This window comes from Rhodococcus sp. NPDC060086 (assembly GCF_042730275.1).
Lineage (GTDB): Bacteria > Actinomycetota > Actinomycetes > Mycobacteriales > Mycobacteriaceae > Rhodococcus.
Genome location: NZ_JBHWWZ010000034.1, coordinates 1 through 50139, shown reverse-complemented (window position 1 = coordinate 50139; position 50139 = coordinate 1). Strand labels below are relative to the sequence as shown.

Annotated in this window: 48 protein-coding genes, 1 tRNA gene and 2 pseudogenes; 41 read left to right on the top strand and 10 right to left on the bottom strand. The window is 63.7% G+C overall.

What is annotated here, in order from left to right:
• Nucleotides 1-1052: ISL3 family transposase (locus tag ACFWB0_RS18035; RefSeq protein ID WP_378491832.1), on the top strand; the 1052-nt coding region annotated here is incomplete at its 5' end.
• Between the two features lie 332 nt (nucleotides 1053-1384).
• Here ACFWB0_RS18035 and ACFWB0_RS18030 read toward each other — a convergent pair.
• Nucleotides 1385-1582, bottom strand: coding sequence for a ferredoxin (locus ACFWB0_RS18030; protein WP_378491831.1), 198 nt, complete (start codon nucleotides 1580-1582; stop codon nucleotides 1385-1387).
• A 144-nt stretch (nucleotides 1583-1726) separates the two neighbouring features.
• Between ACFWB0_RS18030 and ACFWB0_RS18025 the strand changes: the two genes are divergently transcribed.
• From ACFWB0_RS18025 to ACFWB0_RS17990, 8 genes are all read left to right on the top strand, one after another.
• Nucleotides 1727-2443: a TetR/AcrR family transcriptional regulator gene (locus ACFWB0_RS18025; RefSeq protein ID WP_378491830.1), complete on the top strand. Its 717-nt coding sequence runs from the start codon at nucleotides 1727-1729 to the stop codon at nucleotides 2441-2443.
• A gap of 143 nt (nucleotides 2444-2586) precedes the next feature.
• Nucleotides 2587-3723, top strand: coding sequence for a cytochrome P450 (locus tag ACFWB0_RS18020; RefSeq protein ID WP_378491829.1), 1137 nt, complete (start codon nucleotides 2587-2589; stop codon nucleotides 3721-3723).
• A gap of 560 nt (nucleotides 3724-4283) precedes the next feature.
• A complete protein-coding gene (locus tag ACFWB0_RS18015) occupies nucleotides 4284-6626 on the top strand; it encodes a xanthine dehydrogenase family protein molybdopterin-binding subunit (protein WP_378491828.1) in 2343 nt (780 codons plus the stop codon).
• A complete protein-coding gene (locus ACFWB0_RS18010; protein WP_378491827.1) occupies nucleotides 6623-7498 on the top strand; it encodes an FAD binding domain-containing protein in 876 nt (291 codons plus the stop codon). Before ACFWB0_RS18015 ends, ACFWB0_RS18010 begins: the two co-directional genes overlap by 4 nt.
• Nucleotides 7491-7961 (top strand): (2Fe-2S)-binding protein, encoded by a 471-nt coding sequence (locus tag ACFWB0_RS18005; RefSeq protein ID WP_378491826.1) that lies wholly within the window; start codon nucleotides 7491-7493, stop codon nucleotides 7959-7961. The genes ACFWB0_RS18010 and ACFWB0_RS18005 overlap by 8 nt, the downstream gene beginning before the upstream one ends.
• Before the next feature lie 30 nt (nucleotides 7962-7991).
• Complete coding sequence (locus ACFWB0_RS18000) at nucleotides 7992-8684, top strand: SRPBCC family protein (RefSeq protein ID WP_378491825.1); 693 nt, start codon at nucleotides 7992-7994, stop codon at nucleotides 8682-8684.
• Between the two features lie 93 nt (nucleotides 8685-8777).
• Nucleotides 8778-9614, top strand: a complete 837-nt coding sequence (locus tag ACFWB0_RS17995; protein WP_378491824.1) for a mycofactocin-coupled SDR family oxidoreductase — start codon at nucleotides 8778-8780, stop codon at nucleotides 9612-9614.
• A gap of 348 nt (nucleotides 9615-9962) precedes the next feature.
• Complete coding sequence (locus ACFWB0_RS17990; protein ID WP_378491823.1) at nucleotides 9963-11393, top strand: ABC transporter substrate-binding protein; 1431 nt, start codon at nucleotides 9963-9965, stop codon at nucleotides 11391-11393.
• A gap of 111 nt (nucleotides 11394-11504) precedes the next feature.
• On the opposite strand, the gene ACFWB0_RS17985 is transcribed toward ACFWB0_RS17990, so the two are convergent.
• On the bottom strand, nucleotides 11505-12080 hold the full coding sequence (locus tag ACFWB0_RS17985; protein ID WP_378491822.1) for a TetR/AcrR family transcriptional regulator: 576 nt from the start codon (nucleotides 12078-12080) through the stop codon (nucleotides 11505-11507).
• Between the two features lie 91 nt (nucleotides 12081-12171).
• On the opposite strand from ACFWB0_RS17985, the gene ACFWB0_RS17980 reads away from it, so the two are divergent.
• From ACFWB0_RS17980 to ACFWB0_RS17960, 5 genes are all read left to right on the top strand, one after another.
• A complete protein-coding gene (locus ACFWB0_RS17980) occupies nucleotides 12172-12756 on the top strand; it encodes an NADPH-dependent FMN reductase (RefSeq protein ID WP_378491821.1) in 585 nt (194 codons plus the stop codon).
• Complete coding sequence (locus tag ACFWB0_RS17975) at nucleotides 12753-14177, top strand: DHA2 family efflux MFS transporter permease subunit (RefSeq protein ID WP_378491820.1); 1425 nt, start codon at nucleotides 12753-12755, stop codon at nucleotides 14175-14177. The genes ACFWB0_RS17980 and ACFWB0_RS17975 overlap by 4 nt, the downstream gene beginning before the upstream one ends.
• A 9-nt stretch (nucleotides 14178-14186) precedes the next feature.
• Nucleotides 14187-15170, top strand: coding sequence for a zinc-binding dehydrogenase (locus ACFWB0_RS17970; protein WP_378491836.1), 984 nt, complete (start codon nucleotides 14187-14189; stop codon nucleotides 15168-15170).
• A 151-nt stretch (nucleotides 15171-15321) separates the two neighbouring features.
• Nucleotides 15322-17070, top strand: a complete 1749-nt coding sequence (locus tag ACFWB0_RS17965) for an alpha/beta hydrolase (RefSeq protein ID WP_378491819.1) — start codon at nucleotides 15322-15324, stop codon at nucleotides 17068-17070.
• Nucleotides 17071-17125: 55 nt separating this feature from the next.
• Complete coding sequence (locus ACFWB0_RS17960; protein WP_378491818.1) at nucleotides 17126-17503, top strand: hypothetical protein; 378 nt, start codon at nucleotides 17126-17128, stop codon at nucleotides 17501-17503.
• 114 nt (nucleotides 17504-17617) lie between these two features.
• On the opposite strand, the gene ACFWB0_RS17955 is transcribed toward ACFWB0_RS17960, so the two are convergent.
• Together ACFWB0_RS17955 and ACFWB0_RS17950 are read right to left on the bottom strand one after the other, a co-directional pair.
• Nucleotides 17618-19384 carry an oleate hydratase gene (locus tag ACFWB0_RS17955; protein WP_378491817.1) on the bottom strand — a complete coding sequence of 589 codons (1767 nt, stop codon included), beginning with the start codon at nucleotides 19382-19384 and terminating at the stop codon, nucleotides 17618-17620.
• An 18-nt stretch (nucleotides 19385-19402) separates the two neighbouring features.
• Nucleotides 19403-20257 (bottom strand): 3-hydroxyacyl-CoA dehydrogenase, encoded by an 855-nt coding sequence (locus ACFWB0_RS17950; protein ID WP_378491816.1) that lies wholly within the window; start codon nucleotides 20255-20257, stop codon nucleotides 19403-19405.
• A 370-nt stretch (nucleotides 20258-20627) separates the two neighbouring features.
• Here ACFWB0_RS17950 and ACFWB0_RS17945 point away from each other — a divergent pair, with 370 nt between their 5' ends.
• The 7 genes from ACFWB0_RS17945 (at nucleotide 20628) to ACFWB0_RS17915 (ending at nucleotide 25490) form a co-directional block, all read left to right on the top strand.
• On the top strand, nucleotides 20628-21539 hold the full coding sequence (locus ACFWB0_RS17945) for a mechanosensitive ion channel family protein (RefSeq protein ID WP_378491815.1): 912 nt from the start codon (nucleotides 20628-20630) through the stop codon (nucleotides 21537-21539).
• Entirely contained in the window at nucleotides 21536-21997 is a 462-nt protein-coding gene (locus ACFWB0_RS17940) for a hypothetical protein (RefSeq protein WP_378491814.1), read from the top strand. Before ACFWB0_RS17945 ends, ACFWB0_RS17940 begins: the two co-directional genes overlap by 4 nt.
• A gap of 307 nt (nucleotides 21998-22304) precedes the next feature.
• A complete protein-coding gene (locus ACFWB0_RS17935) occupies nucleotides 22305-23294 on the top strand; it encodes a linear amide C-N hydrolase (RefSeq protein ID WP_378491813.1) in 990 nt (329 codons plus the stop codon).
• A 143-nt stretch (nucleotides 23295-23437) separates the two neighbouring features.
• A complete protein-coding gene (locus tag ACFWB0_RS17930) occupies nucleotides 23438-24034 on the top strand; it encodes a DUF3558 domain-containing protein (protein ID WP_378491812.1) in 597 nt (198 codons plus the stop codon).
• A gap of 29 nt (nucleotides 24035-24063) precedes the next feature.
• Complete coding sequence (locus tag ACFWB0_RS17925) at nucleotides 24064-24393, top strand: hypothetical protein (RefSeq protein ID WP_378491811.1); 330 nt, start codon at nucleotides 24064-24066, stop codon at nucleotides 24391-24393.
• Between the two features lie 98 nt (nucleotides 24394-24491).
• Nucleotides 24492-25130, top strand: a complete 639-nt coding sequence (locus ACFWB0_RS17920) for a DUF3558 domain-containing protein (protein ID WP_378491835.1) — start codon at nucleotides 24492-24494, stop codon at nucleotides 25128-25130.
• A 30-nt stretch (nucleotides 25131-25160) separates the two neighbouring features.
• The gene (locus ACFWB0_RS17915; protein WP_378491810.1) at nucleotides 25161-25490 is read left to right on the top strand and encodes a hypothetical protein; all 330 of its coding nucleotides are present in this window, start codon (nucleotides 25161-25163) and stop codon (nucleotides 25488-25490) included.
• A gap of 93 nt (nucleotides 25491-25583) precedes the next feature.
• Here the strand turns inward: ACFWB0_RS17915 and ACFWB0_RS17910 are convergent.
• Nucleotides 25584-25655, bottom strand: a tRNA-Cys gene (locus tag ACFWB0_RS17910).
• A 133-nt stretch (nucleotides 25656-25788) separates the two neighbouring features.
• On the opposite strand from ACFWB0_RS17910, the gene ACFWB0_RS17905 reads away from it, so the two are divergent.
• From ACFWB0_RS17905 to ACFWB0_RS17885, 5 genes are all read left to right on the top strand, one after another.
• Nucleotides 25789-27504 carry an alpha/beta hydrolase gene (locus ACFWB0_RS17905; protein ID WP_378491809.1) on the top strand — a complete coding sequence of 572 codons (1716 nt, stop codon included), beginning with the start codon at nucleotides 25789-25791 and terminating at the stop codon, nucleotides 27502-27504.
• 63 nt (nucleotides 27505-27567) lie between these two features.
• A complete protein-coding gene (locus tag ACFWB0_RS17900) occupies nucleotides 27568-29163 on the top strand; it encodes an FMN-binding glutamate synthase family protein (RefSeq protein ID WP_378491808.1) in 1596 nt (531 codons plus the stop codon).
• An 87-nt stretch (nucleotides 29164-29250) separates the two neighbouring features.
• A complete protein-coding gene (locus ACFWB0_RS17895) occupies nucleotides 29251-29433 on the top strand; it encodes a hypothetical protein (RefSeq protein WP_378491807.1) in 183 nt (60 codons plus the stop codon).
• A gap of 47 nt (nucleotides 29434-29480) precedes the next feature.
• Nucleotides 29481-30095 carry a hypothetical protein gene (locus ACFWB0_RS17890; RefSeq protein WP_378491806.1) on the top strand — a complete coding sequence of 205 codons (615 nt, stop codon included), beginning with the start codon at nucleotides 29481-29483 and terminating at the stop codon, nucleotides 30093-30095.
• Between the two features lie 19 nt (nucleotides 30096-30114).
• A complete protein-coding gene (locus ACFWB0_RS17885) occupies nucleotides 30115-30729 on the top strand; it encodes an RES family NAD+ phosphorylase (protein ID WP_378491805.1) in 615 nt (204 codons plus the stop codon).
• A gap of 54 nt (nucleotides 30730-30783) precedes the next feature.
• Here the strand turns inward: ACFWB0_RS17885 and ACFWB0_RS17880 are convergent, their stop codons facing one another.
• Nucleotides 30784-31725: a helix-turn-helix transcriptional regulator gene (locus tag ACFWB0_RS17880; RefSeq protein WP_378491804.1), complete on the bottom strand. Its 942-nt coding sequence runs from the start codon at nucleotides 31723-31725 to the stop codon at nucleotides 30784-30786.
• 56 nt (nucleotides 31726-31781) lie between these two features.
• On the opposite strand from ACFWB0_RS17880, the pseudogene ACFWB0_RS17875 reads away from it, so the two are divergent.
• From ACFWB0_RS17875 to ACFWB0_RS17825, 11 genes and pseudogenes are all read left to right on the top strand, one after another.
• A pseudogene (locus tag ACFWB0_RS17875) lies at nucleotides 31782-32333 on the top strand (DinB family protein); the annotation flags it as partial.
• 18 nt (nucleotides 32334-32351) lie between these two features.
• The gene (locus ACFWB0_RS17870) at nucleotides 32352-32735 is read left to right on the top strand and encodes a RidA family protein (protein WP_378491834.1); all 384 of its coding nucleotides are present in this window, start codon (nucleotides 32352-32354) and stop codon (nucleotides 32733-32735) included.
• A gap of 48 nt (nucleotides 32736-32783) precedes the next feature.
• Nucleotides 32784-35006 (top strand): annotated as a pseudogene (locus ACFWB0_RS17865) (glycoside hydrolase family 3 C-terminal domain-containing protein).
• Between the two features lie 2 nt (nucleotides 35007-35008).
• On the top strand, nucleotides 35009-35956 hold the full coding sequence (locus tag ACFWB0_RS17860; RefSeq protein ID WP_378491803.1) for an exodeoxyribonuclease III: 948 nt from the start codon (nucleotides 35009-35011) through the stop codon (nucleotides 35954-35956).
• A gap of 134 nt (nucleotides 35957-36090) precedes the next feature.
• Nucleotides 36091-36681, top strand: coding sequence for a DUF3558 domain-containing protein (locus ACFWB0_RS17855; protein ID WP_378491802.1), 591 nt, complete (start codon nucleotides 36091-36093; stop codon nucleotides 36679-36681).
• A gap of 49 nt (nucleotides 36682-36730) precedes the next feature.
• On the top strand, nucleotides 36731-37066 hold the full coding sequence (locus ACFWB0_RS17850) for a hypothetical protein (RefSeq protein WP_378491801.1): 336 nt from the start codon (nucleotides 36731-36733) through the stop codon (nucleotides 37064-37066).
• A 208-nt stretch (nucleotides 37067-37274) separates the two neighbouring features.
• A complete protein-coding gene (locus tag ACFWB0_RS17845) occupies nucleotides 37275-37862 on the top strand; it encodes a DUF3558 domain-containing protein (RefSeq protein ID WP_378491800.1) in 588 nt (195 codons plus the stop codon).
• A 49-nt stretch (nucleotides 37863-37911) separates the two neighbouring features.
• The gene (locus ACFWB0_RS17840) at nucleotides 37912-38247 is read left to right on the top strand and encodes a hypothetical protein (RefSeq protein WP_378491799.1); all 336 of its coding nucleotides are present in this window, start codon (nucleotides 37912-37914) and stop codon (nucleotides 38245-38247) included.
• Nucleotides 38248-38323: 76 nt separating this feature from the next.
• Nucleotides 38324-39094 (top strand): hypothetical protein, encoded by a 771-nt coding sequence (locus tag ACFWB0_RS17835; RefSeq protein ID WP_378491798.1) that lies wholly within the window; start codon nucleotides 38324-38326, stop codon nucleotides 39092-39094.
• A 91-nt stretch (nucleotides 39095-39185) separates the two neighbouring features.
• The gene (locus ACFWB0_RS17830; protein ID WP_378491797.1) at nucleotides 39186-40088 is read left to right on the top strand and encodes a hypothetical protein; all 903 of its coding nucleotides are present in this window, start codon (nucleotides 39186-39188) and stop codon (nucleotides 40086-40088) included.
• A gap of 92 nt (nucleotides 40089-40180) precedes the next feature.
• Nucleotides 40181-41707, top strand: a complete 1527-nt coding sequence (locus ACFWB0_RS17825; protein ID WP_378491796.1) for an AMP-binding protein — start codon at nucleotides 40181-40183, stop codon at nucleotides 41705-41707.
• 96 nt (nucleotides 41708-41803) lie between these two features.
• Here the strand turns inward: ACFWB0_RS17825 and ACFWB0_RS17820 are convergent, their stop codons facing one another.
• The 3 genes from ACFWB0_RS17820 to ACFWB0_RS17810 form a co-directional block, all read right to left on the bottom strand.
• A complete protein-coding gene (locus ACFWB0_RS17820) occupies nucleotides 41804-43162 on the bottom strand; it encodes a permease prefix domain 1-containing protein (protein WP_378491795.1) in 1359 nt (452 codons plus the stop codon).
• Nucleotides 43162-43521 carry a PadR family transcriptional regulator gene (locus ACFWB0_RS17815; RefSeq protein WP_378491794.1) on the bottom strand — a complete coding sequence of 120 codons (360 nt, stop codon included), beginning with the start codon at nucleotides 43519-43521 and terminating at the stop codon, nucleotides 43162-43164. Before ACFWB0_RS17815 ends, ACFWB0_RS17820 begins: the two co-directional genes overlap by 1 nt.
• 82 nt (nucleotides 43522-43603) lie before the next feature.
• Nucleotides 43604-44359 carry an IclR family transcriptional regulator gene (locus ACFWB0_RS17810; RefSeq protein ID WP_378491793.1) on the bottom strand — a complete coding sequence of 252 codons (756 nt, stop codon included), beginning with the start codon at nucleotides 44357-44359 and terminating at the stop codon, nucleotides 43604-43606.
• 69 nt (nucleotides 44360-44428) lie between these two features.
• On the opposite strand from ACFWB0_RS17810, the gene ACFWB0_RS17805 reads away from it, so the two are divergent.
• From ACFWB0_RS17805 to ACFWB0_RS17790, 4 genes are all read left to right on the top strand, one after another.
• Nucleotides 44429-45253, top strand: a complete 825-nt coding sequence (locus tag ACFWB0_RS17805) for a 2-keto-4-pentenoate hydratase (RefSeq protein ID WP_378491792.1) — start codon at nucleotides 44429-44431, stop codon at nucleotides 45251-45253.
• Nucleotides 45250-46191, top strand: coding sequence for an acetaldehyde dehydrogenase (acetylating) (locus ACFWB0_RS17800; protein ID WP_378491791.1), 942 nt, complete (start codon nucleotides 45250-45252; stop codon nucleotides 46189-46191). Before ACFWB0_RS17805 ends, ACFWB0_RS17800 begins: the two co-directional genes overlap by 4 nt.
• Complete coding sequence (gene dmpG, locus ACFWB0_RS17795) at nucleotides 46191-47219, top strand: 4-hydroxy-2-oxovalerate aldolase (RefSeq protein ID WP_378491790.1); 1029 nt, start codon at nucleotides 46191-46193, stop codon at nucleotides 47217-47219. The genes ACFWB0_RS17800 and dmpG overlap by 1 nt, the downstream gene beginning before the upstream one ends.
• 321 nt (nucleotides 47220-47540) lie before the next feature.
• Nucleotides 47541-49025 (top strand): stealth family protein, encoded by a 1485-nt coding sequence (locus tag ACFWB0_RS17790; RefSeq protein WP_378491833.1) that lies wholly within the window; start codon nucleotides 47541-47543, stop codon nucleotides 49023-49025.
• A gap of 8 nt (nucleotides 49026-49033) precedes the next feature.
• Here the strand turns inward: ACFWB0_RS17790 and ACFWB0_RS17785 are convergent, their stop codons facing one another.
• A complete protein-coding gene (locus ACFWB0_RS17785; protein WP_378491789.1) occupies nucleotides 49034-49954 on the bottom strand; it encodes a phosphodiesterase in 921 nt (306 codons plus the stop codon).
• Between the last annotated feature and the right edge of the window lie 185 nt (nucleotides 49955-50139).

Here is a 50139-nt window from a genome sequence, read left to right as displayed (position 1 = left end):
AGTCGATACCGCAGATCCCGCCCCGAGCCCGGATCACCGGGCGCGCCAAGACAGAGATGGCGTTGGCCGTCCTCGACGACGACCGCTCCGTCAAGGCCGTCGCGGCCGCGTACGGCTGCTCGTGGAACACGTGCCACACGGCGGTGGTGGTGACCGCCGATCCGATCCTCGAGGTCGAACCCGAGAAAGTCGTCGTCCTCGGCATCGACGAGACCCGCCGCGGCAAAGCCAAGTGGGAGACCTGCCCCGACACCGGGGAACGCTCGTGGGTGGACCGGTGGGACACCGGACTGGTCGACATCTCCGGCGGTCAGGGTCTGTTGGCGCAGGTCAACGGGCGCACCTCCGCGGTGGTGATCGACTGGTTCGACGCCCGGGACGAGACGTGGAAGGCTCAGATCACCCACGTCGCGATCGATATGTCGATGGTCTACGCGAAGGCGATGCGCGAGGCGCTGCCGCACGCGCAGCTGATCGTGGACCGGTTCCACCTGGTCAAGAAGGCCAACGAGATGGTCGACACGGTCCGGCGCCGGGTCACCCAGGCCGAGCGTGGCCGGCGTGGCCGCAAGAGCGACGTCGAGTGGATCAATCGTCGCCGGTTGCTGCGGGCTTCTGAGCGCCTCACCGACGAGCAGCGGGCCGCGTTGTTCGAGAAGCTGACCGCAGCCGACCCCGCCGGGGACATCGCCGCGGCATGGATCGCGAAGGAACTGCTTCGGGATGTGTTGGCGTGCACTGATCGTGGCGGTCTTCGTTACGAGATCCGAGACGCATTGCATCGCTTCTACGCGTTCTGCGCAGCGTGCTCGGTCCCGGAAATCGGGAAGCTGGCCGCGACGATCTCCACTTGGCAGGAGCCGATGATCCTCGCGATCACCACCGGCCTGTCGAATGCGCGTAGCGAGGGCTTCAATCGGATCGTCAAGCACGTCGGCCGGATCGCATTCGGATTCAGGACGCCGGAGAATCAACGCCGGCGGGTACGGTGGGCCTGCACCCGCCAAGCGCGGCGGGCGTCATCCAGGGCCAGGCAGCTACGCCCCTGCTAACTCGGAAGAGCCGCTTTTCCTGGACATGATCGGGGAGGTCGCACACGCCATCGCGGTGATCGTGGCACGGTTCAACAGCAAGCTCACCGCGGTGGAGACGAACCCACAGGGGAGCATGCGCATCGGTACGGGACAAAGCGGAGCCCTTCGCTCATGCGCCCCGGCCGCTACCCCGAGTGGGGACGAGCCGGGGCCGCAGTTGCTCCACTGCATCCCGGGCCCGTCTACCGCTCTCACTCATGTGCAGATACTGACATCTGTGTCCGACACATCGCCCTCGTAACGTCCCACAGCGGAGGCCGGTCGCCCCGCACCGACGATCACGACACGTTTCACGATTCGACGAGATGAATTGCGGAAGCGGGACAGGAGGCTGCCGACTCCCTGACCGAGCTGTCCAGTTCCGGTGCGGGACTCTCGGTCGCCAGCATCACCACACCGTCGTCGTCACGCTGGTCGAACACTTCCGGCGTGTGCAGTACGCACATCCCGGAGCCGATGCACTTCTGAGTATCAACGCTCACCTTCATGGGAGATCTCCTTGTCGTCGTTCGCATGCGGCGCACATTCATCGACGAAAACCATTGGCAGACATGCGCCTGTCGAGTACGGTACAACACATCTCAGATACGTATCTGAGATATTTTCGGAGGCGGCGGAATGCGAGGAGCGTCGTGGGAGACAAAATGATGACCATGTCCAAGAACTCGTCCGTCTCCTCCCCTCAACCCGTTTCACGAAAGGAACAGGGCGAGGCCACCCGACAACTACTACTCACCACCGCAGAACAGCTGATTGCCGAACAAGGCATGGCCCAGGTTTCGATGCGGCACATCGTCGAAGCAGCTGGAATAGGCAACAATTCTGCGCTGAAATACCACATCGGCAACCGCGTAGACCTGGTGCGCGCGATCATCCGTCGACATGGTGAGCCGATCGCCGCCCGCACCCGCGAATTGAGCGAACAGGTGCGCGACTCCGACGACCCCCGCGACCACGTAGCGAGCTTCATCCGGCCGCATATCGAACACCTGGCCGAACTCGGAAATCCCAGCTGGCAGGCACGCTTCATCGCTCAGGTGGACGTCGATCCCGTCCTCCGTGACGAGATTCTGACCGGCACGCTGGTGCAAGTCCCCCGGTACGACACATGGTCCGGTGTGCCGGAGCTTCCACCTGCCGAGGAAGCCCTGCGGAGCCGGGCACTACGGATGGTCGTCCTGCACACCTGCGCCGCCGAGGAACGTCTCGCCGCGAGCACAGGCGTGCCTGCCGATTGGCCCATGATCGGGGAGGCGCTCATCGACGCAGTCACAGGAATGCTCACCGCCCCCCGTCACCCCCGAAACGCTCATTCCGAACCCACAGCCAACGAAGGGAACAGCCCGTGAAAGCTACCGAGACGACCGCCCCGATCGGATCGTTGACCGGCCGACGACCTCTACCCCCCGAAATATCCGAAAGGACCGGGTGCCCCTTCGATCCGCCCGCCGCACGGTTCCGATTGCAAGAGGAACAGGGCCCGGTCGCAAAGTTGCCACTGCTCAATGGCTCACACGTCTGGTTCGTCACCGGTTACGAAGAAGTCCGCAAGGCCATCTCGGACACCCGCCTCAGCTCCGATGTGGTTCGCAACACCAGCGCCATGTCCCTGACCTCCGAACAGGTGACGGCCGGCGGCTGCCCCGCCCGGCCGGACATGGAGCGCACCGACGGCATGTTCATCTTCATGGATCCCCCGGAACACTCGCGGCTACGCAAGGTGCTCACCAGTCAGTTCACCGTGCGTCGCATGCGTGCCCTGGATCAGCGAGTGCACGAGATCACCGACGAACTCATCACCGCCATGCAGGACGCCGGCACGACCGCCGACCTCGTGGAAGGTTTCGCGTTGGCTCTACCGTCACTGGTGATCTGCGAGCTCCTCGGCGTGCCGTATGAAGACCGGGCAGAGTTCCAGGAACGGAGCGCGATCACCCTCAACATCAACAACACTCCGGAACAGCAGCGCGACGCCGGGCTCGCACTGTGGGAGTTCATGCGCAATCTGGTCGTCGCCAAACGCGCCGAGCCCGGTGACGACATGCTCTCGGGCCTGATCAGCGGCGAACTGGCCGCCGATCCACCGCTGACCGACGCCGAGTTGATCGATATCGGCGTGACGATTCTCGGTGCAGGCCACGAGACAACCGCCAATATGCTTGCGCTGAGCGTCTTTGCACTGCTGGAGCACCCGAAGCAGCTCGCTGCGCTCCAGGACGATCCGACCCTCATCGACGCAGCCATCGAAGAACTGATGCGGTACCTGTCGGTGTCGCATACCGGCCCGACTCGCATCGCGTTGGAGGACATCACCCTTGGTGGGGTTGAGATTCCGGCCGGCGACACTGTCGTGATCTCGTTGCCCACCGCCAACCGGGATGAAGAGCGCTGGCCGGACTCCGACCAGTTGGATGTCACCCGCCCGCGCGACACCGGGCACATGGCCTTCGGCTACGGCATCCACCAGTGCCTGGGTCAGCAGCTCGCCCGTGTAGAGCTGCGCGTAGGACTCGTCGAACTGTTCAAGCGCCTGCCGGCTCTCCGACTCACCGTTCCAGCCGCAGAAATCCCACTACGGACCGACATGGTGGTCTTCGGAGTTCATTCCCTGCCCGTCGCATGGGACTGACGCGCACCACCTCCTCTGCGAGGTAACTCCGCACGATGGATTCAGCGCCGCGCCAGCTGCGCCCTGCACGCACCCAGTGATCGGATCAGCGCTTCACGCTGCCCGAACCGGCACTGGGTGCGTGCCCTCACTGCGTCCGTGAGCAGCCACGACCTCCCGATGTCCGGCTTTGTCGTCACTCCACTCGCACAGTCCGTCACACACGTTCGCCAGCAATGCTTCTGGGCGTTCGTAGACAGAAGCGATTCCGTCATCAGATCAGTGATTGACACATCGTCATCCAGCCTCTAACTTGACCAGCAAGTATTGTTGACCCAGGCACAACGCGAGTCCCGCACAGCCCCGGTCGACTGCACTGCAGTGCACCTTCGAATGCCTTGTCAACGCTCGGAACGTCTTCACGCCCATGCAGTTCGCCGCCCTCAGATTCGAGTCCGCGCCTACGCAGGACCGCAGCAGGGGTCGAAATCTGCAAGTATCGAAAGGAGTCAGGTGGTCACCAACAGCGTTCGACGTCCGACTATGCCTGAGCCGGGAACCACACAGTTGCGAGCAGCCCGATGACTACTACCGAAAAGGACACGGGCAACTCGGTCGGCACGCGTGTTCCACGGATCGAAGACGCTCGTTTACTCACCGGCTCAGGCACTTTCGTTGAAGACATCGTTCGACCCGGCATGCTACATGCGTGTTTCGTACGCAGCCCCCATGCTCGCGCACGAATTCTCGAAATCGACACCTCGGATGCGCTCGCGGTCGATGGCGTCACCGCGATATACCTCGCTGCAGACCTGAATTCCGGCGTCCACGAGTTCAGGTACACAGCAGAGCGTGTCGCCGATCGTCTGATCCGTGTACCACTCGCGGAGGACGAGGTCCGGTTCGTCGGAGATCCGGTCGCACTCATCATCGCCACCGATCGCTATGTGGCGGAGGATGCGGCCGAGCGGGTCCTCATCGAATACGAGCCGCTGACTCCGGTGGTCGATTACGAAACGGCCTATGAGAACCCCGAACTCGTGCACTCGTATGCGCCGTGCAATCTGGCGGGTGAACTCTCCGGTAGACCCTTGTCGGAGTTCGAGCCCCTCTTCGACAGTGCCGCGCATGTCGTCGAGCAGACAGTGCACCAGCAGGCCCACATGCCCATGCCGATGGAAACCCGAGGAGTGGTCGCGGAATGGTCAGCAGCAGCGGGCGACATGACGATCTGGACGTCCACTCAGGCACCACATGAAGTTCGATTGGTATGCGCACGCGTCCTCGGAATCGATGAGCACCACGTGCGAGTGATCGTCCGGGACACAGGGGGCGGATTCGGGCAGAAGGTGGTACCGCAGCGCGAGGAAATCTGCATCATGCTGGCCGCCATAAAGGCCGGGGCCACACTCAAGTGGATCGAAGATCGGCAAGAGCATCTGATGTCTGCGGGGATGGCCCGCCAAGAGCATGGGACAGGGCGCTTCGCGTTCGACGCCGACGGAACGCTCCTTGCCGCCGACCTCGAGTATGTGCAGAACGTGGGCGCCTACCCGGTCACACCTCCGATGACCGCAGGCGGGGTTGTCGGCATGCTGTTCCCGGGACCGTACCGGGTTCCTGCCGCCACCTTCAGAACGAAACTGTTGTATTCCAACACAGTTGGGCGTACTGCCTATCGCGGGCCCTGGCAGTTCGAATCGATGGCGCGTGAGGTAGCGCTGGACACCGCGGCACGGCGCCTCGACATCGACCCGGTCGAACTCCGCAGACGTAACCTGCTGCGAGTCGACGAACTGCCCGTTTCGAACCCCAACGGTATGCCCTACTCGGACGTCACACCGCGCGAGACATTCGAGCAGGCACTCGAGATCCTCGACTACCCCGCATTTCGCCGCGAACAGCACCTCGCCCGCCTGGAGGGTCGCTACATCGGTGTGGGCACATGCACATACCTCGAACCCACCACGGGCGCGACGGCATTCCACGCCACCGAGGGCGCCACCATTCGCATCGAGCCGTCCGGCAAGGTCAACGTCTACGTTGCCGGCGGATCCTGCGGAAACAGCTTGGAGACCACCGTGGTCCAGCTGACCGCCGACGCGCTCGGGGTCGAGATCGGGCACGTCAACACAGTCCAGGGCGACACCGCGATCACACCCTTCGGCGCCGGAACCGGCGGTAGCCGATCCGCCTCGATGACCGCCGGCGCCGTGGCTCAGGCCGCGGCGGTCCTTCGTCAACGGATCCTCGCACTCGCCGCGCACACGTTCGAAGTCGACACCGACGATGTCGAGTTCTCGCGCGGTCGGGCCACCGTTCGCGGTGTGCCGAACCGGGAGTTGAGTCTGGCCGAGATTGCCGACATCGCATACTTCCAAGCCCAGACACTCCCGCCGGGCCTTACCTTCGGCCTGGAGGTAAGCGAACGATACCGGGCAGAGAGCCCACTGATCTGGGCCAACGCGACCCACGTGTGCACATGCGAGGTCGACATCGAGACCGGTGAGGTAACACTGTTGCGTTACATAGTGAGTGATGATTGCGGTCCCATGATCAACCCGAACGTGGTCGAAGGACAGATCTACGGCGGCACGGTACAGGGCATCGGTGGAGCTCTCTACGAGCATCTGGCCTACGACGACACCGGGAACCCGATCACGACGACGTTCATGGACTATCTCGTCCCGACGGCCAACGAGGCTCCCGTGATCGAGCTGGGACACATCGAAACCCCGGGCCCCGGCCCGGGCGGTTACAAGGGTGTCGGTGAGGGTGGAGCGATCGGATCTGCTCCGGCGGTGGTCAACGCCGTCGTCGATGCTCTTGCGCCGTTCGGGGTCGAAGTAGATCATCTGCCGTTGAGCCCGTCCCGGATCATCGACATGCTCGATGCCGCTCGCACCCAGGCGGTGGACAAGTGAAACCGTCGTCATTCGAATACCACCGGCCCACGACACCTGAGGAAGCAGCCGAACTCCTCACGAGGTTCGGAGACGACGCGAAAGTCATCGCGGGCGGACAGAGTCTGATGCCGATGCTCAACCTTCGACTGGCCGCTTTCGAGCATCTCATCGATATTGCGCGTCTCACCGAGCTGAGCGGTATCACGCAGGATTCGGGTTCGGTCAGCGTGGGCGCCACCACGAATCAGGCGACGATCGGCAGGTCGGCTACCATCCGCAGGGCCGTGCCGTTGCTCTCCAAGGCCACACCACTCATCGGACATTTTCCGATCCGCACTCGCGGCACCATCGGTGGTTCTGTTGCCCACGCGGACGCCGCTGCGGAGTACCCGGCGGTGGCGTTGACTCTCGACGCCGAGCTCGAGGCGCTCTCCGCCTCCGGCCGCCGCACCATACAGGCTGCAGAGTTCTTCACCGGCATATGGAGTACAGCGCTGCGTGACGACGAGATTCTCACAAGGATCACCTTTCCCGTATGGGAAGGCCGAATCGGGCATGCGATCGCCGAATTCTCCCGTCGCAAGGGCGACTTCGCTATGGCAGGTGCGTGCGTGGCCGTGAAGGTCGATGAGAATGCGCGAGTAGAGAAGTGCAATATAGGACTCTTCGGACTGGGGCCTGTGCCGATGCGAGCGACCGCAACAGAACGCTCCTTGGTGGGATGTTCGATCGACGCACTGGAGGTGCGCGAGATCGGGCACGCCGCGGTATCCGATTTGAGGTCTGTTCCTGCCGATCTGCACGGATCCGCCGCATATCGCACACGAGTCGGAGCAACGATGGTGGCGCGCGCCCTGACGAGCGCCCTCGAGGAGGCAATCGATGACTGACATCGAGATCACGGTCGAGGTCAACGGCACAGTGAGACGCTCGTCCATCGCGCCGAGACTCACGCTGGCAGACTTCTTACGCGTCGACTGCGGGCTGACCGGCACCCACGTGGGGTGTGAACACGGAGTTTGCGGCGCGTGCACGGTCATGATGGACGGTGAGGCCGTACGCGCATGTCTCGTGTTCGCAGTGCAAGCCGACGGTACCCGGATCACCACCATCGAGGGCATCGCCTCGCCCGACGGCACGCTGGCACCGATCCAGGAAGCCTTCCGCGAGCACCACGGCCTGCAATGTGGCTTCTGTACACCGGGTTTCATTCTCACGGCGACGGCACTGCTGCAGGAGAACCCCACACCGACAGACGAAGAGATCCGAGACGGCATCTCCGGAAGCATCTGCCGCTGCACCGGCTATCAAGGGATAGTGGCCGCCATCCGTGCCGCATCGACAACCACCTGAACCATTGGTTCGACCAATACAAGGATCTGCATGAAACTGGAGAACACCTTCTGCATCGCCGTCCCCGTCGACGAGTCCTGGCGGGTACTACTCGATATCGAACGTGTCGCGCCCTGCGTTCCGGGAGCTACCATCACGTCCCACGACGGCGACAAGTATTCCGGCAACATCAAGGTCAAAGTGGGCCCGATCGCCTTGAAGTACGCCGGCATCATCGAACTACGGTCGACGGATGAGGCCGCAAAGGTGGTGGTCTTCGAAGGTAGCGGTCGAGAGGCCCGAGGCAATGGCACGGCGAGCGCGGTCATCACGTGTCGTCTGTCCGAGTCGGGCGAACGTACCGATGTTGTCGTCGAGACCGAACTCGATATCACCGGCAAGCCAGCACAATTCGGACGTGGAGCTCTCGCAGAAGTCTCCAACAAGCTCATCGAGCAGTTCGCCGCCAACCTCGCAGAACAGATCCTTGTGTCTGCAGGAACTTCGAACGTGGATGCCTCGGAGAGCGCAGGTCCGCGGCCATCGGACAGCACGGAGCCGGCGGACGTGGAAGCAGGCAACGACAGCTCTACGCGCATCGCCGGCCGCACTGCTCCTGCACCGCCGATAGACCTCCTGAGTATCGGAGGACGGAGCCGTGCCATTCCAGTGATCATCTCGGCGGCGGCGGTCGCACTGATGGTCCCGCTCTTGATTCGGTGGCGACACCGTACTTCTGCCTGAATCTCGGATTCTCGCGTTGATCGGCCGGATGCGCCCATCCGACCGGAACGAGCGACTCAGCGGAGCCGCTCATGAACAGAAATGAGGCACAACATGTCAGGAAAACTCGAAGGAAAAGTAGCCTTCATCACCGGTGCGGGCCGCGGCCAAGGACGAAGCCACGCCGTCCGTATGGCCGAAGAAGGCGCGGACATCATCGCAGTAGATGTCTGTAAACAACTCGACGGCGTCAAGATCGCGATGTCGACACCCGACGACCTCGCCGAAACCGCAGCCCAGGTCGAGGCGCTGGGCCGCCGCATTCATGCCGTCGAAGCGGACGTGCGCGATGAAGATGTCATAACCGAGACCGTTCGGGAGGGCGTCGCCAAGTTCGGTCGCCTCGATATCGTCGTGGCCAATGCAGGGTTGGCCAGCGAAGGCGCGACCCTCGACGAAATGACCCAGAAGGCATGGCGCGACATGATCGACGTCAACCTGACCGGCGTATGGACCACCACGAAGGCCGCCACTCCCCATATCGTGGCCGGCGGCCGAGGAGGATCGATCATCCTGACCAGCTCCGTCGGCGGCTTACGCGGCGCGCGGCATATCGGTCACTACATCGCGGCCAAGCACGGCGTCATCGGCCTGATGCGCACACTGGCGTTGGAACTGGGCGACAAGCGCATTCGCGTGAACACGTTGTGCCCCACCAATGTGGGCACACCGATGCTCCTCAATGACGCAACCTACCGACTTTTCCTACCCGACCTGCCGAACCCGACGAAGGAGGACTTCGCCAAGGTCGCTCAGACGGGCCAGATCCTGCCGACACCGTGGGTCGAGCCAGAGGACATCAGCGCGGCGGCACTGTTTCTCGCGTCCGATGATGCTCGCTTCATCACCGGCGTCGCCCTGCCCATCGACGCTGGATCGTTGCTCAGGTAGGGACCGATAGAGCAGGGGTACTCCGAACGCGTCGACCCGTTTACCCCACGTCGCGTCGTGATCGGTCGCTGATGCTCCTGCATCGGCGACTGATCGTTCGGATCTCCGGCAGCACAGAGCACTCGATCAGCGCTCGGTTGAAAGCGACCGAGAACGTTCCGCCGTCCGCTTCACCCACATTTGTGCGTCAAGTCCGAGAGGTCGATCATGCGCCGAATCTCACCGTATCCGAAGCTCGTCTCAGCACTGTGCAGCAGTGCGTTGCTCCTTTTCGTAGCGGCCTGCGGAGGCAGCGCCCCGGACAGCGAATCCGGAGGTGAGGCGGGCAGTCCCGTAGCCGGCGGATCGATGACGATTCTGCAGGCTGCCGAACCCCCGTCCCTGGACCCGGCGTCGATGTCCAATGTCTTCGCGTTTCACCCGGCATTGGGTAATGCGCTGTACGGGACGTTGATGATCAACGACACCGAGACGTTCGAGATCGAGTACAAAATGGCCACCGACTTCTCGACCTCCGACGGAGGAATCACGTACAACCTGGCGCTCCGGCCCGGTCTGATGTTCACCGACGGCACCCCGCTGGACGCCGCAGCCGTCAAGTTCAATTGGGATCGCCTGCGCGACCCCACTCTCGGTTCGACCTCGACCAGGCAAGCAGTCCAGGTTGCCGACACCGAGGTCATCGATGCCACGAATCTGAAGGTCACGATGGTGGCACCGAACCCTCATTTCGCGGAATCACTCGTTGCCGGTGCGCTGAATTGGATCGCGTCACCGACCGCCCTACAGAAGGGGCGGCAAGCTTTCGACGAGAACCCGGTCGGTGCCGGACCATTCACTCTGGTCAGCTGGACCCGCCAAAGCGCCATCGAGCTGGAGAAGAACCCGGACTACTGGGACGCGCCCAGGCCCTATCTCGACCGCCTCACGATCAAGGGCGTTCACGACACCAATCAGCGCATCAACGCGATGACCACCGGCGCCGCAGACCTGTCGCTGGAGTCGACCATGGCCAACATCAACAAGGCTGGTGAGACCGGGCTCCAGACGGAAACCCTGCCCACCGGCGGCGGCCAGATGATAGGCATGAACGAACGTCGTGCCCCGTTCGACGATGTGCGCGCCCGCCGTGCCGTCAGATTGGCTTTGGATCTCGATGCCCTCAACACCATCGTGTACAACGACGAAGGTGAAGTCCCCGAGACCTTCTTTCCCGAAGAATCCCCCTTCTACAGCGACATGGCCTTCCAGGCGTCGGACCCGGACGAAGCACAACGACTGTTCGACGAACTGGCGGCGGAAGGAAAGCCTGTCCGGTTCTCCTTCGCTTCCTTCCCCACCACGGATTCCAGGGTTCTCGCCGAAGGTGTGCAGGCACAGCTGAGTACGTACGACAACGTCGAGGTGGAAGTCGACATGCTCGACGCTGCAACGGCCACCACGCGGCTCACTACCGGCGACTTCGACATGATCATCACCGCCACAATCGTCCAGGACCCTGATTTTGCGCTCTGGACCGCGCTGCATTCCCAATCGACCGGAAACTTCACAGGCACCAGCGATCCCGAGCTCGATGCCGCACTCGATGCCGGACGTGTCAGTGAATCGTTCGAGGACCGAAAGGCCGCCTACGACACCGTGCAGGAACGCCTGATCGAGGTGGTCCCGGGAATCTGGTACATCCGTGCAATTCCCTCGGTGATGTATGGCACGGACGTGCATGGCGTCGAGTTGTACACGCTCGGCTCCCCTTTACCCGAGGAGCTGTGGATCGACTGACAGTCATCAGAGGCGGGCGTATCGATCACGCTCGAGCAACGAAGGGCAGCGCAACCGATCGGCCACGATGACGGGCCGATCGGTTGCCGCGTTCCAGGGCAGGGCTTCCGATCAGCTGTAGTAGCCACGCAGGAAAACCCGCACCCCCGCGCGCACATGCTCTTCGGTCGAACGCCCCCCGCCTGAGGTATCCCGGCCGATCAATGCCATCAGATGGAAGGCGGCGAGCATCGGGTCGTCGAGGTTCAGCCTGTCCAGATTCGCAAGGCGATCGGCGAGGTGCCGGCGCACGCGTAGCGGCCCGGCTTCCCTCCATGCGTCCACAGCCGCGGGCGGAATGTGTTCGATGTCGGCCTGGATCTGCCGGACGAGAGCGAAGTGGGTGACGTACTTCTCGTCCCACACCAGGGCGACGCCCAGGTCGGTGAGGTCGTCCTCGAGGTCGGTGACCTTACGCAGGTAGTTGTCGATCACGGACATGTGCCCGGCCGCGACGCGATCGGAGCTTGCGGTGATGACGGTCTGGAAGAGCGTCGCCTTGTCGCCGAAATGGTTGTAGATCGTCCGCGTCGAGACGCCCGCTTCTTTGGCGATCACGTCGATGCCGGCCCGCGTGTAACCGTCGCGGGCGAACACCTCGAGCGCCCCGGTCAGAATCGCTTCTCGCTTGTCAGCACGTAACGCCATGGTCCACACCTTAGTGAGTAAAACAGCTATTGCACTTTTTACAGTGCTCGTTGTACTTTACGTGTGCACCCATCGACCCAGGAGATACCGCATGACACGGATAGCAATCATCGTCGGCAGCACCCGCCCCGGACGTCGCGCCGCAACCGTGGCGCAGTGGGTCCACGAGGTCGCCCAGCAACACCGGCCGGATGACACCTACGACGTCATAGACCTACGCGACTACGATCTGCCGCACCTCGACGAGCCCGCGCCCGCGATCTTCGGCACGTACGAGAAGGAGCACACACGACGGTGGGCCGCGACGATCGGGCCGTACGACGGATTCGTCTTCGTCGCACCGGAATACAACCACTCCTTCCCCGGTGCACTGAAGGACGCCATCGACTTCCTGTACGACGAATGGGCCGACAAGGCAGCAGGCTTCGTCACGTACGGAGTCCAAGCCGGCGGGGTCCGGGCAGCGGAACACCTTCGGCTCGTGCTGGCCGAGGTAAAAGTCGCGACCGTACGCACCCAGGTCGTGCTGTCGCTGCACCACGACTTCGACATCACCGACCCGCTGGAACCCGGGGCATTCACACCTGGGCAGCACCAGGAACCGGCCCTGACCGGCCTGATCGACGAGGTCTCCACCTGGTCGGGAGCACTGAAGTCGCTGCGAGTGCCCGCATGACCGCCGTCATCGGCCGGGCCGGGCAACGCGCGGCGGTTCGGCCGATGACCGTGACGCTGGTCGTCGTACTCAACATGCTCATGGTGGTACTCGACACCACGATCGTCCACATCGCGATCGGCACCCTCGCCCGCGAGTTCCACGCCACGATGACCGATATCCAGTGGGTGACCACGGGATACGTCCTCGGACTGGTGACCATCATCCCGATCACCGCCTGGGCGGTCGGACGCTTCGGCACCAAGCGGCTCTACCTCACCGCAATCATCCTGTTCGTGCTCGGCTCTGTCCTGTGTGCTTGCGCATGGGATGTGTGGTCGCTGGTTGTCTTTCGTGTATTGCAGGGACTCGGTGGCGGCATGTTGATGCCGGTCGGCATGACGATCGTGCTCCGTGCAGCGGGCGAAGGCGAAAACGGTCGGCTCATGAGCATGCTCGGCATCCCACCTCTCATCGGGCCACTGATCGGTCCGGTATTGGGCGGCATCCTCATCGACGCGGCATCGTGGCGTTGGATCTTCCTGATCAACGTCCCGGTCGGTCTCGTCGGCGCGCTCCTCGCCGCGCGCCTTCTCCCCACCGACCCGAACCGCACTCGACGCAGCCTCGACTGGGTCGGGCTTGTGTTGCTCTCATGCGGACTCACCGTGTTGGTCTTCGGACTCACCGGCGGAGGGATCATGTTCGCCGTACTCGGTGGCGTGCTCGGGGCCGGATTCGTCGTCCGGTCTCTCACGACCGACGAGCCGCTCATCGAACTCCGACTGTTCCGTCGTCGCAAGCTCGCCGCGTCGGCTCTCACCCTCACGTTCGCGGCAGCGGCGTACTTCGGGTCCATGGTCCTGCTGCCGCTCTACTATCAGATGGTTCGAGGAGAGGACGCACACACCACCGGACTGCTGAGCATTCCGCAGGTTGTCGCGACCGGCATCACGATGCAAGTGGCCACGCGCCTGGTCGATCGGATCCCACCCGGCCGGGTCGTCGCGCTGGGCACGATCATTGCCCCCACCGGGGTTCTGCTGTTCGTCGTCCTCGTCTCTGCCGACACCCCGTATTGGCAGCTCATGGCCGCTATGTCGGTGATGGGCGTCGGAATCGGTATGACGCTCATGCCCGCGACTGCCGCGGGAACCCGCGGCCTCACCCACGACGAGATCCCATCCGCCAGCACCGGACTGATGATCATTCAGCAGGTCGCGGTCGCGTTGGGTACCGCGGTGTTCTCGGCTCGGCTCGCGCAGTCCGTCACCGAGCGAATCCCCCAGCTCGGGGATCTCGAGCAGGCATTCCTACTCCCCGCGTCGTCCCTTCCCCTCCTGGCGGATGCCTTCCGTTCCACTTACCTGTGGGTGGCCGTGATCTTCGCCGCTGCGCTTCTCCCCGCACTGTTTCTGCCACGCCGACGCATCGAGGTATGACATGCACCAATACGACTGCACGCCTTCGGCGTTCCCGACAACCTGATCTACGAGCACCTTGCGGACCCTGCTCCGGGGCTCGGCGAAGTTCGTATCGCGGTCGAAGCAGCCGGAGTACACACCATCGAGACGAAGATCCGGCGCGGCGAGACCGTGGGACCACATCTGCCACCGGCACTTCCGCTCGTTCCGGGAGGGGAGGTCGCCGGCATAGTCGATGCGGTCGGCGACGGCGTCGAGCCGGCATGGATCGGTCGGAGGGTCGCTACGCACCTCGACGGCCACGGCGGCTACGCCGAACTCGCCATCGCTCGCATAGAGGACCTCTACCCCATCCCCGACGACATGTCCGCCGACGTCGCCGTCGCGATGGTCGGCACCGGTGCAACCACGCTGGGTCTACTGCACGCCACACAACCGACCGATGACGATGCCGTCCTCGTCCTCTCCGCCGCCGGTGGCATCGGCACGCTGCTCGTCCAGAGCTTGCGTCGTGAGGGCATTTTCGTCATCGGGGCCGCCGGTGGTGCGACGAAGACCGCGCAGGTGCGCGAGAATGGTGCCGATATCGCGGTGGACTACAGCGACCCGGACTGGCCGGAGCGCCTTCCCTCTGCACCCCGGGTCAGTGTCGTGATGGACGGCGTCGGCGGCCGAATCGGGCGACAGGCTCTCGAACTTCTCGCGCCTGGTGGCCGGACCATCCTCTACGGGTGGGCATCCGGTTCGCCCACCGAAATCACTACCACCGACCTGATCTCCCGGCAGCTCACAGCGACCTGGGCACTCGGGCCACGCATGGTTCCGCCGGGCGGGTGGGACGCATTGCGCTCGACCTCCCTGGAGTGCGCTGCGACCGGGAAGTTCCGACCGCTGATCACACGCTTCCCACTGTCGGAGGCCGCAGCAGCCCACGCAGCGGTGGAGGCCCGGACAGCGCGCGGGAAGGTCGTCCTCACCGTCGGCGGTCGAACTGGACCCACAACTCGCTGATCGATATCACCACGACGTCGCACTCCTGTCTGCTAGCTTCTGATCTACGGCACCGCATTCCGTCGGTTCGACGTGGCTTCTGTGGCGGCACGCGGGCAGGCATGCACCACACCGCCCAGCATGCCTTCCCTTCCGATGAGAGCGATCGCAGATGACGTCTACGACCGACACGACCCCCGCCGCGTGCGCGCCGGAGGAGCCCGCGTTACCGCTACCGACACGATTGCGGGCCGGAATGCTGCGGTGGCTCGGACGCTTCCATCCGGTCGGGCTCGCCTGCGCGCTGCTGTTCTACTGCTGGTCGCTGTCGCCGTCGCTGCTTCCCCGCGCGTGGTACCTGCAGGGTGTGGCCACGGGTATCAGCGTGATCACGGGCTACGGACTCGGTGTTCTGATCGCGTGGGCCGTACGCAAATGTGGATTCACCACCCGATGGTCTCGGACTCAGAAGAAGGTCGGTTGGTGTGTGCTCGGGGCGGTCGCGCTGGTGATCGTGCCGACCTTCCTCGTTCTCGGGTCGTGGTGGCAGGACATCAGTCGTGAACTGGTGGGTGTGGAACCGGGAAGCAACTGGGACTACCCCGGTGTCCTCCTCGTCGCCGTCGTCGTCTCCCTCATCCTGTTGGCGGCAGGCCGGGGGCTGCGTCGTCTCGCGCAGGCGCTCACGCGCCTGGTCGTACGACTTCTTCCGGTGCAGGTCGCTCGAGCTGTGAGTGTCGTGGTCGTCGGGCTTGTCGTCGTCCTGGCGGTCGAAGGTCTTCTGTCGGTGGAAATCGCGCGAATCGCCAACGGGTCGGCAATGGTCGTGGACGAGGGCACACCCGACGGGGTTGTCCAGCCGCAGGTCCCCGAACGTTCCGGATCCGACACGTCGTTCGAGCCCTGGGATTCTTTGGGTCGCGAAGGACGCACATTCGTTGCAGGTGGTCCGACCGCGGAGGAGATCACTACTGTCACGGGCGAACCGGCGATGATGCCGATCCGGGTCTACGCCGGCTATCGCTCTCTCGATGGGCTCGAGAATCTCTCCGACATCGAGCAGATGGAGGTGCTCGCCGCCCACGTCGTGGCGGAGCTCGAGCGGACCGGAGCATTCACACGGAACTACCTGGCGGTCGCGACCACCACCGGTCGCGGATGGGTCAACCAGGATGTCGCGGCGGGCCTGGAGTTCCTCTCGGACGGAAACTCGGCCATCGCGGCGATGCAATACTCCTTCCTCGCCAGTCCACTCGCGTTCCTCGCCGACCGTGTCTCACCGCGCAACGCGGGTCGCGCACTGTTCGAGGCGGTGTACGACAGGTGGAATCGCCTGGACCCTGAAACACGTCCGAAACTGCTGGTTTTCGGTGAATCGCTGGGTTCGTACGGCGGGCAGTCGGCGTTCTCCGGCGCGCAAGACATGATCACCCGAACCGACGGTGCCCTCTGGGTCGGCACGCCGAACTTCTCGGAACAGTGGCGCCGCATCACCGATTCACGAGATCCTGGGAGCCGCGAGATTCTTCCCGTCGTGTACGGCGGCCAGAACGTGCGGTTTGCTGCAACGCCCGCAGATTTGACCGATCTCGACGGCGTCGGTGAATGGGACTTCCCCCGCGTCGTGTACTGGCAACACCCCAGCGACCCGATCGTATGGTGGTCCACCGCACTGATCCGGCATCGACCCGATTGGCTTCGTGAGGAACGCGGCGCCGACATCGACCAGGGAATGTCATGGATACCGTTCGTCACCTTCTGGCAGGTGACGCTGGATATGGTGTTCGCGGCCAACGTGCCCGGCGGACACGGCCATGCATATACAACCGAAGCCGTCTATTTCTGGGCGGACATCCTCGGAATCGAGGACGAAGCACGAGTGCAGACCATCTTCGAAGCATTGTCATCGAACGAATGGTGACCAGGAACTGTCATACTCGACCGACAGCAATTAGTCTGCCACTGAGAGGATCTCGATGAAGAGTGCCATTTGTTCCGCTGCTCGCGTCACAGCCATAGTTTCCGGACTGGCCTTCGCTGCAATCATCGGCTCCGGCACCGCCCAGGCGGCCCCTCAGGATTGCGCCATACAGCAGGATCCCTTCAACGCGACGGTGACCTGCCATGACGCCGATGCACCGCCCGGTAGGGAGTACGCGTTGATCGTCGACTGCTGGGGTCTTCACGGCATCCCCAACGCCTTTCCGCTGTACGCGATCGGGCCCTACAGCCAATCCAGTCCCTCATTCGCTCCCACAGGTCAGGCCTCTGGGACGTGCGGCACGAACTGGGGTGTTCCCTCGTACAATCTCGGTGTGATCACCGGTGCACATGTGGATATCTATCGCCAATAGCAGATATCGGGGACACGACCGCACGACTGCAGAACGGCACCATTTTCGCCCGGTAGATCGACAGTCGCCCAATGTGTTTCGTCGGGCACTGTCGATCTACCGGGCGAAACTCTCTCACTCCCGGGTGAGGATGTGGTACTCGTGCAGCAGCTGCCCGATCTCGTTCTCGTCGAGTTTCTTGCTCAACCGTCGTCGCATGAGCTTCGGCAGCGGGACGTTCTCTTCCTTCTTGTCGTTGAGGAAGTACGTCGCCTGCAGCAGCTTCCGGATGTCGTACGTCGATCCGAATACCTCGGGCACACCACGTTCTATGCCCAGCAACTCGTATGCGGCCTCCATCCCCGTGCGGACCGAGTACTCGGTGGTGAAGATGCAGTCGCGGGTGGTTTCCGCGAACTGACCGAGGAAGGCGAAGTTGACGGCACCTTCCGGGACCACGGCCGGCCGGTCCCCTGCCTGACGCGGCATGAAGAACGAGGTGACGTAGGGCATCATCACGGGTACTGTCTTCGCTGCATTCGCAGCGAGCTCAGGGATGTCCCCGATCGGAACACCCATGTGGTACAGCCATTCCTGCGTGATCTCTTCGCCCGTGCACTCCTGCATCGGCTTCTTCACGTAGTCGCCCGGAACGTCGACGAACAGCGAATACACCCACACGACTATCTGATCCTTGGGCTGCTGCTTGAAATGCGGCTGACGGTTCACTGTCCAGCTCATCAGCCACTTCGAATCCCGGGCGGTGACGATGCCTCCGGTGACGACACGCCCACTGAACGGATCCCGCTTACAGATCTTCTGGATGTACTCGGGGATACGTTCGTCGAGTGTCGTGACGGTCGCCGACTCCCATTTGGTTTCGGGGATGTGCGCACCGAACACGTCGGGGCGACCGAAGGCAGGATCCTTCTCGGCGATCCGACGCCACAGATCCCATGCCGGCGCGGGCCCCTCGTCGAGCCGCGCCGGTGTGTGGTGGTCGCCGTTGTTCGAATTCTCTGTCAACGAGCCGATGGTGGTGAGCACGAGATCATCGAGACCCAGATCGACGCCGCCCTCGGCTCCGCCGGAGATCCAGTGGATACGCGTGGCCTGTTTCCGTTCGGACGTGATCTCGAAATCGATGTCCGTGACCTCGGTGTCGAACCGGAAGTTCACACCCTGATCGAGCAGCCACGTGTACAGCGGCAGCACGAGCGACTCGTACTGGTTGTACTTGGTGAATTTCAGGGTGCTCAGATCCGGTAGACCGCGGATGTGGTGGATGAAGCGGTGCAGATACAGCTTGATCTCGAGCGCACTGTGCCACTCCTCGAACGCGAACATCGTGCGCCAGTACAACCAGAAGTTGCTGTCCAGGAACTCGCGGCCGAACACCTCGTCGATGCGCTTGTTCTCGAGTTCCTCACGCGGCGTGAGGAACACCTTCATGATGTCCTTCTGAGCCTTCGAACTCATATCGAACTTGAAGTCGGTGTGTGCGTCCTGCCCGCGCTTCTCCGTGACACGTTGAAGCGAATAGTTCGGATCGTCCTTGTTGAGCCAGTAGAACTCGTCGAGCACGCTGGCATCGTCGACCTCGAGCGACGGAACGGACCGGAACAGATCCCACAGACACTCGAAGTGATCTTCCATCTCGCGCCCACCGCGGATGACGAACCCCTTCTTCGGTTCCTTGATTCCGTCGAGCGCACCACCGGGCAACTTCAGCCGTTCGAGGATCGTGATCCGATCACCGGCCATCCTTCCGTCACGGATCATGAAGGCCGCCCCGGCCAGCGAGGCCAGCCCCGAGCCGACGAACCACGCCGACTTGTCGTCCACTCCCTCAGGCTTGCGTGGACGGGCGAATGCCTCGTAGTTGCCACTGCTGTAATACATTTCGTCTCGTTTCTCGTGTCAGGAGTACTTGTAGAAGCCTTCGCCCGACGCGAGGCCTAGCTTGCCCTTGTCGATGTAGTTCTCTTTCAACCACACTGCGAGTTTCTGCTGATCGCCGTCGCCGCCGGCCATGATGTTGTAGGGGGTGGCGAGCCCGACGATGTCGTAGATCTGGAACGGTCCGATCGGCGCACCCGTCGCGATCTTCCATGTCTTGTCCACGGCTTCGGGGTCGGCGTATCCGCCCTCAGCGAGTTCGGCCGCCGACGCGAGGAACGGCACGAGGAGCGAGTTCAAGACATATCCCGCTTTCTCCTTGTGCAGTTCGATCGGCACCATGCCGATCGCGGTCGCGAATTCGACCACCGTTGCGAACACGGCCGGGTCGGTGTCGGGTGTGCCCATGATCTCGGCCGTGTTGAATCGCCAGACCTGGTTCGCGAAGTGCAGTGCGAGGAACCGGTCGGGGCGCCCGGTGGACTCTTTCAGGTCGCTCGGAAGCAGCGTCGACGAGTTGGTGGCGAAGATGGTGGCTTCCGGCGCTGCCGCGCCGATCTTCTGGTAAATCTCTTCCTTGAGTGACAGAATCTCTGGGACTGCTTCGATCACGAGGTCGGCGGTCGCCACCGATCCGTTCAGATCCGTTGTCAAGGTGATTCTTTCGTGTGCTTCCCGAACGGTCTGCTCGGTGGCGCCCGGCACCTCTCTCTTGTACGTCTCGGCTAGTCCGGCGAATCGTTCTCGCGCACCCGCGAGCGCTTCGTCGCTGATGTCGTAGGAGGTGACTTCGTACCCTTTGTAGGCCGACTGGAACGCTATCTGCGACCCCAGGACGCCGGCACCGAGCACAGTCACTTTTCGAATTTCGCCCATTCGTACCTCCTTGTGGACCTGCCGGGTGTTCGCCGTCTTCCGCAGTCCGAATGATTACCACAAGCGCGTACAGTCGACAGTTATCGAAGGGCGGCGAAGACACCGACAAATCGAGATCCGGAGTTCCAGAAGGAAGCCGGTTTCGCGACGGATATTGGAACGATTCGCAATCTATCACAGCAAAGTAGCGTTTCGCCGGAATTCTGGATTCGACGAAACCTCCGTGTGAACCGGACCTCTGATAGCGTCGAATCCACGGCGCAGGACTTCTTCTCCAACGTCAATGTCGTCGTGCTGAACAAGTCATCGTGCTGAACAAACAGTGCACACTCTCGGGATGTCATCCCGATGCGTATCCACGGAGGTGCCGGTGCAGAACTTCACGGTGCTGCTGGCGCTCGAATGGGAGGCACCGCCCTGGACAGATCGCCTCATCCGGTGGCTCTCGCTGCAGGGAACAAGCCTGATCCTGTGGACCACCGGGGCCATCCTGGCTGCGCGCTTCGTGCAGTGGCTCGTCCACCGGGTCACCGACCACATCGACGGAGCATTCACCGAGTCCGACGCGATCGTGCGTTCGGAGACACTCAAACATCGGCACTCTGTCGCCCAGGTCATCGCATGGATCGCGTGCGTCGCGATCTACACGATCGCGTTCGTCAGCGTGCTGCGCAATCTCGGATTGCCCGTGACAGGTATCGTCGCGCCGGCCACTGTGATCGGCGCGGCCATCGGATTCGGAGCACAACGGATCGTGCAGGACCTGCTCGCCGGATTCTTCATCATCGCGGAGAAACAGTACGCGTTCGGCGACACCGTCAATCTCACCCTCACCGGAGCGATCATCACCGAGGGCACTGTCGAGGATGTCACTCTTCGGGTCACCCAACTGCGGTCGAACGACGGAGAGATGGTGACCGTCCCCAACGGGCAGATCCTGAAGGCAACCAATCTGTCGAAGGACTGGGCACGCGCGGTGGTGGACGTGCCCGTACCCGTCGGTGCCGACCTGAGCCGAATCAACGACATCCTGCAGAAGGTCGGGCACGCGATGTTCCTGGATAGTCGGATGAACAAGCTGCTGTTCGACGAACCCTCCCCCATGGGAGTCACGCGGCTCGAACTCGACACGGTGACGGTACGCATGGTGGCCCGTACCCTTCCCGGCCAACAGTTCGAAGTCGGCCGCGACCTGCGCCAGCGCATCGTCAGTGCCTTCGCGACCGCCGGCGTCGCCCACCTGCCGGACAAGACCGAAACGACCCCCAGCGGTGCATCATGACGCCGGACCCAACCGACGACGGCGCCCCGGAACCCACGGCGTCCGAACCGGTTCGGCAGCGCACACTCTGGAGCCGAATTCCTCGTCATCTCTTCGGTGGTCGCGTACGCACCGTCACAGCAGCACTGATCGTGCTGTTCCTCGCGACCCTGATGCTCTACAGCCAGCAATCGGCGTACTACGAAGCACTCGACGAGGCCTCCCACACCACCGCGCCCCCGGTCCACACCGACGCGCCGTCGGACGATGATGCGGTGACAACTCCAGCAGTGACCCGTTCGGTGACACCGACGTCCACGTCGGAACCCACGATCACCACCACCAGCTCTGTTCCCCCGGAAGCACCGGATTCCGAAGTGGAACCCACGACTCCTACGACGTCCGCCGGGACCGCCGACACGTCGGAAGCTTCGCCCACGACGGTCGTACCCACCACGACGTCGCTCAGCGACCGGTGAGAAGCAGAAATTCACCCCCTGAATTAACCCTCCCGTCGTCACCGAGATGGTCGATCGGGGAAGAAAGAGTGATAGAAAAATCGGGAGACCATTCGAGGAGGAATAAATCTTCCAGGGACGGAAGTCCTGTATCGCTTCATTTCCACGTGAGCCGTGGATACGACATCGACGAGGAATGCGCGCCGGACACATCGTCGATATGACGTAACCATTTCCGAACGCCTGGAACCGTTCGGATGATGCCAGTTGTAGCACCACTTTTGTGCTGACCGAAATCGGCCCCTCCGGGCCCGGAAAGGTGTAACGGATGTGCACTCGAGTCGTCTGGAACGAACCCTCAGGCGGTGTGCTGGTAGGCCGCAACATGGACTACCACCGCGACACCGGAACGAACCTGTGGTCGTTGCCGCGGGGCATCGAACGCAACGACGGTGTCGGTGGAGGTCTGACCTGGACCGCGAAGTACGGCAGCGTCGTGGCGGGGGCGTACGACATGATGACCGTCGACGGAATGAACGAGGCCGGATTGGCGGGACACATCCTGTGGTTGACCGAATCCACTTACGGCACATACGACAAGAGCAAGCCCGCGCTCAGCATGGCCGTGTGGATGCAGTACTTCCTCGACAACTTCGCGACGGTCGACGAGGCGGTGTCGTGGATCGACCGCACGGGCGTACAAGTAGTGCCCTTGGGTGATCCCGCCACCGGTGAAGTACCTGCCGTGCACTTGGCGCTGGACGACGCGACCGGAGATTCTGCGGTCATCGAGTACCTCGACGGCAAGGCCGTCGTCTGGCACAGCCGCGACCACGTCGTCATGACCAACTCCCCCACCTACGACAAACAGATCGAACTGCTGAAGCAGATCGAGGGCTTCGGGGGCGACAAGCCGATCCCCGGCACCGACTCTGCATCAGACAGGTTCGCCCGCGCCGCACATTACGTCGGTCGACTGCCGAATCCGGAGAACTCCGTGGACGCCGTTGCGGGAATGCTCAGCGTCATCCGTAACACCGCCCAACCCTTCCGAACCCCAGAACCTGGCAAACCGTATGCCTCACAGACGATATGGCAGACCGTTGCCGATCTGACCAACAAGCGGTACGTGTTCGAGTCGACCACCAGACCCAACATCGTATGGGTCGATCTCGACGATCTGAACTTCGACGAAGGCGCACCGGCCGGCCGGCTGGATCTACTGGGCGACACAGCGCTCGAGGGTGGTCTCGTCGGCCAGGTGTCGAACCACTTCGCGGAAAGCGGCCCGCTGCAGTTCCTCACGCTTCCGTCGTGAGCGTCCGGCAAGGTCCGACGCTGGCGAATTGCGCCTGACCCACTGACGAATTCCCATCCGCGCGCTTCCCAGCTGTCGCGGGAATCATGGGTGGGACCCGCTGTGCTAGCGTCGACCCGATTATCAGCGGATCGGGGGGTCGCGTGGGCGGGTGGGGGCGTGCAGCATTGGGTGCTGTGGTGATCGCGGTGGTGTCGGCCTGCGGGCCAGTGCCCGCAACAGTGGTCGACGACAGCGCCACTGTGGCAGCGACCTCGACGACCCGCGCACCACGCATCGTCGACGACTCGGGTCGCCCCGACATCGCCTTCGACCCCTGCCTCGACCTCCCCGACGACGTGATGACCGCAGCGGGGTACGACGCCGCGCACAAAAAGTTCGCGGACATGCCGATGGGGTCGTACACGTTCCTGGGGTGCGAATACAACAAGCACGACCTCGTCCCCGGAGTCAGGCGCGGTTACGGGCTCAATGTTCTCTCCGGGAACGTCAGTCTCGATGAAGAACTCGAGAAGAACGCCGACGTAGCGATCCCCACGACCGTCAACGGTCGCTCTGCTCTACGCGAAGTCGATCCGACCACCACCGACACCTGCCGCTACGTCCTTGAGACGGACTTCGGGATCGTCATATTCAGCAGGCTCCATTACAAGGACCACCCCGGGCCGTCTGCTCAAAGCGAGTGGTGTGCAGGAATGGAACACTTCGTCTTTTCGGTCGAGCCGTTCATCAGGAACTGAACACGTTCCCCACCACCACGGAGGCAAGTATGTCGGATTTCGTAAGACTCGACCCACACGTCATCGACGAGATTGTCGCGATCTGCAACACCACGCTGACGGAACTCCATCAAGCCTTGAAGACCACCGACAGACTCCAACTCGCCGAAGGCTTCGGGGACTTCGAATCCGCCCAGCAGCTCGCGGCCGGCTACGCGCGAAAAGGCGCAGGCACCCCCGAATCCGCCCGCGAACGCGTCGAGCAATTCATCGAAGCCCTCACCCAACTCCGCGACGCCTTCGCCTCCGGCGGCGAAGCCTTCCTCGACGCCCAGTTCGACTGGACACGGCAGCTTCAGAACATCGACATCGACGCATAGGCCCTACGCCCTATCCGCGCGCTTTCCAGTCATCCGCACCTGCGATTGCTGCTGTGAGCAACTGGGATCGTCGCGGGAATCATGGGTGGGAACCCGCTGTGCTAGCGTCAACCCGATTTATCAGCGAATCGGGGGGTCGCGTGGGTGGTTGGGGGCGTACAGCATTGGGTGCTGCGGTGATTGCGGTGGTGTCGGCCTGCGGGCCAGCACCCACAACAGTGGTCGACGACAGCGCCACCGTGGCAGCGACCTCGACGACCCGCACACCACGCATCGTCGACGACTCGGGACGCCCCGACATCACCTTCGACCCCTGCCTCGACCTCCCCGACGACGTGATGACCGCGGCCGGGTACGACGCGGAGCACAAAGAGTTCGCGGACATGCCGATGGGGTCGTACACGTTCTTGGGGTGCTCCTACGAGGGGACTGTCAGTGTGCCCGGAGTCTTGGCCCGATACGACCTGAACGTTATGGCCGGCAATGTCTCCCTCGGCGAGGAACTGGAGAAGAATGGTCATGTCGCGACAACGACCACCATCAATGGAAGGCCGGCGTTACTCGAGGTTGACCCGAACACCCGCGACACTTGCAGATTCGCACTTCAGAGCGACTTCGGGGTCGTCATCTTCAGCAGGATCTACCAGAAAGACCACACCGGCCCAGTCCCTCAACACGAGTGGTGTTCAGAGTTCGAGAGTTTTGTGGCTTCTGTCGAGCCATTGCTGAAGCGATAGGCCGAAACACATCTGTCAGAAAGGCATCCTATGTCCGAGTTCGTCAGACTCGATCCACACGTGATCGACGAGATCGTCGCGATCTGCGACACCACGCTCGACGAGTTACGGAGCGCACGGCGGATCACGGACTTCCTCGCCATCGGTCACAACTTCGGCGACTTCGAATCCTCCAAGCAACTCGCGGCCGGCTACGCGCGAAAAGGCGCAGGCACCCCCGAGTCCGCCCGCGAACGCGTCGAGCAATTCATCGAAGCCCTCACCCAACTCCGCGACGCCTTCGCCTCCGGCGGCGAAGCCTTCCTCGACGCCCAGTTCGACTGGACACGACAGCTTCAGAACATCGACATCGACGCATAGGCCCTACGCCCTATCCGCGCGCTTTCCAGTCATCCGCACCTGCGATTGCTGCTGTGAACAACTGGGATCGTCGCGGGAGCGCTGACAATTGAGAGCGGATGGCGGGAGTCGAACCCGCGTTGACGGTTTTGCAGACCGCTGCCTTGCCACCTCGGCCACACCCGCGTGAGTACAGCATGTCATGCGGCTCCCACGGTTTCACGAGTTGGAATCTGCGCGATCCTAATTGATTCGATGTGCCCCAGGTCCTGCCAGACAATGACCCACGCGAAGCATCGTTCCCGGATAGTGTCGCAACGTGAGCACCTCTACTGCGCACGACGACACAAGCGAACCACTGGCCCCCCATCGACCGTATTACTCGGTCTTCGGCCTTGATTTCGTCGGACTTGTCGTCGCCCTCTTCTTCTTCGCATGGAGCCTGAGCCCGTCGCTGATCGCCCGCGAGTGGTACTTCCAAGGATTCGTCAGCGGGATCACGAGCATCATCGGCTACGGTATCGGAGCCCTCCTCGCGTTCCCTGCTCGGCGGTGGATCGCGCCTCACCTCACGTGGTGGCGGCGACGGCACACCGCCCGGCTTATCGCGCAGGTCGTGGTGGCGATTGCGGCGGTGTCGACGCTCGTCGGGAGCCTGCTCGTCGCAGCGGACTGGCAGAACGAGGTCCGCGCCCTCATGGGCATCGAGGCCACAACCGGATTCGCGTATCTGCGCACCGGTCTCGTCACCGTCGCACTCTTCCTCACGATCCTGTACTTCGCGCGGAGTGTGCGGTGGGTGGGGCGCAGATTTGCGGAGTTCCTCGCGACGCGGCTGCGCGTTCCGGTGGCGGCAGCGGGTGTGCTCGCACCGGTGATCCTTGTGGTGGCAACCGTGGTGTTCGTCGACGAGGTTCTGCTCGCAAGCAGCTCCACCGCGGCACGAATCGTGTTCGCCGGCGACAACAACAGCACCGACCCCGGCATGTCGCAGCCGTCGGAGCCGGAACGGTCGGGCAGTTCCGCGTCGGAATCGTCGTGGGACAGCCTCGGCCGCCAGGGACGCACTTTCACCGACGGAGGTATGCGCGCCGACGAATTGACCGAACTCAACGGCGAACCCGCCCTCGAACCCATACGGGTGTATGCGGGTCTCGATGCGGATGGCAGCACCGAGGATCAGGTGCAGCTCATTCTCGACGAGCTCGATCGAACCAAAGCCTGGGACCGCGAGATCCTCGTGCTGTCCGGCACCACGGGTACCGGTTGGGTGAACCCGATCGCCGCCGATTCCCTCGAGATGATCTACAACGGCAACTCGGCGATCGCTGCCATCCAGTACTCGTTCCTGCCGAGCTGGATCTCTTTCCTCGTCGACGGCTCTGCGGCGAAAGCGGCGGGTGATGCGTTGATCAACGGCGTCCACGAACGGTGGTCGCAGCTCCCCGAGAATCAACGACCGAAGCTGGTGGTCTACGGCGAAAGCCTCGGCTCACAATCCGCCGAAGCAGCATTCGACGATCTCACCGACCTGCGCAACGACATCGACGGCGCGCTGTTCGTCGGTCCACCGAATTCGAATCAATTGTGGCGCAGCATTGTCGAACACCGCGATCCCGGCTCCCCTGAAGTCCTACCCGTCTACAGCGACGGGCTCGAGGTGCGATTCGCTTCTGATCTGCAGACCCTCGAATCGCAGCAAGGGCAGTGGAAGGACCCCCGGGTGCTGTATCTGCAGCATGCGTCCGACCCGGTGGTGTGGTGGGGGCCGGGTCTGCTGTTCGAGCGACCGGACTGGCTCGCCGAGCCGGCCGGGCAGGATCGCGCCCCGTCGATGCGGTGGTATCCGATCGTCACGTTCTGGCAGGTCGCCGCCGACATCATGGTCGGAACATCTCCCCCCGTGGGACACGGACACAATTACGAAGACCTCATTCCGTACGGGTGGGCCGCGGTCACTGCACCTGAAGGCTGGTCCTTCGCCGACACTCAGCGAGTTGCGGCGGCCCTCTCCCAGCTGCACGACGAGCCGTGATCACCCGACTTCTTGCCTGAGTGTGCACACTGGATACATCGCACACGAGCAGAGGAGAAGCCGATGCTTCGGTTCTTGTTGGTCGGGGCGCTCACCGCAGCGGTGGTGATCACCGGGTTCGCTGCGGTTGTCGGCGGGTGGGCGTGGTGGCTGATATTGGGCCTGCTTGTCGGTCTCCTCGTGCTCGGCACCTACGATCTGCTTCAACGCCGACATTCCGTGCTCCGCAACTACCCCGTCCTCGGCCACATGCGGTACCTGCTCGAAAGCCTGCGGCCGGAACTGCAGCAGTACTTCATCGAACGAAACTACGACGGCCGGCCGTACGACCGGGACGTGCGCACAATCATCTACGAACGAGCCAAAGGGATCCACGGCGAGCTGTCCTTCGGCACCGAACGCGACATCGAGGAAGTCGGCTACGAATACCTGGTCCATTCCACCGCGCCCGTCCCCGAGCCGGCGGAACCACCACGGGTACTGATCGGTGGCCCCGAATGCTCCCGGCCGTATTCGATGTCGTTGCTCAATATCTCGTCGATGAGTTTCGGGGCGCTCTCCGCGAATGCGTTGCGGGCCCTGAACAAGGGTGCGGCGATGGGCGGATTCGCCCACGACACCGGCGAGGGTGGTCTCACCCCCTACCACCTCGACGGCGGTGGAGATGTGGTGTGGGAGATCGGGTCCGGATATTTCGGTACGCGCACAGAAGACGGCAGATTCGATCCCGAGAAGTTCGTCGACCAGGCCGCACACCCCCAGGTCAAAACCATCTCGCTCAAACTCAGCCAAGGTGCCAAACCTGGAATCGGCGGTGTCCTGCCCGCCGCGAAAGTCAGCGACGAGATCGCTCGATACCGCGGGGTTCCCGCGCACGAGAAATGTGTCAGCCCGTCAGCACATTCCGCCTTTCACACTCCCCGCGAACTGATCCGCTTCATCGCCACGATGCGTGAACTCTCCGGCGGCAAGCCGGTCGGATTCAAACTGTGTGTCGGGTCGAGAGTCGAGGTGCTCGCGATATGCAAAGCGATGCTCGACGAGGGCACCGCACCCGATTTCATCATCGTCGACGGCGCCGAAGGTGGAACAGCAGCAGCCCCATTGGAGTACGAGGATCACGTGGGCCTTCCTTTGACGAGCGGATTGATCACCGTCCACAACGCGCTCGTCGGGAGTGGGTTGAGGGAGAGGATCAAGATCGGGGCGAGCGGTAAGGTCGCGCTGGGCAACGATATCGTCAAGCGACTCATCCAGGGCGCCGACTACACGAACTCCGCGCGCGCAATGATGATGGCCGTGGGCTGCATTCAAGCTCAACGGTGCCACACGAACACGTGCCCGGTCGGGGTCGCGACACAGGATCCTAAACGCGCTCGGGCTCTCGACGTCGAGGACAAGAGCGTGCGCGCATACCGGTACCAGGACGCCACAGTGCGTCAGTCGTCGCGGATCATGGCGTCGCTCGGTGTGTCCGACCCCAGCGGATTGACTCCCCACATGCTGCACAAGAAGGTCGGCGCCACGGAAATTCGTTCCTACGCCGAACTCTACGAGTGGTTGGCTCCGGGCGAGTTGGTGGCAGAATCTCCGCAGAGTTGGGCAGCCGATTGGACGGCAGCGAGTCCGGACACATTCCGTCCGGTCATGCGGCGGTGATCGGGCGGCGACGCCTCAGCTCTCGACCTCGACCCCGTACCGCTCCGCGAGCGCGACAACATCAACGCCCAATTCGTCGCCGACGCGGTGATCGAAGCGATCGGGCTGACGTCGGCCGATCGAGACGACACCGACAACCACCGGCCCGCCGAGCTGATGGTCGAGCGGCGCGGACTCGAACTTGCAGGCTGGATGACCGATGTCGACGCCGCCGGATCACCGGCCTTGCGGTCCGTCACTGCTGATCTGGACCAGCTGGATCTACGGTAGACTTCTAGATAGAAAAATGAGCGTGCCCCACACGAAGAGGAGGGGACATGGCCCACAGGACCACAGACTCGGGCTATGAGTCCGATCCGCAGCGACGCCACACCCACGTGAGCGACCACGAGTTCATTGCGCGTATGCGGGCCGAGCTCAACAGCAGGCCGAGCATGCGACTGGTCGCCAACAGGATCACCCACATGATGCTGGCCGGACGGATCGCCAAGGATGACCCGATCCTCGAGCTCATCGATTCCGACAACATCCTCGACGAGAAGGCCGTGCTGAGCGATGCCGTCGAGTACATCCTGTCGTTCCCGCATCTGTCCGCCAGAGACGTTGCCGATCGCTATGGCAAGACCTGGGCCAACCCCAGCGATGCACTGCGCAAGCTCAGCGCCAAAGGCGAGGTCATCGGACTCAAGCGCGGCGGGAAATTCCGGTATCCGGAGTTCCAGTTCTCCCTATCCGATGAGGCGAACCACATAGTGCGCGAAGGCAATGTGCGCCTCGGTGCCCGGGACGATCCGTGGGGTGTCGCGTCGTGGTGGCTCTCACCCAACCCGTCCGTTGAAGGCCGCAAGTCTCCGGCCCAGTTACTGGGCGACGGCTCTTTCGGCACCGTGCGCGAGTTGCTGCACGCCGAGATCGACGACGACGTTGCCTAACCTTCCGTCGCCGACGGCGGTGACCGCGCATGTCGGGACACTCGCCGCAGGAACCAGGCTGTGGCGCATCCACTCCGGCGCACCGGACCGCGGCGCGCTGACCCTGAATCCGACTCCCGCGGGGGCAGGAGGTGGACGGTTCGACTCCTCCGACGGGTCATACCACTACAGCTATTTCGGGGAGGACATCTCCACCTGCATCGCGGAAACCTACTGCCGGTCACTGCCGCTGGATGATCGCGTTCCGCGAATCCTACGTAAGGCCAAGCTCACCGGTCGGGTCCTGTCGCAGGTCACAGTCACAGACGATGTCCCCGTCGCATTGGTGCACGGCTCACATCTGGCGGCGATCGGACAGGACACCTGGCTGACCAAATGCGATCCGGTCGACTACGGGACCACCCGCGACTGGGCGGCAGCAATCCTCCGCGGGACCGATAGGATTCTCGGGCTCACATACCGGGCACGCAACGACGAGGACAGGTTCTCCGTCGTCATGACGATCAGGCCCGATGGCGACGTGGGGTTGTCTGATCTGATGACCGTGTCCCAAGGGCCGATCGCGCTCGATGACCGAGCGGGCTTGGAGCTGGTCAGATCCCATCTTGCGATATACAACGCCACTGTCATCTGAGCTCCGAGCTGAGCCAGAAATGATGCATTTATGGGCGTGACACTTGGGTGTGCGTCAGCCAGGACGAGCCCGGGCCGCCGCCAGCTTCTCCCCCAGCTCTGCACAGCGGGCTACGAGCTCCGGAGGCGCGAGAATGTCGAACGCGTGTCCCAGCATGAGCACGTGCCACAGAACTATGTCGAGATCGTCTGCGCCACTGATCAGTTCGCAGGTATCACCATTCCGAGGTTTCACCACCGCCGCCGACGCCGAGACCTGTCCGCGCACGACCTCGGCTGGTGCATGGATGAGAAACCGTGCCTGTCTCCGATACGCTCTGCTCGCGACGCCCTCTTGCACATATGCCGCCGCACCGGGCGCCGAGCGCGGACGGAACCGCCACGTCCGCAGCGTCACCGAAGCCATCCGGTCGACGCGGAAACTACGCCAATCGTCGCGGTCGAGGTCGTATGCGAGCAGGTACCAGCGCCGATCGGACGCGACGAGGCGGTAGGGCTCGATCCGTCGCGGTGCCGAGCGATAGTCGAATCCGATCTCGACTTCGTCGCGGCAGGCCCGCGCGAGTGTCATGAGCACCTCGGAGTCGACAGGGTCGCGACCTCCACCGAAGGACTCCACCGAGCTCGCCAGGGCACGCACCTCATGCCGCAAACGGGCGGGAAGCACCTGGTCGAGCTTGGTCAGTGCCCTGAGCGCTGCGTCGCCACTCCTCGCGATCGCGCCGCCCGCACCGGCGAGCAGAGCGACCGCGGTGACGATTGCTTCTTCGTCGTCGAGCAGTAATGGGGGCAGATCCTGACCTGGTCCGAGCTGGTAGCCGCCACCGACGCCCTTGCTGGCGTGCACCCGGTATCCGAGGTTGCGCAGCCGCTCGACGTCGCGCCGGACGGTGCGGGGCGTGACGCCGAGCCGATCGGCAAGCTCGGGTCCGGTCCAGACCTGTCGCTGTTGCAGGAGACCGAGCAAGGTCAGAACCCGCTCGGTGGTGTCGTCCATGAGTTTCAGACTGCCAGATGCAGCGGACCGATTCTGTCCTCTTGGGGTGTCACAGTATGTCCATGGCTACAGAATTCGACTGGAACCATTCCCTGCTCGAGCAGTGGGAATGGCACTGGAACAATCAGATCCGGGCCCGGCTCCAGGGCCTGACCGACGACGAGTACTTCTGGTCTCCCGTGCCGAATCCATGGAGCGTGTGGCCGCGCGGCACCTCGACCGCGCCCATGCAGGTCGGCACAGGCGACTTCACCATAGACTTCGCTTTCCCCCCGCCCGAGCCGCCACCGTTCACGACGATCGCATGGCGACTCGGACACGTCATCGTCGGTGTGCTCGCCGCACGCAACGCAGCGCACTTCGGTGCACCACCTGCATCGTACGAATCCTGGGAATACGCGGGCACCGCGAGTGAGGCACTCGACCAGCTCGAAACCCAACTCGACGTGTGGGTGAAGGGCGTGCGCGGCCTCAGCGACACGGAGTTGATCACCCCGGTCGGCGACAAGGAGCCCTACCCCGAGCTGACGGTGGCCGATCTCATCCTGCACATCCACCGCGAACTGATCCATCACCTGTCCGAGGTCTCGCTGATTCGCGACCTCTACACACACCCGAGGAGAACAATGATCACGCTGGTCGACCCCGACGAACTCGCGTACAGCCCGGCCTTCGCCCAGGGAGTCATCGCACCCGCCGGCAAGACCGTCTACGTAGGCGGCCAGCTCGGCACCGACGGCTCCGGCGCCATGCTCGACGGCATCGAAGCGCAAACCGTGCAGGCGATGAAGAACGTGCTCGCGGTGCTGGCCGCCGCGGGTTCGGGCACGGAGCACGTGGTCAAGCTCAATATCTACCTCGTCGACGGTGTTGACGCGCAGGTCGGATATGCGGCATCACGGTCGGTGTGGGGCGATCGCCGCACCGCCATCACTGTGGTGACCACCGCCGGACATGCGCGGCCTGGTGCACTGGTCGAGATCGACGCGATCGCGGTCGTCCCCGAATAACGGACTCGGGGGTTAGTCTGCAGCCGACGCCGATCGCGGAGGAGCAGGATGACCGACCCAGCCCGAACAGTTTCCACGTTGACGCTCGACGAGAAGGCCGGCCTGACCAGCGGGCTGAACTTCTGGTTCACGAAACCTCATCCGCAGTCGGGGATTCCGTCGATCATGCTGACCGACGGCCCGCACGGCGTCCGTAAGCAGACCGAGGGCGGAGATCACCTCGGACTCACCGACTCGGTGCCCGCCACGTGTTTTCCTCCCGCGGTGGCGATGGGATGCTCGTTCGATCCGGAGCTGCTCGAAGTTGTCGGCTCCGCCCTCGGAGCCGAGGCGCGGGCGGCGCAGGTGAGTGTGCTGCTCGGCCCGGGCATCAATATCAAACGGTCACCGCTGTGTGGACGGAACTTCGAGTATCTGTCCGAGGATCCGCTGCTGTCGGGGGTACTCGGTGCGGCGCTTGTGCGCGGGATCCAATCGCAGGGCGTCGGTGCGTCTCTGAAGCATTTCGCGGCCAATAATCAGGAAACCGACCGGATGCGGGTCTCCGCCGACATCGACCCACGTCCGCTGCGGGAGATCTATCTGCGCGGGTTCCAGCGAGTCGTCCAGGATGCCTCGCCCTGGACGGTGATGTGTTCGTACAACCGCATCAACGGCGTGTACGCGTCTCAGAACCGATGGCTGCTCACGGACCTCCTGCGAGGTGAGTGGGGGTTCGACGGAGTGGTCGTCAGCGATTGGGGCGCGGTGTCGGACCGGGTCGCGGCATTGGCGGCGGGTCTCGACCTGGAAATGCCGTCGACCGGGGGTCGCACGGATCAGGAGATCGTCGACGCGGTGCGCGCGGGGACGTTGGACGAGTCGGTGGTCGACACCGCCGCGACGCGGGTCGTCGACCTGGTCGGCAAGTCCGAGGTCGACCCCGATGCCGTATTCGATGCCGACGAACACCACGCGCTCGCCCGCCGGGTCGCGGCGGAGTGCGTGGTGTTGTTGAAGAACGACGGCGTCCTCCCTCTTGCTGTCGACGCGAAGATTGCCGTGATCGGCGAGTTGGCCCACACTCCGCGCTATCAGGGGGCGGGATCGTCGCGGATCAACCCGACTCGCCTCGACAACGCGCTCGACGAGATCCGGACGCTGGCGTCGGTCGATGTGGCGTTCGCGCCCGGCTACCTCGACGACGGCACGTCCACCGAGGAGTTGCGGGTCGCTGCCGTTGACGCAGCGCGGGCCGCCGAGGTCGCAGTGGTGTTCGTCGGGGTACCCGCAGCGATCGAGTCCGAAGGGTTCGACCGCGCAGATCTCGAACTGCCATCGGGACAGACCGAGTTGCTCGATGCCGTGGTCGCGGCGAACCCGAACACCGTGGTCGTGCTGTCGAACGGTGGTGTCGTGCGCGTGTCCGGCTTCGTCGACCGAGTGCCCGCACTCATCGAAGGTTGGCTGCTCGGGCAGGCAGGCGGTGGCGCACTCGCCGACATTCTGTACGGGGTGGCCGACCCGGCGGGCCGGCTCGCCGAGACCATTCCTGTGCGACTCGAAGACACTCCGTCGTACACGGATTTCCCGGGCGAGCACGGACACGTCCGCTACGGCGAAGGCCTGTTCGTCGGATATCGCGGGTTCGACGCCCGACGGAGCGAGGTGTCGTTTCCGTTCGGGCACGGCCTGTCGTACACGACCTTCTCGTACTCCGACGCGGTGGTCACCGTCGGTGATGATCTCGTCGTGACGGTGACCGTGACCAATACCGGTGGCCGGTCCGGTTCCGAGGTCGTGCAGGTGTACATCGGCGTGCCCGACTCCGCGGTGGTACGCGCACCGCGCGAGTTGAAGGGATTCGCGAAGGTGCGCCTCGACGCCGGCGAATCACGAGAGGTGGAGATTCCCGTGCGGCGCGCGGACCTCGCGTATTGGGACACCCGGCTCGATGTATGGGTGGTCGAGGGCGGAACCTACCGCGTCGAGGTCGGTGCTTCGAGTCGCGACATCCGAGCCACATGCACCACGGAGGTCGCGGGCGACGAGGTGTCGGTTCCGTTGAGCGTGGAGTCGTCGATCGGCGAGATCCTCTCCAACCCCGCAGCGGCATAGGTGCTTTCGAAGATCTTCGCCACAGCCGACGGTGAAACCCCTGCCCTCGACCCGGCGGTACTCGAAATGGCGGCGTCGATGCCGCTCGAGCGGATCCTGAGCTTCGGGAATTTCGGGATCGGTCGCGACGAGATTCAGCAGCAGTTGGACATCGTGAACCGCGGGTCGAAATGACCATGCGCATCGCAACATTCAATATCAACGGGATTCGCGCGGCGCAGCGGCGCGGATTCGAGAAATGGTTGCGCGAGCGGGAACCCGACGTGGTGGCATTGCAGGAGCTCCGCGCACCCGCATCGGCGATTCCGGACGGTGTGTTCGGTGATCACCACCTGACCTATGAACAGGGAACACTGCCGGGCCGCAACGGCGTCGCGATCCTGACCCGCAAGGAGCCGAGCGCAGTACGCGCATGGAGCGGCACCGCGCTACTACGACATCCGGGCGACGACCACATCGAGACGGTGGAACTCGATCCTGGCCCCCTGGCACGAGGACTACGGGAGTTCGCCGAGGAGGGTCGCTACGTCGAGGTCGACCTCGCGGACGCACCGATCACGGTGGCGTCGTTGTATCTGCCGAAGGGTGGGTTGCCCACTCACCTGCAGAAGCCGGGACGTATGAGGGAGGCACCGGACGGGGGCGCACGCTACGACCGCAAGATGCGCTTCCTCGACGCGTTCGCTCGTCAGCTCACGCGGTCTCGGCGCACAGCTCGCGCGCAGGGTCGGGAGCTGCTGCTGATGGGCGACCTCAACATCGCCCACACCCGATACGACGTGCGGAACTGGCGGCGCAGTAACCAGGCCGAAGGATTCCTCCCCGAGGAGCGGGAGTGGTTCGATTCGATCGTGTCTCCGCGCACCCTCGTCGACGTGGTGCGCAGCCACCATCCCGAGGTCGACGGTCCGTATTCGTGGTGGTCGTGGATCGGGCAGTCGTTCACGAACGACGTCGGGTGGCGCATCGACTACCACCTCGCCACTCCGACGCTCGCACGCACAGCGGTGTCGGCGGGGACCGATCGCGACCCGGCTCCCGACCGTCGGATCAGCGATCACGCGCCCGTCGTCGTCGATTACGACCTCACCGAATTGGACAGCACCAGAAGTAAGCAGGCCTGATACAAACCTCGCAGCCCTGGCAGGAGGCCGGCAGGGCTGCGAGGTTCACATTTGCCCTGCTAGCTTCGACGGCCCGCTCGCCCCCGACCCGATCTGCTACCGTCTCCCCGGTATTCAGCGGATCGGGGGGTCGCGTGGGCGGGTGGAAACGTGTCGCGGGGAGCATCGCGCTCATCGCAGCAACAACAGCATGCGGAAACCACGCACCGCCCTCAGATCCACCGAGCAGCACCGTCACCTCGACGACGCGCACGCCCCGCGTCGTCGACGAATCCGGCCGACCGGCGATCACTTTCGATCCCTGCCTCGACCTCCCCGACGACGTCCTCGTCGAAGCTCAATACGATCCGAGATCGAAACGTCCGTCGGAGTATCCGATGGAGTCCTACAGCTTCCTCGGCTGCAGCTTCAAAGGCACGTTCCACATCCCCGATGTCCTGGACGAGTACCGACTGACCGTCCTAGCGGGGAACGTCACCTTGGAAGAGGAATGGGAAAAGGACGGCCACGTATCCAGCCACATCAGTGTCAACGGGCGCGATGCTCTTCTCCAACTGGACCCGAGCAACAAGAACAACTGTGCGATCACTGTTCGAACCGACTTCGGCATGGTGATATTCAGGCGGACATACTTCGCCGATCACGTCCGCGAGGTGCCGATCGACGAATGGTGCTCGGGTATCGATGAGCTAGTAGCCCTACTAGAACCCCAGCTCGACCAATAGAGGACCCGCTTCCTCCACGCAGCCGATCCGGTCCAGAAAGGAATCCCGCATGGGCGAATTCGTCCGACTCGAACCACAGGTCATCGAGGAGATCGTCGCAATCTGTCAGACCGCGATCGATGCTCTGAGAGACGCAAGAATCACTGCGGACAGTCTTACCGATACACGAGGCTTCGGGGAATTCGAGTCCGCGAAGCAACTCGCCGCCGGCTACGCCAGAAAAGCAGCCGGGACACCGGAATCAGCCCAGGAACGGGTGGACCAGTTCATCGCCGCCTTCACACAACTGCAAGATGCGTTCGCCTCCGGCGGCCAAGCGTTCCTCGAGGCCGAGTTCGACTGGGTACGCCAACTCCAGGCCATCGATCCGGACTCCGCAGTCTGACCGACCGAGCGTCGATCACTAGTTGTCGCTGCGACCTCACCGAATTGGACAGCACCAGAAGCAAGCAGGCCTGATACAAACCTCGCAGCCCTGGCAGGAGGCCGGCAGGGCTGCGAGGTTCACATTTGCCCTGCTAGCTTCGACGGCCCGCTCGCCCCCGACCCGATCTGCTACCGTCTCCCCGGTATTCAGCGGATCGGGGGGTCGCGTGGGCGGGTGGAAACGTGTCGCGGGGAGCATCGCGCTCATCGCAGCAACAACAGCATGCGGAAACCACGCACCGCCCGCAGATCCACCGAGCAGCACCGACACCATCACCTCGACGACGCGCACGCCCCGCGTCGTCGACGAATCCGGCCGGTCGGCGATCACTTTCGATCCCTGCCTCGACCTCCCCGACGACGTGCTCGTCGAAGCCGAATTCGACCCGAGGTCGAAGCGTCCCTCTGAATATCCGATGGAGTCCTATACCTTCCTCGGCTGCAGCTTCAAAAGCACATTCTCCGCCTTCGACGACGATCGCCTGAGCGTCCTGGCGGGAAATGTCACGTTGGAAGAGGAATGGGAGAAAAACGCCCACATCTCCACTCACACCAACATCAACGGACGCGATGCCCTGTTCCAACTCGACCCGAACAACAAGAACACCTGCGCGATCACTGTTCGAACCGAGTTCGGCATGGTGATCTTCAGCCGGACACGCTTTCCCGATGACGCGCGCAGCCTACCGCTCAACGAATGGTGCGCAGATCTCGACCAGGCGGTCGCCCTGTTCGAACCCCACCTCGACCAGTAACGCGGTCAGCTCAGCCACAGCCTCCGAATCAGCCGAGGAAGGATTCCACATGGGCGAGTTCGTACGACTCGAACCACACGTCATCGACGAGATCGTCGCCATCTGCCAGGCGACGATCGACGCGCTGAAGGACGCGAGAGTCATCGCGAACGAACTGACCCGTACACAAGGCTTCGGCGAGTTCGAGTCCGCGAAGCAACTCGCCGCCGGCTACGCCAGAAAAGCAGCCGGGACACCGGAATCAGCCCAGGAACGGGTGGACCAGTTCATCGCCGCCTTCACACAACTGCAAGATGCGTTCGCCTCCGGCGGCCAAGCGTTCCTCGAGGCCGAGTTCGACTGGGTCCGCCAACTCCAGGCCATCGATCCGGACTCCGCAGTCTGACCGGACGAAATCGGATCGATTACGCCTCGCGTGTCTTCCCCCTGGCATGCCACATTCTCATGGCACGCTGACCTGCATGCATGCCTACGACGAAGGGTTCGAGCCACCGAAAGCCTGTGCCGACTGGTGCCGTCTCCGCATGTACGACCTGCAGGTGCTCGACGACGGGGTGACAGTCGACCTGAAGTGGTGGAACGACCACCTCGAGGACGCCGGCCACAATATTCGGTTGCGCGGACGCAATCTCGACGGGCGCATCGTCACCAGCGGCAAGGCCGTCGTCCCCCGCAACGACCTGCGGTTGGGCAGTGAACTCGTCAACGCCGATCACGATGGTGTGGGGTTGCTGTTCCTGTGCGCGGCATGGCGCAGCGCGCACCCGCGGCGACGCTCTGCGCGTCGCTTCCCGAACATTGTCGATGCCCATGCACCCGCCGGACGCGGCCCTCTCGACAAGATCAAGGGTGTCCTCGACTACTGCGCGAAGACCAAGTCGCTACCGGACAACTCCCGGCTCACGTGGTCGGGATGGCCCGACACTCCCGGCGTGGGAGTTCCACTGTTCGCCACGTATCTGTGGGCCGTCGATGTGCACACCGAGTCCGGACCCGCGCAGTTGCTCGATCAGCACGGCGTGTCGACGCTCGTGCACGAGGGTTGGTTGGAGGATCCGTCGGTCGCCGACTTCACGCTGCGCCGCTACCTCCGCTACGTCGGGCTCCTGAGCGGGTGGGCCGAGAAGATTCAGACCCGCCCGGAGTTGGTGGAGATGTGGCTCGTCGAACGCTGGGATGCTCGCATGGCCGAGGTGCGCGACGGCTCGCACGCGACTCCGCGCTTGTTCTGAAGTTGTCCACAGGCACGCATTTCATCCACAGATTCGGCAGCAATACGATTTTCGCTGCCGCGCGGCGCTCTTCTCGCGGCACTATCCGCTCATGGACGAACCACGGGGACTCACCAGGAAAACGCTCATCGCGTCGGGCATGTCCGAGAACAGCATCAGGAGGGCGTTGCGGTCGGGCGAGCTCGCCAACGTCGCTCACGGACTGTATTTGTGGCGCAAGGACTTCGATGCACTCGGTACCGTGGAGCTTCACCGCGTGCATGCACGACACGTCGGTTCCACTCTGAACCCGGATGAGGCGATCAGTCACATCTCCGCTGCGGCGCTGCACGGCATCGACGTGTGGGATGTTCCGCTGCGCCGCGTCCACGTCTCGCGACCGCCCAGCCGCAGTGGTCGCGTGACGGCAGGTCTTCACGCTCACACCACGCACTGGGACGACGGCGAGATCACGCACGTCCTCGGTGTTCCGGTGACGTCGATTGCCCGCACCATCGTCGACCTCGCCCGGACTCTCCCCCGCGACCAGGCCGTCGCCGTCGGAGATGCGGCGCTGCGCCTCGACCCGAGCGCCGCATCCCAGATTTCCCGCGTGCTCGAGGCGTCCCGCTGCCGCTACGGTCTGGTGTCGGCCTCGTCGGTGTTGCAGTTCCTGGACGGCCGCAGCGACAGCGTCGGTGAGTCGCTGTCGAGGATTCGGATGCGTGAGTACGGCCTTCCCGTCCCCGATCTCCGACGTGAGCTCGTCACCTACGACGGTCGACGCGTCCGCGTCGGCTTCTATTGGGAAGCGCTCGGGGTTGTCGGAGAGTTCGACGACCACGAGAAGTACACCGGGCCGCTCGACCTCATCGACGAGAAGCGCAGCGAAGATTCCCTCCGCGACCTGGGGCTCGAAGTCGTCAGGTGGGACTGGTCAGAGTTGGAGCAGTTCGAGGTGGTCGCGCGGCGGTTCGAGCGTGCGGCCGACCGGGCACGGACAAGAGCGTCCTGATCGGCTACTGTAACCGACGCCCATGGCACTCAGTGTCACCGCGTGGCACTCTCCTGCCATACAATCGTCAGGACACGATCGGAAGGACCGTGATGCACCCCGAGAATCGCCCGCCCACCGACATGCAGCTGACGCCGGTGTCGTTCCTGCACCGCTCCGCAATGCTCTTTCCCGACAGGGTCGCGGTCGTGGACGGCGATGTCCGCATCACCTACAAGGAGTGGCTGGGACGGGCGCGACGGTTCGCGGGCCTCCTCGCGTCCCTCGGCGTCGAGCCGGGCGATCGAGTTGCGGTGCTCGCACCGAACAGCCGGATGATGCTCGACGCCCATTACGGCGCGACGATGGCCGGGGCCGTGCTGGTCTCTCTCAACACCCGCCTCACCGCGCCGGAGCTGCAGTACATCGTCGACCACTCCGGCTCGACGGTACTGCTGTACGACGAGTCGCTGCGCGGAGTCGCAGAGCAGGTCAACGTGCCTGCGAAGCTCGACTCGGCCCAGTACGAAGCTCAGCTCGAACGCGCCGACAAGCTGGAACTCACTGTGTCGGAAGAATATTCGATGATCGCCCTGAACTACACGTCGGGTACCACGGGCAGGCCGAAGGGCGTGATGTACCACCACCGCGGCGCCTACCTGCAGGCGATGGCGATGGCGTTCCACAACAAGCTCGACACCGAGACGGCCTACCTGTGGATTCTGCCGATGTTCCACTGCAACGGGTGGACCTTCACGTGGGCGGTCACCGCGGCAGGTGGCACCCACGTGTGCATGCGAAAGATCGACGCCGGAAGCATCTGGGAACTCATCGACTCGGAATCCATCACCCATTTCAACGCGGCGCCGACGGTCCTGATCGACCTCGCTGCGCACGGCTCGGCACATCAACTCGACCGGCGGGTGCAGATCGGCACCGGTGGAGCACCGCCGTCGCCGACGATGCTCGAGAGGCTCGGTCACCTCGGATTCGACGTCACGCACCTCTACGGGCTCACCGAGACGTTCGGTCCGTCGACGCTCTGCGAGTTCCCGACGGAGTTGAAGTCCGCCCCGATCGACGATCAGGCCCGGTTCAAAGCACGCCAGGGCAACGCCAACGTCGTCGGATTCCCGGTGCGGATCCTCGACAAGGACGGCAACGACGTCCCCGCCGACGGTGAAACGATGGGCGAGGTCGCGCTGCGCGGCAACACGGTGGCGCTCGGGTACTACAACGACCCCGAGTCGACCGCGACTTCGTTCGGTTCGGGCTGGTTCCTCACCGGCGACCTGGGCGTCATGCACCCCGACCAGTACATTGAACTGCGGGACAGGTCGAAGGACGTCATCATCTCCGGTGGCGAGAACATTGCGTCGATCGAGATCGAGCAGGTCCTCGCTCGTCACCCCGAAGTCCTCGAGTCCGCGGTGGTGGCCGAACCGCACGAGCGATGGGGCGAGGTACCGGTCGCATACGTGTCGCTGGTGGACGACGCGGAAGTCACCGCGGAAGAGATGATCGCGTTCGCGCGCGAGTCGCTGCCCGGCTTCAAGGCGCCGAAGAAGGTGATCTTCGGTCCGCTGCCCAAGACCGGCACCGGCAAGATCCAGAAGTACCTGCTCCGAAACCGGTCCTGATCCGAGGAGCCGAATGGATGAGGACCGATGTGCCGGATCTTCCCGGCGCATCGGTCCTCGGTCATAGCGGCCCTTCTACCTCGCCCGCGTCGCGGGTCATACGAAGCCGAACAGCGGTGGGATCGCGACGACCACCAGCGCGGCCCACGCGCCGTATACGGGCAGATACTGCATCTGCCACCGTTCGACGGGACCGAATCCGCACCGTCCGCGGACGAATCGGATGCCCAGCCACGCGGCTCCGCACAGGTTGATCAGCAGTACCAGGTTCAACCCGAGCGCGGTCACCTTGTTCGCCGTGAATCCGAATTCCGCGATGCGCGTGAGCATGGCAGCGAGCATGAGGACGTTGACGGCCGACGCGGCAACCACGAGGACCACCTGGGCCATGTCGAACACATCGGGCGGTGTGTGCGGGTCGCGAGCGGAGATGGCATACAGCAGCAGTCCGAGCACGAGGACGAGGATCAGATCCATGAGGATCAGCAGTTCCCGATCGACGTCGAGAACACTCCGCGACGACACGAACGCAGCGATGAATGCCGCGAACAAGGCGAGCAGCATGACGATGGTGAGCGGTGTGAACACCCGGGTCAGCACGGGCGCAATGTTCTCGATCACTTCTTGTTTCGCTTCGACGAGCCACGCCGCCACGATCATCGCACCCACCGGCGCGAACGGAAGGACCCACGCTTCGAAGAACCATCCGATGTCGATGCCCAGCGCCCCGAACGTTCCAGCTGTCAGGCCCGCGAGCGCTCCACCGCCGAGCGCCAGCAGGACCATGTAGACGACCCATTCGCCGGTGAACCGGACGAAGTCCATGCGTCGGCGGTCGGAACGCCACTCTCCTCCGACGTATGCCACACCGACGACGAGCCACAACACGATCGGGGCGTGGATCGCCGCGATGATCTCGGTGACTCCACCTTCCTCGAAGGGGAAGACGTTCAGCACCAGTGCCGCTGCCACGAAGGGTGCCGCAAGGGTCACTCCGCTCCGAACGGTCATGTTCCGCTTCCATGCGAAGTACGCAACCAGGAAGGGCAGGATCACGATGCTCAGACTGCGTACGAGGACCGGTTCGGGGAGCCATTCGAGTGCGGCCTTGACGGCCAGTCCTGCCCCGACTGCGAGGGCAAGGACCATGCCGAATTCGCGCGGTCTGCGGGTCGCGTCGGTGTCCGAATCGGCCGAGACGAGCACAAGTTGTTTCCACAACCGTTCGGAGTGTTCGCGCGCGAACTCCCGCGAAATGGCGTCGACACTGCCCATTCGTCCCACCGCGACGAGAAATGCCTCGCCCGCCGTGAGTCCGGCGGTCGACAGGTCCGAGACCTGATCGCGCAGATGCCCTTCCATTTCGTCGACATCGGCCGGCGAGATCACCCGATGCCCCGAGACGTATCCTCGCCATTGCGCGATCTGCGATTCGAGCTGTGCGTCGATGGCCATCATGCCCACCCTTCGGCCGTCGGTGGCGAAATGGTGGATTCCCACACCTGATGCAGGGCGTCGGCGACGACCGTCCACTGTGCGACACGTTCGGCGAGCATCTTCCTGCCTGTCTCGGTGATCGTGTAGTGCTTCCGTCGACGACCGTTCTCGGCGATATGCCAGGACGCGGATACACAGCCGTTGCGCTCGAGCCGGTGCAGCAGCGGGTAGAGCATTCCGTCGGTCCATTGCATGCGACCGTCCGACAGTTCGTTGACGCGTTTGATGATCGCGTAGCCGTATGACTCACCCTCGGCGAGTATTCCGAGCACCAAGGGAGTCGCCGACGCGGCCACCAGGTCCTTGTCGATGTGCATGACCCTCCTATACCTAGCTCATCTAGGTGCGGAACATACCCTAGCAGTTCTAGGTACATTGCTCCTCTAGGGTTGAGTTCGTTCAGCGCAGCCGCTCACGGCGCCCCACGGTGCTGCGCAGACCTTCGGCGGATGCACGGACCGCCGCGAGGTGACTCTCGGGCACGAAACGTCCGGTCGGACCGGTGACACTGATGGCGGCGACGATCTCGTCGTCGGCTCCGAACACCGGCGCCGCCACGCAGGTGATACCCAACGCCGACTCCTCCCGCTCGAAGGAGACACCGGTTTCGACGACCCGCTCGAGCTGCTTGCGCAGAATTCCGGGGGCGACGATGGTGTGCGGTGTGCGCCGAACCATGCGCATCGACAACGCTTCCCGGAGCAACTCCGGGTCGGCGTGGGCCATCAGTGACTTTCCGATTGCGGTGCAGTACCAGGGATTTCGCCCTCCCGTCCGCGACGGCGACTTGGCCTGCCGATGTCCGCCGATCTTCGCGACGTAGACGACATCGAGTCCGTCACGCACGCCCAGGTGCACAGTTTCGTGGGTGCGTTCGTACAGATCCTGAAGGAACGGCATGGCCATCTCGAGCAGGCTGCGTTCGACGGAGGCCCGCATCCCCAATTCGAACAGCCCACCGCTGAGGCGGTAACCGCCCTCGACGCGATCGAGCAACCGGTTCGCAACCAACTCCCCGGAGAGTCGGTGGACCGTGGCCTTGTGGAGTTCGGTGCGCCGCACGAGCTCGGCCAGCGGCAGGACATTGTCGTCGGGTCGAAAAGCACGAAGGATCGTCACCGCCTTGCCGAGCACCGTGTCCAGATTCGCTGTCACGAGATCAGCGTATCGCTCAGTGAGACGAATCGTTGTTGCATGAGGCCCCGACGCAGGACAGTAGAGGTCATGAGCAACCCCACGAACATCGCAGCGGTCAGCGAAGCGGACATCGCCGCCGCAGCAGACCGCCTCGTGTCCGCCGCAGCGAGCGGCACCCCGACCGCTCCGATCCGCGACCTGATCGGCGAGAGCAACCTCGTCGCGGCCTACGCCGTGCAGCAGCGTTTCAACGAGGGCCGCACGGAGTCGGGCGCCGTCATCGTGGGCCGCAAGATCGGCCTCACTTCCAAGGCCGTGCAGGAACAACTCGGTGTCGGTCAACCCGACCTCGGAGTGCTCTTCGACAACATGGCGTTCGACAACGGCGCCGACATCCCGATGAGCCTGCTGATCCAGCCGAAGGTCGAGGGTGAGGTCGGGTTCGTGCTCGGCGCCGATCTCGTCGACGGTCCGCTCGACACCGCTCAGGTGCGCGACGCCATCGATTACGCCGTCGCCGCACTCGAGATCTGCGACAGCCGTATCGCCAACTGGGACATCAAATTCGGCGACACCGTCGCCGACAATGCGTCATCCGGTGTGTACGTACTCGGCACCGAACGCCGCACGCTCGACGAACTCGAGCCCGTCGACGTCACCATGTCGATGGAGATCGACGGCACCGAGGTCTCCACCGGAAACGGCGCCGCCTGCCTCGGCGATCCGATTCAGGCCGTCGTGTGGCTCGCACAGACCGCCCGCGAACTCGGTCAGCCGCTGAAGGCAGGCCAGGTGATCCTGTCGGGTGCACTCGGCCCGATGGCGTCCGTCTCCGCAGGCAGCACCGTCTCCGTCACCGTGTCCGGCCTGGGCACCGTGACAGCCCGTTTCGTGGAAGGAAAGCAAGCATGAGCAAGACCAAGGTTGCCATCATCGGATCGGGCAACATCGGCACCGATCTGATGATCAAAGTTCTGCGCACCTCCGAGGTTCTCGAGATGGGTGCCATGGTCGGTATCGACCCCGAGTCGGACGGCCTCGCCCGCGCCGCACGCATGAAGGTGCCCACCACTGCGGAAGGCGTCGAGGGTTTGGTGAACCTGCCGAACTTCGACGAGATCGAGATCGTGTTCGACGCGACCTCCGCGAAGGCGCACATCGCGAACAACGCGCGCCTCGCTCCGCTGGGTAAGCGTCTGATCGACCTCACGCCGGCCGCGATCGGCCCGTTCGTCGTGCCCGCCGTCAACGGCGACGAGCATCTCGACGCGCAGAACGTGAACATGGTGACATGCGGTGGCCAGGCCACCATCCCGATGGTCGCGGCCGTGTCTCGCGTCGTGCCGGTGGCGTACGCCGAGATCGTCGCGTCGATCGCGTCGAAGTCGGCCGGCCCGGGAACCCGCGCGAACATCGACGAGTTCACCGAGACCACGTCGTCGGCGATCGAGACGGTCGGTGGCGCCCGCCGGGGCAAGGCCATCATCATCCTGAACCCGGCCGAGCCGCCGCTGATCATGCGCGACACGGTGTTCTGCCTCGTCGACGCACCGGACCCGTCCACCCACGACGAGATCCGTCAGTCGATCGAGAAGATGGTGGGCGACGTCGCGGCATACGTGCCGGGCTACCGCCTCAAGCAGCAGGTGCAGATCACCGAGATCCCCGAAGATCAGCCGGTCGAGACGCTGCTCGTCGACGGCAACCGCCCGACCCACCAGGTCTCGGTCTTCCTCGAGGTGGAGGGCGCTGCCCACTACCTGCCCGCGTACGCAGGCAACCTCGACATCATGACCTCCGCCGGACTCCAGATCGCTGAGCGGATCGCACAGAAGAAGGACAACGCCTGATGAGCAACACCACCGTCTTCGTTCAGGACGTCACCCTCCGCGACGGCATGCACGCGGTGCGTCACCGTATTTCGCCGACCGACGTCAAGCGCATCGTCACCGCCCTCGAGGACGCGGGCGTCGACGCGATCGAGGTCGCGCACGGCGACGGCCTCGCCGGCGGCTCCGTGAACTACGGTCCGGGCTCGAACACCGACTGGGAGTGGATCGAGGCGGCAGCCGAGGTGCTGCAGAACGCCCGTCTGACCACGCTGCTGCTTCCCGGTGTCGGTACCGTCCACGACCTGCAGCGCGCATGGGACCTCGGTGTGCGCTCGGTGCGCATCGCCACTCACTGCACCGAGGCCGACGTCTCCGCGCAGCACATCGCCACCGCTCGCGAGATCGGCATGGATGTCTCGGGCTTCCTGATGATGAGCCACATGGCTCCAGCCGAGGAACTCGCCGAGCAGGCCAAGCTCATGGAATCGTATGGCGCGCACTGCGTGTACGTCACCGACTCCGGCGGACGCCTGACCCTGGGCGGTGTTCGCGACCGCGTCCGCGCCTACCGCGAGATCCTGGACGAGGGCACCGAGATCGGTATCCACGCCCACGAGAACCTCTCACTGTCGGTGGCGAACAGCGTCATCGCTGTCGAGGAGGGCGTGTACCGCGTGGACGCCTCGCTCGCCGGCCACGGCGCCGGTGCCGGTAACTGCCCGATCGAGGCGTTCATCGCCGTCGCCGACCTGTACGAGTGGAAGCACGGCTGCGACGTGTTCAAGCTGCAGGACGCAGCCGACGACATCGTCCGACCGCTGCAGGACCGCCCGGTGCGCGTCGACCGTGAGACCCTCACCCTCGGCTACGCCGGTGTGTACTCGAGCTTCCTGCGTCACGCGGAGACCGCGTCCGCACGCTACGGCATCGACGTGCGCACCCTCCTCCTCGAGGCCGGTAAGCGCAAGCTGGTCGGTGGTCAGGAGGACATGATCGTCGACATCGCGCTCAACCTCGTCGCCGAGCGCGAGGCCGCGTCCGCCTGACGCGATCGCGCACAGTCGCACAAGGGACCGGGTCCCCGTCCGAGCTTCTCGGGCGGGGACTTCGCCGTTGGCAGCCCTACCTGTCCGCGAACAGAGAACACTCGTACACCGAAATTTGATGACATCCCGTTTCACCTGCGATTTCCCCCACTTCTCTCGGTGAACAATTGCGACTAGGATGGCGCTCTATCGGAAAAATCTCACCGAACGGAGCACTCCACGATCACCCAGGCACAGCCCTCGACCTCACTTGTCCCCACGAATCCGGGCGCGGTGTCCCTTCCCGCACTCCCGCCGATCCCCGATCGGCCACTCGTTCCGATCTGGCACACCGACCGCTACGTCCTGCCCATCGCGACGACCACACCGCACCAGGCGATGGTCGAGGATCTGCTGTTCATCCGGGATGTCCTCGACACGGCGGGTATTGCGTACACACTGATCCGTAGAGCGAACGATCGTCCCTGCTTGGCCGTCGACCGGGCCGACCGGAAGATCCTCGAGGCGAGCCTGGCATCGGCATGTACGGATCAACCGTTCTATTCGAAAACGCTCGGGGCAAAGAGCATTCGCCCTGTACTCGTAGCGGACGGACGCCTGTCCCAGATCCGGAAGGCCCGCGCGTTCCGGCTGTATCGTCCGCGGGTGGAGCCTGTGAGCGGTTTGCGGTACGGCGCTTCCAGCGGTGTGGGGATCGAGCTGTGGCAACGACGCGGCGACGAACTCGTCCTCCCCGGACCGAATTCGCTCACGCGAAATACGGTGCTGCGCAGCGAACTGGTGTCCACCACCGTCGAGCGGTACGGACGAACCTGGCCGACCATCGAGGGCATGTTCGACGCACACCCGTCGGGACTTCCGTTCGAGATCGACCTCGTCTTCTCCTGGGTCGACGGGTCGTCGAAATCATTCCAGGCCAAGCGCGCCAAGCTCATGCAGAGCTATGTGGTCGGAGAGGGCGACGACTCCCCCGCACGCTACCGGCAGATCAACGAACTGAAGTACGCGCTCCGCTCCGTGAACATGTACGCCCCGTGGGTACGACGGATCTTCGTCGCAACCGACTCGGATCGACCCGAATGGCTCGCCGACGACGACCGGGTCACCTTTGTGCGCAGTGAGGAGTTCTTCGCCGACCAGTCGATGCTGCCGACGCATAATTCGCAGGCCGTCGAGGCACAGTTACATCGCATTCCCGGATTGTCGGAACATTTCGTGTATTCCAACGACGACATGTTCTTCGGCCGCTCGGTGGATCCTCAGGTGTTCTTCTCTCCGGCCGGGATCAGCAAGTTCATCGAGTCCGAGGTTCGAATCGGTCTCGGACGAAACCACAGCGAACGCAGCGGTTTCGAGAACTCGGCGCGTGTCAATCGAGGTTTGCTGCGAAAGCGCTTCGGGGTGACGATCACCCATCACCTCGAGCATGCGCCTGCACCACTGAGGCGGAGCATCGTGGAGGAGATGGAGCGAGAGTTCGACACCGAGTTCACCGCGACCGCCGGGAGCCCCTTCCGCGCCGTCGACAACATCTCGGTGACCAATTCCTTCTACCACTACTACGCCTTGATGACGGGACGCGCGGTACAACAGTTGTCGGCCCGCGTGAAGTACGTCGACACGACGACGAATTCGGGCCTACGCGAACTCGATACGCTGCTCGCCAGGCGCAGAACCGACTTCATCTGTCTCAACGACGGTAGCGCCCCCGAGGTGGACCTGGAAGTGCGCACCGCGAAGGTCACGCAGTTCCTGGAGCACTACTATCCGATCCCCGCACCGTGGGAAACCGCCTATCCCCGCTGACCTCCCGGTCAGGCGTCGAGTGTGAGCCCCGGGTTTTCCGGGATCCTGACCCGCGCATCAGCGAGACGCTGCGCGGTGTCCTCTGCGGAGACGTGCCGGCCGGCGAGGGCATAGCTGCCGGTCGGCACAACGGAATGCACGATGGTCTCGGGATAGACGTGCACGAGGTTGAATCCCTGTGCTCCATCACGGCCGCGCTGCGAGTCGATCGGGACATTGAGATCCTGGGTGTAGCAGGTGGACGACGCCACCGACACCGGGATTCCGGCGAACGTCGCCGTGGTCGAGTAGTGCAGATGACCCGCCAGAATCGCTCGGACATCAGAGCCGCGCACCACGTCGGCGAGCCCGGCCTGGTCTCGAAGTTCGACGAGCACCGCGAGGTCGAACACGCACGGCACCGGAGGATGATGCAGCACGAGCACGGTTCCGAACGGCGCTGGGGTCGCGAGTTCGCCTCGGAGCCATTCGAGTTGGTCAGGGCCGATCTCGCCGTGGTGAAATCCGGGCACGGAACTGTCCAGGGTGATGACCCGCAAACCGTTCACGTGGTGGACCTGGTCGATCGGTCCGGAATCCGGTGCCTGATCCAGCAGACGCTCGCGGAAGGTCGCGCGGTCATCATGGTTACCCATCGCCCAGATCACCCGGGCATCGAGTTCCTGCGCCACAGGCTCGACGATCGCGCGCAGCTTCGCATAGGCGTCGGGCTGGCCGCGATCGGCGAGGTCGCCGGTGAAGACCAGGGCGTCGGGACGAACCTGCGACGCACGGATGTCGTCGACGATGCGCTGGATGTGCGCGTCGCTGTCGACCGTGCCGTAGAGCAGTTCGGTTCCACCCACCAGGTGGGTGTCGCTGAGGTGCAGGAGGGTGTGCGACGGCCGCGGGTACTCGGCTACTCGCTCTGACTCGGCGGAGCCGGTCATGATCACTCGCTTCCGTTCGGCGACGTTTCAGGATTCCACGCCGACTTCGAGGCTAACCGCATCTGTTGTACCTCTCCAACACGAACGCCGCGGCCTCGTCTGGGAAAGATCCGGCAAACACCCGATGACCAACCATGACCTGCGCACACGCGCGGTCGGGACCCACCGGCCCCACCCGGGGGGCC

Coding starts and splice junctions, on each gene's coding strand:
- ACFWB0_RS18005 (WP_378491826.1), top strand. CDS start 7,491: ATGACTGACATCGAGATCACGGTCGAGGTCAACGGCACAGTGAGACGC.
- ACFWB0_RS18030 (WP_378491831.1), bottom strand. CDS start 1,582: ATGAAGGTGAGCGTTGATACTCAGAAGTGCATCGGCTCCGGGATGTGC.
- ACFWB0_RS17880 (WP_378491804.1), bottom strand. CDS start 31,725: ATGGACGACACCACCGAGCGGGTTCTGACCTTGCTCGGTCTCCTGCAA.
- ACFWB0_RS17915 (WP_378491810.1), top strand. CDS start 25,161: ATGTCCGAGTTCGTCAGACTCGATCCACACGTGATCGACGAGATCGTC.
- ACFWB0_RS17890 (WP_378491806.1), top strand. CDS start 29,481: ATGGCCCACAGGACCACAGACTCGGGCTATGAGTCCGATCCGCAGCGA.
- dmpG (WP_378491790.1), top strand. CDS start 46,191: ATGAGCAACACCACCGTCTTCGTTCAGGACGTCACCCTCCGCGACGGC.
- ACFWB0_RS17870 (WP_378491834.1), top strand. CDS start 32,352: ATGATCACGCTGGTCGACCCCGACGAACTCGCGTACAGCCCGGCCTTC.
- ACFWB0_RS17975 (WP_378491820.1), top strand. CDS start 12,753: ATGACCGCCGTCATCGGCCGGGCCGGGCAACGCGCGGCGGTTCGGCCG.
- ACFWB0_RS17980 (WP_378491821.1), top strand. CDS start 12,172: ATGACACGGATAGCAATCATCGTCGGCAGCACCCGCCCCGGACGTCGC.
- ACFWB0_RS17850 (WP_378491801.1), top strand. CDS start 36,731: ATGGGCGAATTCGTCCGACTCGAACCACAGGTCATCGAGGAGATCGTC.
- ACFWB0_RS17820 (WP_378491795.1), bottom strand. CDS start 43,162: ATGGCCATCGACGCACAGCTCGAATCGCAGATCGCGCAATGGCGAGGA.
- ACFWB0_RS17960 (WP_378491818.1), top strand. CDS start 17,126: ATGAAGAGTGCCATTTGTTCCGCTGCTCGCGTCACAGCCATAGTTTCC.
- ACFWB0_RS17955 (WP_378491817.1), bottom strand. CDS start 19,384: ATGTATTACAGCAGTGGCAACTACGAGGCATTCGCCCGTCCACGCAAG.
- ACFWB0_RS17825 (WP_378491796.1), top strand. CDS start 40,181: ATGCACCCCGAGAATCGCCCGCCCACCGACATGCAGCTGACGCCGGTG.
- ACFWB0_RS17940 (WP_378491814.1), top strand. CDS start 21,536: ATGACGCCGGACCCAACCGACGACGGCGCCCCGGAACCCACGGCGTCC.
- ACFWB0_RS17925 (WP_378491811.1), top strand. CDS start 24,064: ATGTCGGATTTCGTAAGACTCGACCCACACGTCATCGACGAGATTGTC.
- ACFWB0_RS17835 (WP_378491798.1), top strand. CDS start 38,324: ATGCATGCCTACGACGAAGGGTTCGAGCCACCGAAAGCCTGTGCCGAC.
- ACFWB0_RS17805 (WP_378491792.1), top strand. CDS start 44,429: ATGAGCAACCCCACGAACATCGCAGCGGTCAGCGAAGCGGACATCGCC.
- ACFWB0_RS17965 (WP_378491819.1), top strand. CDS start 15,322: ATGACGTCTACGACCGACACGACCCCCGCCGCGTGCGCGCCGGAGGAG.
- ACFWB0_RS18000 (WP_378491825.1), top strand. CDS start 7,992: ATGAAACTGGAGAACACCTTCTGCATCGCCGTCCCCGTCGACGAGTCC.
- ACFWB0_RS17935 (WP_378491813.1), top strand. CDS start 22,305: ATGTGCACTCGAGTCGTCTGGAACGAACCCTCAGGCGGTGTGCTGGTA.
- ACFWB0_RS17985 (WP_378491822.1), bottom strand. CDS start 12,080: ATGGCGTTACGTGCTGACAAGCGAGAAGCGATTCTGACCGGGGCGCTC.
- ACFWB0_RS17840 (WP_378491799.1), top strand. CDS start 37,912: ATGGGCGAGTTCGTACGACTCGAACCACACGTCATCGACGAGATCGTC.
- ACFWB0_RS18015 (WP_378491828.1), top strand. CDS start 4,284: ATGACTACTACCGAAAAGGACACGGGCAACTCGGTCGGCACGCGTGTT.
- ACFWB0_RS17815 (WP_378491794.1), bottom strand. CDS start 43,521: ATGCACATCGACAAGGACCTGGTGGCCGCGTCGGCGACTCCCTTGGTG.
- ACFWB0_RS17995 (WP_378491824.1), top strand. CDS start 8,778: ATGTCAGGAAAACTCGAAGGAAAAGTAGCCTTCATCACCGGTGCGGGC.
- ACFWB0_RS17950 (WP_378491816.1), bottom strand. CDS start 20,257: ATGGGCGAAATTCGAAAAGTGACTGTGCTCGGTGCCGGCGTCCTGGGG.
- ACFWB0_RS17785 (WP_378491789.1), bottom strand. CDS start 49,954: ATGACCGGCTCCGCCGAGTCAGAGCGAGTAGCCGAGTACCCGCGGCCG.
- ACFWB0_RS17860 (WP_378491803.1), top strand. CDS start 35,009: ATGCGCATCGCAACATTCAATATCAACGGGATTCGCGCGGCGCAGCGG.
- ACFWB0_RS17900 (WP_378491808.1), top strand. CDS start 27,568: ATGCTTCGGTTCTTGTTGGTCGGGGCGCTCACCGCAGCGGTGGTGATC.
- ACFWB0_RS17800 (WP_378491791.1), top strand. CDS start 45,250: ATGAGCAAGACCAAGGTTGCCATCATCGGATCGGGCAACATCGGCACC.
- ACFWB0_RS17990 (WP_378491823.1), top strand. CDS start 9,963: ATGACGATTCTGCAGGCTGCCGAACCCCCGTCCCTGGACCCGGCGTCG.
- ACFWB0_RS17830 (WP_378491797.1), top strand. CDS start 39,186: ATGGACGAACCACGGGGACTCACCAGGAAAACGCTCATCGCGTCGGGC.